Origin of the sequence: Xenorhabdus beddingii, from assembly GCF_002127545.1 — a bacterium.
Classification (GTDB): domain Bacteria; phylum Pseudomonadota; class Gammaproteobacteria; order Enterobacterales; family Enterobacteriaceae; genus Xenorhabdus; species Xenorhabdus beddingii.
Genome location: NZ_MUBK01000024.1, coordinates 1 through 57,671, shown reverse-complemented (window position 1 = coordinate 57,671; position 57,671 = coordinate 1). Strand labels below are relative to the sequence as shown.

Sequence of the window (57,671 nt, the reverse complement as noted above, 5' to 3'; positions counted from 1 at the left end):
AGTTTACCTGTATATACTCACAGTCTGACTGTATAAACAAACAGGGGGCGAAATGAAAGCATTAACTGCCAGGCAGCAGCAAGTCTATAACTTGGTGCGCGACCATATTTCGCAAACGGGTATGCCACCGACACGTGCTGAAATCGCGGCACGTCTTGGTTTTCGTTCACCTAACGCGGCAGAAGAGCATTTAAAGGCTCTGGCGCGTAAAGGGGTGATAGAGATTATCGCTGGTGCATCCAGGGGTATCCGTTTGCTTCTCGAAGAGCAAGGTGAAAGCGCGGGATTACCGCTGATTGGTCGTGTTGCTGCAGGCGAGCCATTGCTGGCTCAGGAACATATCGAAAGTCATTATAAGGTTGATCCGGGACTGTTCAAACCAAGTGCTGATTTTCTGTTACGTGTCCGTGGAATGTCTATGAAAGACATCGGTATTATGGACGGGGATTTACTGGCTGTGCATAAAACACAGGATGTTCATAACGGGCAAGTCATTGTGGCGCGTATTGAAGATGAAGTCACAGTAAAACGTTTTAAACAAACAGGGAACAAAATTGAACTGATTGCTGAAAATCCAGAATTTGAACCGATTGTTATTGATTTGAGCGAACAGAGTTTCACTATTGAAGGATTGGCAGTAGGCGTTATTCGTAACGGGGACTGGTTCTGATTGTAAAAGCGGATAATTGCACTTTGCCATTCTGGGGCGGTCATTTTTTTCAGTACTTGTTAAACTCAGGTTAAGCGTAAGCGGTAACTTGAAGATATACCCAATGGATTTCAAGATGCAGCCAACAAAGCGGCAACTTGAAAGACGATGGGTATATGAGTACATCAGGCATGACCGCCTCATCGCTTAATCATCTGTCAAACATGCTTGCCTTATTTCTTCTTATTCCCTGCAACTGGATGATTGTGCTGACATATATCTCGTTCTGCGCAAGAGTCGATTTCATGGCAAGAAGAGCACAAACCGTGAACTTCGATCACACTATTTCGTAAATGAAACCCTGTACCTTGTGCCAGCTTCTGAATGGTGGATTCAATCGTTTTCGCGTCTTTTTCCGTGACTGAACCACAATCTTCACAAATAAACATCGCCGAAGTATGGCTGGGTTCCTCAAAATGATGGCAGAGAACATAACTGTTTGTGGATTCTATTTTGTGAATAAAACCTTGTTCCAACAGAAACTCTAAACCACGATAAACCGTTGGGGGCTTGGCTTGGGGTTCGACTTCACGCAACAAATCCAGCAAATCATAAGCGCTGATTGCGCCGGGTTGTTCCGTAATGAGACGCAGAACTTCGAGACGTTGGGGGGTCAAACGAACCCCTCTTGACAGACAGATCGTCTCAGCCTGTGCCAGTAACTTTTTTTGATTGATCGTTTTCATTACACTTCTCACACCTACACGATGCTAATGACTTTAATGTTACCATGTTTTTCAGCCTGAAGAGGAATCTATGCCATGATTAACGCGCTTATGGCGCTTTACATACATGTCAAAAAATAGCTGGCTATCCTGGCATTATGTAGCATGTATTTATCAATAAATGGATATAAAGGATAAACGTTAAATGACATTTCAAAATTTTAGGGCGATCCCTTACTCTCCGCAGTGCGGGGAGTAAGGGATCGTCGGAATTTCAGGGTATCACTATTATGAAAGCCTATTTAATCGGTGGATAAGAACAATAAAATGGTTGAAAAAACGGAGAAAATAAAACTGGAAATATTGGATAATATCCGGAGAGTTAAATTGGTTTATCAGGGTAAGGATATTAGTCATTAAAGTCACACATTGTTTAAACATATTCTTTATTATGATTAATTTTGGAAATAGTATTTCCCGTTATTATATTGTCGAAAGTCTGTAACGATTAACCAAAAACCGTTTGCTCTGATTATTCCACTTAAGAAGAAAAAATCTTAGCATTAAAAATACTTGAAATACGGCCTACATGATTAATGGATTAAAAATGAAAGAGTTATTGCAAAATCACCCTAATGACAGAGAGTTTCCTGTTAACAGTTTTCGAATAGTCAAAGAGGCTATTCTGAAAAGAAAAAAGATGGATTTTCTTAGGCCCAGTCAGGCGATTGGTTTGGGAATTCTCTGGATTACAACCATTTTGTTGATCGCATTATCGACAGTGATAACCGGATTAGCCATGGATTCCAATAACCTACCGTCAGCGGGTTATATCTTGTGGGCTATGTTGATAGGTTTTAGCATATTGGGCGTATTCCTTTCTATTTATACTTTTCTGCGTATCAAAAATCTTCCTGCGGCCGAACAGAAACGTTATTACAGACAGGCAGGGTTATCGATCTTACCGGAAGAAAAACGGCAGGCTTTACGTTTGCATCTAGTTAGCTGCTATTACGACGGATTTTGGACAGAAACACTGGAGCATTACCCGCTTAAAAGTCGGGTGTTTCAAGATAATAATAAGTATCGTTTTTTACCTTTATCAGAACCTGAACCGCACCAATCACAATTATATCAGGATTGGGGCATTCTTGATGAACAGGGATATTTAAAAAGGCTGCATGAATTATGGGCGGGAATGCATTCGGAGCGTTTCGCGGTTGACGCTGTTTTCACGGATGGAGAAATGTTTCAAGTGCTTGGAAGCCTGATAGAAGAATCCCCTGAATATGTCCAGCAATGTGCCCGCTCCATTGATGGACGACCCCCGGTTTTACTCTGGGGTTTTGATCTTTGGCGAGCCATTGTCATGAGCCGAAACTGCTTTGCGGCCGGTTATATTAGCGAGGAAATGGCCTGGAAGAATATACTGAAAACAGCAGATTATATTTATGAAATTTTTGACAGCTTTGATGAATTCTACACAAATTATCGGCTGGGTAATGCCTATTGGAGCCGGAATTTTGACACGGTGAAAGGGCGCCTGAAAGAATTTTTGTTTTATAAAGAGCATTGTGATTGGCCAATGGCTCAATTGCCTTGGCCAAATGCGAAAGGCATCTTTATGGAACAATATATGAAAGATGGTTTTTCTGATGTCGTGAATTCCCTGTTACGGGATCAAATGGAAAATTCACCCGACGATGAAATCATGGATGAAGAGAGTGGTCATACCGAAATTCGGATATTGCATTAAATGGGAACATTTTTCTATGCTATAGTAGGCCACATTTTATACTCCCTCTTATTCAATTCCCCGTATTTCAGGGGCGTTATATAGGGGGGCTGTTAATTTAAAACCACTTGAAATATCTTGAAATGCACGAAAATAAAGCAGTTAAAAATACCCATGAAATCAAGGGGAAATCCCATAAATTCAAACCTTCCCGTTTCTCCGTTGCGCCCATGCTCGACTGGACTGACCGTCATTGTCGTTACTTCCATCGCTTATTAAGCAAGGAAGCACTGCTTTACACGGAAATGGTCACAACCGGCGCGATTATTCATGGTAAAGGAAATTATCTGGCTTATAACGAGCAGGAGCACCCTCTGGCATTGCAATTGGGCGGCAGCGATCCTCAGGCATTGGCGCAGTGTGCCAAGATTGCACAAGAACGAGGTTACGATGAAATCAACCTGAATGTGGGTTGTCCTTCTGATCGTGTGCAGAATGGTCGTTTTGGTGCGTGTCTGATGGGGGAAGCGGCGCTGGTGGCCGAGGGTGTCAAGGCCATGCAGGATGTGGTGGATATTCCTGTTACCGTTAAAACCCGCATCGGAATTGATGAACAGGATAGTTACGAGTTCCTGTGTGACTTTATTGATACCGTCGTGAAAAACAGCGATTGCGATAATTTTGTTATCCATGCGCGTAAAGCGTGGCTGTCTGGTTTAAGCCCGAAAGAAAACCGCGAAATTCCACCCCTGGATTATCCACGGGTCTATCAATTGAAGAAAGATTTTCCACAACTGACGCTTTCCATTAACGGTGGTATTAAATCACTGGAAGAAGCGAAGCAGCATTTGCAGTATGTGGATGGCGTAATGATTGGACGAGAGGCTTACCAAAACCCTTCTATTCTGGCGAATGTGGATCGTGAGTTGTTTGATCAAACCGCACCTGTGGTGAATACAGTGGATGCGGTCAGATCCCTTTATCCTTATATTGAACAGGAATTGTCGACAGGCACCTATTTAGGGCATATCACCCGCCATATTTTGGGCATTTTTCAAGGCATTCCCGGCGCACGTCAATGGCGTCGTCACTTAAGTGAAAATGCCCATAAACCGGGTGCTGATATTATGGTCGTTGAAAAAGCCTTGGACATGGTGACAGAGCGGATGTAATCCGCTCAGGTGTTTTGTTCGCATTTAAGGGATCAATAAACTGGAACCGTGGGTTGCGCGGCTTTCCAGTGTCCGATGTGCCCTTATCGCTTCGCTCAGTGGGAACTTCTGATTTTCCGGTACATCCACATTAATTTTACCGCTGACAATAAAATCAAACAGTATCTTGCTGGCTTCCGCCAATTCTTCACGGGTGGTGATGTAGCCATTCAGAGCAGGGCGGGTGAGGAACAGTGAACCTTTTTGGTTGAGGATACCCAGATTCACCCCTGTTACGGGGCCAGAAGCGTTGCCAAAACTGACCATCAAACCTTGCCGTTTCAGGCAATCTAATGAATCCAGCCATGTTTCCTTGCCGACAGAATCATATACCACGCCAACTTTTCCCCCGCCCGTGATGTCCAAGACTCGTTCCACAATATTCTCGCGATGATAGTTGATGACCTGCCATGCCCCGGCTTCTTTGGCCAGTGCCGCTTTTTCGTCCGAACCTGCCGTTCCAATCAATTTAGCGCCCAGCGCTTTTGCCCATTGGCAGGCAATGAGACCCACACCGCCAGCGGCAGCATGGAACAGAAATGTTTCTCCTGCCCGGATCTTATGGGTCAGATTGAATAAATAGTAAACGGTCAAACCTTTTAAAAAGGATGCAGCGGCTTGTTCGAATGAAATCGCATCGGGTAGCAGAGCTAATTTGCTTTCAGACACATTGTGTACTTCACTGTAAGCACCAGAGGCGGACTGGGCATAAACGACGCGATCCCCGACTTTAATGGATGTCACACTTGAGCCGATTTTAGTCACAATACCTGCGGCTTCTGTGCCGAGCTTGCTGGGCAGACTGGCTGATGGATATAGCCCGCTCCGCATATAAGTATCAATGTAGTTGATCCCGATGGCTTTGTTTTCGACTTGTACTTCATCAGATGCAGGGTCAGCGGGTGTAAATTCACAATATCGGAGTACTTCTGGGCCGCCAGTGGCGGAAAATTCGATATGTTTTGCCATGGTCACTCTCTCATTATGTTGGAAATCATGTTGTAAATATAGGGAACAGCTTCGCATGTTTACTATGAAACTGCTGCAAACAGCGTAAATGTCTCTGAAATCATCACAGACTATATATAATTACTCAAGGCTGTTTTCATGGCGTATACTGATGCGCTGTTTCGTTTTTGTTTAGTGGATTGATGCGGTACACATGGCTGGAAAAAAACCAACTAACAACAGTATGGCTGGACCAAAAGATCGCCAAATGGAAGGGCTGAAACTTCCACCACACTCTTTGGAAGCAGAGCAATCCGTGTTGGGCGGTTTGATGCTGGATAATGAACGCTGGGATAATGTCTCCGAGCGGGTTGTCAGCAATGATTTTTTCAGCCGCCCACACCGACGTATTTTTTCTGAAATGCAGCGTTTGCTCGAAACGGGTAAACCTATCGACCTGATTACCTTATCGGAATCTCTTGAACAGAATGGCGATCTCGATAATGTCGGTGGGTTCGCTTATCTGGCCGAACTGTCAAAAAATACCCCAAGTGCTGCGAACATCAATGCTTATGCCGATATTGTCCGCGAACGTGCCGTCGTGCGCGATATGATCTCGGTGGCAAATGAAATTGCAGATGCGGGCTACGACCCACAAGGGCGAACGAGCGAAGAATTGTTGGATCTGGCTGAATCACGGGTATTCCAGATCGCAGAAAACCGGGCAAATAAAGATGAAGGCCCGAAAGGCATTGAACAGATCCTTGAAGAAACGGTTGAGCGCATTGAACAGCTCTATCAGCGCCCGCATGATGGAGTGACCGGGGTCTCTACTGGCTACCAAGACCTGGATAAAAAGACGGCGGGTTTGCAAAAATCAGATCTGATTATTGTGGCTGCGCGTCCTTCAATGGGGAAAACCACCTTTGCGATGAACCTGTGTGAAAACGCAGCGATGATGCAGGATAAGCCGGTCCTGATTTTCAGCCTGGAGATGCCCGGCAATCAGATCATGATGCGTATGTTGGCATCCCTTTCCCGTGTGGATCAAACACGAATTCGAACGGGTCAGCTTGATGATGAAGATTGGGCACGTATTTCCAGCACCATGGGAATTTTGCTGGAAAAACGCAATATGTACATCGATGATTCATCTGGTCTGACCCCGACAGAAGTCCGCTCCCGTGCGCGGCGGATTTTCCGTGAGCATGGCGGGCTGAGTATGATTATGATCGACTACTTGCAATTGATGCGAGTACCCTCTTTATCTGACAACCGAACACTGGAAATTGCGGAAATATCCCGCTCACTGAAGGCATTGGCAAAAGAGCTTCAAGTGCCGGTTGTTGCACTTTCCCAGCTTAACCGTAGTTTGGAACAACGAGCCGATAAACGGCCGGTTAACTCCGACCTGCGCGAATCAGGCTCTATCGAACAGGATGCTGACTTGATCATGTTTATCTATCGTGACGAGGTCTATCACGACAACAGTGAACTGAAAGGCGTGGCAGAAATCATCCTTGGTAAACAGCGTAATGGCCCTATCGGTACGGTAAGGCTGACGTTTAATGGCCAATGGTCACGGTTCGATAATTATGCAGGGCCAAGCTATAGCGACGAATAACTCTGGCGCCTATCGTTCATATCCCAATGACCTGAAATGAGCAGCGTCTAATCGCATCTCATGAAGATAGGCTTTTAATTACCACTTTTGACCGGAAAAGCATAAAAAGGGGACGAAATGAAAGCGGCAACTGCTGTTATCGACCGCCGCGCTCTGCGACATAATCTGCAACAGGTTCGGGTGCAAGCGCCTGACAGTAAACTGATTGCAGTTGTGAAAGCAAACGCCTATGGACATGGTTTATTAGAAACGGCGTACACAATGGAAGACACTGATTGTTTCGGTGTCGCTCGAATTGGGGAAGCCCTTGCACTGCGTAGTGGCGGGGTTGTCAAACCCATTCTGCTATTGGAAGGTTTTTTTGAGGCGGCAGATTTACCTGTTCTGGTCGCCAACGATATTGAAACCATCGTACACAGCATTGAGCAGCTTGAAGCATTGGAGCAGGCGGATTTGTCCCATCCGATTAAAGTGTGGATGAAACTGGATACAGGCATGCATCGTCTGGGCGTCAGGCTTGATGAAGCGGAAGCCTTTTACCAACGCTTGAGCCGCTGCCATAACGTCGAACAACCCATTAATCTCATCAGCCACTTTAGCCGTGCGGATGAACCGACCGTAGAGGCGACCCAACAGCAAATTGATTGCTTTATGGCATTTGTTGCGGATAAACCGGGCGAAAAATCCATCTCGGCATCGGGTGGGATTTTATTATGGCCGCAGGCACATTTGAATTGGGTTCGGCCCGGTATCATGATGTATGGGGCTTCGCCAATAGCCGACAAAACTGCGGCTGATTTTAACTTGCTTCCTGCGATGACATTAAAATCCAGCTTAATTGCGGTGCGTCAGCATAAAGCTGGCGAATCGGTAGGATACGGCGGTACATGGAGTAGCGAACGCGATACTTGTCTTGGTGTTGTGGCGATGGGATATGGTGACGGTTATCCCCGCAGTGCGCCAGCAGGGACACCGGTATTTATCAATGGTCGGGAAGTGCCGCTTGTCGGTCGTGTTTCCATGGATATGATCACCGTGGATTTAGGGCCAGAATGCCAGGATAAAGTTGGGGATGAAGTGACCCTTTGGGGGGATGTTCTACCCGTTGAAAAAATTGCGGAACATTCGGAGATCAGCGCTTATGAGCTAATCACGAAACTGACTTCACGTGTTGCAATGGAATATCTAGACGAATAATTTGGTAAGTTATATTGTCTGTCAATGCGTCTTTTATATCACTCAGTAGCAGGGAGAATCACAATCGTGTTCCAGAATGTTGATGCGTATGCGGGCGATCCTATTTTGTCGTTGATGGACAAATTTAACCACGATCCTCGTGCAGAAAAAATTAACCTAAGCATCGGGCTTTATTACGATGAATTGGGTATAACTCCGCAATTGCAGGCTGTTGCAACCGCTGAAGAACAAATGAGTGCTTTGCCACAGTCTGCTTCCCTTTATCTCCCGATGGAAGGATTGCTTGCCTACCGCGTGGCCATTCAGGAATTACTGTTCGGTAAAGATCATCCATTATTAAATCAGAAGCGTATCGCGACTATTCAAACTGTGGGTGGTTCCGGTGCGTTGAAAATAGGCGCTGATTTTTTACACCGTTATTTCCCTGATTCTGAAGTGTGGTGCAGTGATCCAACATGGGAAAACCATGCTGCTATTTTTGCCGGAGCAGGCGTTAAAGTGGATTATTACCCCTATTTTGATGACAAAACCAAAGGGGTAAAATTTGACAAAATGTTGGCAACATTTGAGAAATTACCAGCAAAAAGCATTATCTTAATGCATCCTTGTTGCCATAACCCAACCGGCTCAGACCTCACCAATGACCAATGGGATCAGGTGGTTCAGGTTGTTAAGGCGCGGGAATTACTGCCTTTCCTTGATATCGCTTATCAGGGATTTGCCGATGGTATGGAAGAAGATGCTTATGCGATCCGCGCAATGGCAAATGCAGGGCTACCTTGTCTGGTCAGCAACTCATTCTCGAAAATTTTCTCACTGTATGGTGAGCGGGCTGGTGGATTATCAGTGATCTGTGACAATGCAAACGCGGCTGAAAATGTCTTGGGGCAATTGAAAGCCGGTGTCCGCCGTATTTACTCCAACCCTCCAAATTTTGGCGCACAGGTTGTTGCCAGAGTATTGGGTGACCCTGAATTAAAAACCCAATGGCGGGAAGAGGTCGAACGGATGCGGTTACGTATTCTGGAAATGCGGACAGTATTGGTAAATGCATTAAAAAAAGCCCTGCCAGAGAAAAACTTCGACCATTTGTTGCAACAGCGCGGCATGTTCAGCTATACCGGATTCAGCCAGAAACAAGTTGATCGGTTGCGTGAAGAATTTGGTGTCTATCTGCTCGGTTCAGGCCGTGTTTGCATGGCGGGAGTAAATCACCATAACGTGCGGCGTATTGCAGAAGCATTTGCTGCGGTGAGTGAGTAGTTTTTATCTGTAGAATTTTAAAATTCCCTGTTCTCATGGCGGCAGGGAATTTAATAGATATCTCTGTTATAGCCAAAAATAGAAGATTTTTATTGGTTATTTTTTCTTGAAGTTTGTTCGCCATGTTAATTAATAACGGTTTACTATATAGTAGTTACCTGAATTTTTGACACCTTCCTTTCATTTCAATACCTAACTAAATGTTTAACTTAATCTTTTAAAGCCAAAAGATTAACTGAATGGAAATAAAGAAAATGTAATACCTACTCTTGAGCTCTTTCATCAGTTATTAGGATGAACATTAACCCGTAAAGGCGCTATTGCGTTTTTATTGTGATAATTATTAAAAGAGTCAAAGCATTATGGATATGCAATCAAGAAAGTATGGTAGAACGTTCCATTACCCGTTCTCGCCAGGCACAACCAGTGACGATCGCATTAATCATCATTGGTGGCAAGATATACAAAACATTAAGCAGCTTATTCATACGGAAAAGTTAGACGGTGAAAATAACTGCCTGAATAGATATGGCGTATTTGCCCGCTCTCATGCCACACCAACACAATCGGCATGGACTCAGCAAATTCGTCAACGCTGGCAATTGATCAAAAATGACTTAGGCGATATTGAGATCTTTGGTGAGAATCTTTATGCCATTCACTCCATTGAGTATCGACATCTTGAAGAATACTTCTTTGTATTTGCTGTGCGCATTAAAGATTGCTGGCTCAGTTGGGAAGAAGTCAAATTTTATGCGGCATTATTCGATTTTCCGACCGTACCTGAAATCGATGTCTCTGAAATCAATAACCCTGAAACACGGAATAAATCTGCGTTTACGCAAAGTATTATTGAAACGGCAACGCAGGGAAGTTGTTTCTCTTCATGGGAGACACAGAACAAAAAGTTATGCTCAATGGAAGGCATTGTTAGCCGTAATGCAGGGGAATATTTGGTGACTGATTTTGCACACCATGTTTTTAAATATGTGCGAAAAAATCATGTCAAAACAGATAATCATTGGAAGAGAAATTGGCAAAGGGCACCCCTATATTTTGAGCGGTTTTCTAATTCGAACAAATATAGGACGGAAGGAGAAAGGAAATGAACTGGACATTCAGTCTCAATAAATCATGGGATTATTTATCCTCTACTTTCTCTTTTATCGCTGATATGGATGGAATTCAGCAGGACCCCATTCATCATGCTGAAGGTGATGTTGCGATCCATACCCGCATGGTATTGGAAGCACTGGAGCAATTACCGGAATATGCATTACTGACGGTGGAAGAGCAAGAAATTCTCTGGACGGCAGCACTGTTGCATGATGTAGAGAAACGCAGCACTACGCGAGTGGATTGGGATGGACGCATCATTTCTCCGGGACATGCCCGTAAAGGCGAATTGACGGCCAGACAAATTTTGTTTCAGCAAATACCGACGCCATTTGCAATACGGGAGCAAATTGTTGCGCTTGTGCGTTTTCATGGGTTGCCATTGTGGTTAATGGAAAAGCCCAGTCCACAAAAGGCATTATTGGCAGCCTCATTGCGTGTCGATACTTATTTGCTGACGTTACTGGCAAAAGCAGATGTATTGGGGCGGGTATGTCAAGATTCGCAAGAATTACTCGGACGGATTGAGCTGTTTGAACTTTACTGCCGTGAACAGGGATGCTGGCGTGAGCCACGGGGATTCTCTTCTGGTGAAAGCCGTTTCCATTACTTTTCCACCGATAGCGAGCAACCAGACTATCAGCCTTATGATGACTATGGCAGTCAGGTGACATTATTGTGCGGATTGCCGGGAATGGGTAAAGACCATTTTATCCAACAGCATGGTAAAGGAATTTCAGTCATTAGTTTGGATGCGATTCGTCGTGAGCATCAAATTAGCCCGGAAGATAAAGATGCCAATGGTTGGGTAGTACAGCAGGCAAAACAGCAGGCCAGAGAAAAACTGCGCAGTAGGCAACATTTCATCTGGAATGCCACTAATCTGACAGGACAAATACGTCAACAACTGATCAAACTGTTTGTGAGTTATAACGCCAAAGTTCGGATTGTTTACATTGAACAAAATGATAAATGCTGGCGTCAGCAGAACAGTAATCGTCAATATGCTGTACCGGATAAAGTGATGGAACGGATGCTTAGTAAGTTGGAAGTTCCTGCGCCTGAAGAAGCCCATGAAGTCTGCTATTTTATCGATTCCGTGATGTTGGGTTGATAATCCTGGAAGGGGTTTCTGAGGCGTCCGGTCAAAAGAAGAAGGCTGTTGGGATACCGCAGCCTTCCTATCGGTGATGCTTTATGCTTCCAGAATATGGAAGCGCTATTTTTGCAGTAATTGATAGAACGTGGGGTTGTCGTCACATTGCCCGCTGCCACATTCCAATAGGGTAGACACCAGATTAGCCGCGATCAGAAATGCGAATAAGCCCATGGCAACTTTGCCTAATGTGGGTGGCGTATATCTCGAATCAGTATTGCCTGCTTTCAAAGGCATGATCACTGCGATGGCGATGATAGTCAGAATCGATAAGATGGCAGCCCAAGTATAAAAATGTAATCCGAAGAAAGTTGAACCATATCCTGTATCTCCTGGCAGAATATGGAGAGAAACCTGACGCATGGAGACAAATCCAGTCACAATGCAGCCAAGTATTGAGAGGCTGTAATGACCATTTTTTATGCCGAAATAAATATTAAATAAAAAGCCAAGACCAATCATGATGATGCCCGCCCGTTGCAATAAACATAATGGGCAAGGCAATTCAAAACGCGCTAATTGATAATAAAACGCGACAATCAAAATTACACTGATACCGAATAGACCAAGGATATTCAAGGCCATCGCGAGGTTAATATTACGTGATGCTGACATTGTATTATTCATTATTGCCTCCGATTCAGAAAGAAAGATTTAATGCATCAGTGGCATGATATTTAAACCAAAATACCGTGATGATGAATAAAGCAAACCAAAGTGCGTATGTCAGCTTTTTCTTGCCCGTAATAACCGTGGCAATGATAACCAGTGCGACTAAGAACGGTAAAAACATATACATGTTTAATCTCCATTATAAAATTGAAGCATATGTTATGTCATTATGGCATTAATGCATGAAAAATGTGATCAGTAATAATATTAGAACAATAATACGAGACTCATTTGAGAAAGGTTATTTCACCCGAATTGATGATAAGAAAAGTCTTTTTTTACACGTATTGGGAGAGCTTGGTTAACAATTGGTGAGCAAAGAGATAAGAACTCCCCACGATGTGGGGAGAATGGTAGATTATTTTCGTTGTGAAAGTAAACTAATCACGCTCAAGTATCGGCTTCAAAAAGCGCGCTGTGTGAGATTTCTGACATTGCGCCACTTCTTCTGGCGTTCCCGATACCAGTATTTCACCGCCGCCACTGCCACCTTCAGGGCCAAGATCGACAATCCAGTCGGCGGTTTTGATAACATCCAGATTATGCTCGATGACAACAATGGTGTTCCCCTGATCCCGCAATTGATGCAAAACGGACAGCAACTGCTGAATATCTGCGAAATGCAGACCGGTTGTGGGTTCATCAAGGATATACAGCGTTTGGCCTGTACCTCGTTTAGATAATTCCCGTGCCAGTTTTACCCTCTGGGCTTCCCCGCCAGAAAGTGTTGTTGCGGATTGCCCCAGACGAATATAGGAAAGACCCACCTCGAGCAAAGTTTGCAGTTTACGGGCAAGGGCTGGAACAGCATCGAAAAACTCCCGCGCTTCTTCGATGGTCATATTCAGCACTTCATTAATATTCTTGCCTTTGTATTTGATTTCCAGCGTTTCGCGGTTATAGCGCTTGCCCTTACATTGATCGCAAGGAACATAAACATCAGGCAGAAAGTGCATCTCAACTTTAATGACGCCATCGCCCTGACAGGCTTCACAACGTCCGCCCTTAACGTTGAAACTAAAACGGCCTGGTGTATAACCACGGGCACGGGATTCAGGAACACCTGAAAATAACTCCCTTACTGGTGTAAAGACGCCGGTATAAGTGGCGGGGTTTGAACGGGGAGTTCTGCCAATCGGGCTTTGATCGATATCGATCACCTTATCAAAATGCTCAAGCCCTTGAATATCGAGATAAGGCGCCGGATTAATATTGGTTGCCCCGTTTAACTGACGCTGTGCGATAGGGAACAGCGTGTCGTTGATTAGCGTCGATTTACCGGAACCGGAAACCCCGGTGATACAAGTAAACAAACCAACAGGCAGTTTTAATGTCACTTTTTTCAGGTTATTGCCTTTTGCACCAATTAATTCCAGCATCTTGTCTGGATCGGCAGGTACGCGCTGCTCCGGAATGGCAATCCGGCATTCACCACTCAGGAATTTTCCTGTCAGCGATTTTTTACTCTGCATGATATCGGTGATCGTTCCTTCGGCCACAATCTCGCCGCCATGTACTCCCGCTCCCGGCCCGATATCAATAATATGGTCAGCCGCACGGATGGCATCTTCATCATGCTCGACAACGATAACGGTGTTGCCTAAATTGCGCAGATGCAGCAAGGTTTCCAGCAAACGCTCATTATCCCGTTGATGCAAACCAATGGACGGCTCATCCAGCACATACATCACACCAACAAGACCCGCACCAATTTGGCTGGCTAAACGGATACGCTGGGCTTCACCACCGGAAAGGGTTTCTGCTGAACGGGAGAGCGTCAGATAATTCAGCCCGACATTGACTAAAAATTTCAGGCGATCGCCGATCTCTTTCAGGACTTTTTCCGCAATTTTCGCGCGTTGCCCGCTGAGTTTGATATTTTGGAAAAACGCCATCGCATGGCCGATGCTGAAATCCGAAATCTGCGGCAGTGTGGTGCCTTCGATAAAGACATAGCGTGCTTCTTTGCGCAATCGGGTGCCGTCACAAGAAACGCAAGAACGGTTGCTGATATATTTTGCCAACTCTTCGCGTACCGCGCTGGATTCGGTTTCTTTGTAGCGACGCTCCATATTATGCAGAACCCCTTCGAAAGGGTGATTGCGAACGGTGACATCACCACGGTCGTTGGTGTATTTGAATTCGATGGATTCTTTGCCTGAACCATATAAAACCACTTTCTGAATGGATGGGCTTAACTGATTGAATGGGACTTCAATATCGAATTTATAGTGCTCTGCCAGCGATCTCAGCATCTGGAAATAATAAAAATTACGGCGATCCCAACCACGGATTGCACCACCCGCAAGGGAAATATCTTCATTTTGAACGACACGGTCAGGATCGAAAAATTGCTGAACACCTAAACCGTCACAAGTCGGGCAAGCCCCCGCCGGGTTGTTGAAAGAAAACAGGCGTGGTTCCAGCTCGCTCATGCTATAGCCACACACTGAACAGGCAAAATTGGCAGAGAAAACCAGTTCTTCGGCCTGGGCATCATCCATATTGGCAATCACGGCAGTGCCGCCGGAAAGTTCTAAGGTCGTCTCGAATGATTCTGCCAGGCGCTGGGCGAGATCGGCACGCACTTTGAAGCGATCAACGACCACTTCGATGGTATGTTTTTTCTGTAATTCAAGTTTGGGGGGATCGGAAAGATCACACACTTTACCATCAATCCGGGCACGGATATAGCCTTGTGCGGCAAGATTATCCAATAGCTTGGCGTGTTCACCCTTACGCTCTTTGACGACAGGAGCCAGTAACATCAAACGTTGGTCTTCCGGCAGTGTCAGTACGTTATCTACCATCTGGCTGATTGTTTGCGCTGCCAGCGTAATATCATGTTCGGGACAGCGCGGTTCACCGACACGAGCAAACAGCAGGCGGAGATAATCGTGAATTTCAGTGATCGTGCCGACCGTAGAGCGTGGGTTATGGGAAGTCGACTTTTGTTCAATGGAAATGGCGGGGGATAACCCCTCGATATGATCGACATCCGGTTTTTCCATCAGTGACAAAAACTGGCGGGCATACGCAGAGAGTGATTCAACATAACGACGCTGACCTTCCGCATATAGGGTATCGAAAGCCAGAGATGACTTACCAGAGCCGGATAGCCCGGTAATGACTATCAGCTTGTCACGGGGAATTATCAAACTGATATTCTTTAGATTATGGGTGCGGGCGCCCCGAACTTCGATGTTATCCATATACCATTTCCCAGGTTATTGATAGTGCAGAACTCATAAACGCGTTATTATTGCACAAACATTGCTGAGTGGATATACAGTATTTCATGGGAATTCATGCTGAAACCATGACAATGTAAAGTACGATACGCTTCGCAAAGTATAATATAACGGGTCTATGTTTAAACTTAGTCCTCGCATGGTAAACTACTTTGCTTATAATTAGAGAAATCCGTTTCTTAGCAAAATTCATTTCATCAGGAGTATTCCCAATGGCCAGCAGAGGCGTAAACAAAGTTATTTTAGTGGGTAATTTGGGGCAGGACCCGGAAGTTCGCTATATGCCGAATGGCGGTGCAGTCGCCAACATTACTCTGGCAACGTCTGAGAGCTGGCGTGACAAGCAAACCGGTGAGATGAGAGAGAAAACCGAATGGCATCGTGTCGTGATTTTCGGCAAACTGGCAGAAGTCGCCGGTGAATACCTGCGCAAAGGTTCTCAGGTTTATATCGAAGGTTCTTTGCAGACCCGCAAATGGCAGGATCAGAGCGGCCAAGACCGTTACTCCACTGAAATCGTAGTGAATGTGGGTGGCACCATGCAGATGCTGGGCGGCCGTGGCGGCAGCGCAAGCCAGGATGCACCAGCACAAAGCGGCGGCTGGGGACAACCACAGCAGCCACAGCAACCACAAGCCTCTCAGCAATTCAGCGGCAGCGCTCCATCCCGTCCGGCACAGTCTCCAGCGCCACAGAGCAATGAGCCACCAATGGATTTTGATGATGATATTCCGTTTTGATCTGGAACTTAAACCGATTTTTTATAAGGTTTAATGAGTTAAGTTAATAAAAAAGTTGCTAAACATATACTCGTATATGTTTAGCGACAAAATGAAATTTCTTTAACATATTTATTGGGAGCCATCCACGATGACTTCTCACATGTTATAAATAAGTTTTCATAATAGTGATACACTGAAATTCCGAATATTCCTTACTCCCCGCTGCGCGGGGAGTAAGGAAGTGTTCTACAATTTTGAAATGTCATTTATATCCTTCATTTTTTAATTTAACATCAATATCAACATAAAAAGAAAAAAACAAAGTAACAAACAAAGTAACAAACACGGGTAGAACGATTGTAGCCAACTCACAAAAACTCACTAAATTCCTCTGCGGTTGGTAGTTTTATCGGATGTTTAAATCCAGACAATCTCATTTCCTGACGTGAAAGTTGGATATCCGATGGTTGTAGTACCGCATTACCAAAATTATAAACAACAGACTCTTTACCACGACAGATTGCTTGATCTCGCTCTTCACTGTTGCGTTTAACTATTTCATTGCGTTTATGATAGGTGTTAATAGAAGAACTACCGTGTTTTTTGTTCAGCATTTGCATCGTTTTTTGTGGAGATAAAACCACGGCACTTGCGTTATTACCGCCGAATCCTTTTGCATTAATGATTGTGGCTTTCATATTTTCGCCACGTTCGCCAACGAATTTATTCTGCATCAAGATATTCAAATTGGTTGCATGTACATCTTCTGCAATATGATCAATCGTCGTAATTCCCGGAATCCAACCATATTGCCAAACGCCTAAAGTATTGGCTAATTGATCCCCTGCTGCTGCGGCAATCGAGTGCCCAATATGCGCTTTAATGGCGGTGACATCCCAGTGTTTGAGTCCGAAAGTCTTGGCTACTTCATTGATAATATGGCTTTCTGTTACTCTGTTTTGTGGTGTTCCAGTTCCATGTGCCTGAACGTAGGAATATTGCAACTTTCCATCCAGTACATGGTTGGTAAGGGAGGCCGCTTTCATCATGGTGATGTAATTTCCTATTCCCGGTGAAGAAATTGATTTTTTGTTCGCATCGGCATTAACGAAAACATCCGGCACAGAACCAAGGATATTGGCCCCGCATTGCAAGGCTAATTCATCACTCATCAGCAATATAAATTGCGCAGATTCCGCAATAGTAAATCCGGCATTGGTTGAGAATGGACGGCAGGCACGATGATGGTTCACTATATCGGTGCCATCAAGTTTGCGGAGTTGGTGGTCTTCCGCAAGGGCTCCCATGACCCTGAATCCTTCAATGATTTCTGGGACGATAGGTGCTTCGGCACAGCCAACTAAACAGACTTTTGACTTACCTTGTTTAATGTCATTGATGCCCTGTTTGAGGTTATATAGAAAGCTGGCACAGGCTCCGAGATTGGCCGAAGTAGTACCAAGGTTGTTGATAAGATAGCTATTAATAAAACCGGCTGGCATATCTGCCATGGAAAGGGGAAGCATTTTGGAACTGGCACGTGAACCATTCAATGGATTGCCAATTAATCCTGCCATTGAAAATCGATCCACTTGGCCTAGAGAACTACCGGCATAAACTGAAATCTGATCAGGTTCCACTACCTTATTGCTCAGTTTTTTAGTGTTCCCATTGCTGAAATTATTGAAAAGCACTTTTTGCATGAGGTATCGAACTTCCAATCAGAACCGTTTTTTCAGATTGGAGGTAATACGCAATTTGATGAAACGGTTTCGATAGCACAAGACTATATTAAGCAGCATGTTGATTCACAAATCACCATTAAGGATATTGCCACTTATGTTGGTGTCTCGGAGAGTACTTTAATTCGCAGGTTTAAAGGGCAGGTTGGTCTTTCACCGCATAAATACTTACTGAACCACCGTTTATTAACCGCCAAACAGTTGCTGGCGGATAATAGTCTAACCTTATTGCATGTCGCTCAATTGGTGGGATTTAAGGATACTTATTATTTTAGCCAGGTGTTTGAACAACATTTCCAACTGACTCCCACTCATTATCGTAAATTGGTCAAGGCTAAAGTTTTTCATGCCTGATAAATGGACAATATATTTTTGATACGTTAGGAATGCTTCGGTAATAGGTGATGATTATCAGGCTCTCATGCTAAATATGCTTAAATTTGTTACCAGCAAAATCAAACCAATAAATAGCATGAGCGAATATCAGTATCTCTGTTCTATTTAGCCAATCGCTTTACCCAACGATTGACGAATATAAGAACCAGCTCCCAATAACCCCGGTTTATCATGGGTAATCAGATACACGGGAATATCCTGCAAATAACTCGTGAATCGCCCTTTACTTTCAAATCCCTGCCGAAACCCAGATTTTTGGAAGAAATCAAGGAAACGTGGGACGATCCCTCCCGCAATATAAACGCCGCCAAATGCACCCATATTCAATGCTAAATTGCCACCAAAACGCCCTAACGCGGTACAGAAAATCTCCAACGCCTGTTTGCAGGTGGAGCAATTTCCACCCAGTGCGCGATCAGAAATGTCGCGCGGGGTAAGTGTTTCCGCTGGCTGTCCGTCAAGTTTCATTAGTGAACGATAAATATTGACCAACCCAGGCCCGGAAAGGATTCGTTCAGCCGAGACATGACCATATTCTTCCCGCAGTACACTCAGCATATGATCTTCTTCTGTACTGTCCGGTGCGAAATCCACATGGCCGCCTTCACCGGGCAGGCTCATCCATTGGCTTCCTGTGTGAATAAGATGTGCGACACCTAATCCAGTACCCGCCCCATAAACCGCGATGGGGCGCTTGGCTTGGGGTTGTTTTCCGCCAATCTGAATCACATCATCGGCTCCCAGAACCGGAATGGCGAGGGAAACGGCGGTAAAATCGTTAATCACCTCAAAACGTTCCCACCCCAGAGAGGCTTTCATTTGGCTAACGGAAAAACGCCAACTGTGATTGGTCATGCTGATGACATCATCTGTCACCGGACAGGCAATGGCGATGCAGCCATAATTAATTTCACAGTTTTGTTGTTTCAGATATTGGCGGATGACAATTTCAAGCGATGCATAATGCGCACAAGGATAGATTTCGACTGCGCTCAGTTGCCCAGTATCTATATCACATAATGCCAGCCGTGCATTTGTACCACCGATATCGCCTACTAAGGCATAAGTTGCCATGTTGATCTCCTTAATTCTTATAGAAATGATCTATATCCTAATGAACCAGCCAAGAATCGAATTGAGGGGATTTTACACAAGGTTAGTATTAAAGGCCGCATAAAAATGATTTGTTCATCATTCTTAGGTTCTGACTGTAGTAATGGTTTTTTCTTTTTAGCGTTTGAACAAAATACAGGCCATTGCCATGCTCCCTATAACAAGGCATTTTTGCTGATAACAATCAGGCGATGGCGGTGCACTTCGGTATCATATCCCCAACAAAACGCTTCCCATTTTTCAATGAGTTCGCTTATTGAGGAGACTTGTGTTAGTGGTCTATCCATTTCCGTGCCATCTGAGATATAGACGTGGTAGTTCGTCACCAGTGCCCAATCAATCATGATCTTCCAGAAGCGCTTACCGTCACCAGTTTGTTCTTCATCAGTGACAACAATACTATAGCTTTTCAGCAGATGCTTAAAAAATATTCTTGGTAAACTACTTGCGGCTGTTTGGTGTTTAGAACTAAGGGTACGCCATACCATGATTTGAGTGCAGGTTTCTTTGTTGATCACTATGTCGTTTCGGAAGAGAAGCTTAACGGCGTAAACTGTTTCTGGTTGTCCAGCCCCGGTGGTTACCATGCGGTATTCATCTTTGTTGAGAGCTTTCACAAAACGGTAACCATCGGGTATAACTGCATCAGCTAAATGGAAGTCGATGACACCTTTTTCTATAAAGTTTTTTGTATGCTCAATGTTTTTATCCAATAGGCTGAGTTTGAGATCAAAATCTGCATCTGGGATCAAATAAGGCATTGTTTGATCCCCGGTATTATTATGACTCGACATATTCTGCCCCCAATCAGTAGAACCACCAGAAAATTGTGCAAAAACGGTTTAAGGTTCATTATACCTATCCTCGTAATTATTGAGCAAATATACATCAATATTAACAAATTGCCCTGTAAATATACAAGGCATGAGTTTTCTCATTTTAATTGGTTGGGTGGTCATAAATAGAGGAGGAGTTAGAGCCGACGGGCAATCCCAGAAGACATACCCAGATAGAGAAGAACAGCGGTGATTGCAGCACAAAATTTGTGATTATTGCTTGATTCTTATCCCTGATTCACTGGATAATCATCCGCTTCAAATTTTCTCGCCATTTTTTCGCCCTGAAAGCCAAACGATTGCGCAAACGAATGGCTGAACCAATGAGTACAGCCCGGATTTTTCTATCCCGTGACGTAATCGTTTTCGTGGGGTTTCTGTTCGGTAAAGTGGGGAGATAGGGCAATAGATTTTCAAAGTGAAATATTCAACAGAAAAGCAGGGGAACAACATGTCTGGTATGCAGGCACCAACTCAATGCAAACTCGATAAGTATTTTAAGATTACTGAACGTGGATCGACGGTACGTCAGGAAATTCTCGCTGGATTGACAACATTTTTGGCGATGGTTTATTCCGTTATTGTCGTGCCGGGTATGCTTGGGCAAGCCGGATTTCCCCATACTGCCGTGTTTATTGCTGTCTGTCTGGTGACGGGTGTTGGGTCGTTATTGATGGGATTGTGGGTTAATCTGCCGATGGCGATTGGCTGTGCGATCTCTTTGACTACATTTACCGCGTTCAGTCTGGTGTTAGGGCAGCAGGTCAGTATTCCCGTGGCACTGGGTGCGGTTTTTCTGATGGGATGCTTGTTTACGATCATTTCAGTGACGGGGATTCGCGCGTGGATTTTGCGCAATATGCCCATGGGCATTGCTCATGGAACAGGCATCGGCATCGGGTTATTTCTGTTGCTGATCGCAGCCAATGGTGTTGGGCTGGTGATTAAGAATCCACATGCGGGTTTGCCGGTTGCTTTCGGGTCGTTGACGGCGTTTCCTGTGCTTATGACGTTATTGGGACTGGCGGGAATTATTGGTCTGGAGCGCAGAAAAGTACCCGGTGGGATTTTGCTGATGATTATCGCAATCTCCATGATCGGCTTGATTTTTGACCCTGCCGTAAAATATCAGGGATTTTTTAAGGTTCCAACGTTGGGAGAAGATGGCCTGTCCCTGATGTTCAGCATGGATATTATGGGTGCTTTACAGCCCGTTGTGTTGCCGAGTGTTTTGGCGTTGGTAATGACGGCGATATTTGATGCGACCGGGACGATTCGGGCTGTAGCAGGGCAGGCGAATTTGTTGGACAAAAGGGGGCAGATTATCAATGGTGGCAAGGCACTGACCGCTGATTCTGTCACCAGTATCTTTGCCGGTGCCATCGGCTCTTCTCCTGCCGCCGTTTATATTGAATCTGCCGCAGGAACGGCTGCGGGAGGCAGAACCGGCTTAACGGCTTCCGTAGTGGGTATTTTATTCCTGTTGATTTTATTTCTGTCTCCCTTGTCGTATTTGGTTCCGGCCTATGCCACGGCACCTGCCTTGATGTATGTCGGGTTACTGATGCTGAGTAATGTGCGGAAACTCAACTTTGATGATTTTGTTGATGCGATGTCGGGTTTGCTGTGTGCGGTGTTTATCGTACTGACTTGCAATATTGTGACAGGCATTATGCTGGGCTTCAGTGCGTTGGTGGTTGGGCGTATTTTTTCCGGTGAATGGCGCAAGCTGAATGTGGGTACGGTTATTCTCGCCATCGTATTAGTGGTATTTTATGCCGGAAACTGGGCCATCTGATTAAAAGAATAGGCGCAAACGATATCAGTTTGCGCATTCCCTTCCACGATTAGGATATATCCCCAAATCAGCTAATTTTTCAACACACTCCCGCCGATAAGTATAAAATAGATAAATGACTTGCTGGTCATTGATTCATAATGTGATTGTTTTTTGATTTTTGTTAATAACTATAATATTTGTGGTTATTTGCGCTGTTATTAAAGGTAAAAAACAGTCACAATCTCTTCACCGACGGATTTTTGGCAATTTGTAAGGGTAACATGGAAATATTCTTTACTATCTTGATCTTGATTTTGGTGGTGTCAGTTTCTGGTGTTCTTACTAAAATGATTCCGTTCCGTGTCCCTTTGCCGATAGTGCAAATAGCAATGGGGGCACTGTTGGCCTGGCCTCATTTTGGTTTACACGTTACTTTCGATCCTGAATTATTCCTCGTTTTACTTATCCCTCCTTTGTTGTTTGTTGATGGCTGGAAAACACCGACCAGAGAGTTTTTCCAGCATGGGCGTGAAATTGTTATTTTAGTCTTAGTATTAGTCTTAGTGACGGTTGTCGGTATTGGTTATTTAATTTACTGGCTATTTCCGAGTATCCCACTTATTGCCGCTTTTGCACTGGCAGCCGTATTGTCACCAACGGATGCCGTTGCATTGTCGTCGATTGTCGGAAGAGGGCGCATTCCTAAAAATATGATGAGCGTGCTGGAAGGAGAAGCATTAATGAATGATGCTTCTGGTCTGGTGGCTCTGAAATTTGCTGTGGCGATTGCCATGGGAACGATGGTCTTTACTGTCACGGGTGCAACCGTGGAATTTTTCAAGGTTGCGGTGGGTGGTTTGCTGTCGGGTATCGCCATCACATTGTTATACAGTAAATCATTGCGATTGATGAGCCGCTGGAGTGGCGATGATCCCGCAACTCAAATCATGTTTATGATGCTGCTGCCTTTTGCCTCTTATATGATTGCTGAACATATCGGTGTCTCAGGGATTCTGGCTGCGGTTGCTGCCGGTATGACGATCAGTAAGGCGGGAGTGATCCGCAATGCGCCGCTGGATATGCGTCTGCGAGCTGATAACGTATGGGGAATGCTGGCCTTTGTCTTCAATGGTCTTGTGTTTATCATGCTGGGGCTGCAATTACCGGGTATTTGGGAAACGTCTGTGGCTCAGGCTGAACTTGACCCACAAGTTGAAACCTGGATGTTATTTGCGGCCGTTGGGATCATTTACGGCGCGCTGGTATTGCTGCGATTCGTCTGGCTGTGGCTGATGAAAAATATCAGCAAAATGCTAATAAAGAAAAAGCCTTTGGAGTTTGCTTCCTATACAACCCGTGAGCTGTGGTTGGCTTCATTCGCCGGTGTGCGTGGGGCAATTACACTGGCAGGTGCGTTGTCTGTGCCATTTTTCTTGCCGGATGGCGATCCGTTTCCGGCCCGTTATCTGTTGATTTTCATTGCTGCGGGCGTGATCTTGTTCTCCCTGTTTGTGGGGGTTATCGCCTTGCCTGTACTGCTGCGTGGCATGAAAGTGGGTGATAAACTGGCGGATCTGAATGAAATCAGAATGGCAAAAGCAGCAATGGCTGAAGTTGCGATTGTCAGTATGAATAAGATGGAAGAGCGTCTGTCGGCCAATACAGAAGAGAAATTGGACGCAGAAGTCATCAGCGAGATCGCTTCCCGGGTTACGGGTCTTTTGCGGCGTCGTACTGCGGGTACTGATGAAATCGAACATAATCTGATGGTCGAAGAGTTGGAACGTCGTTTCCGTTTGACGGCATTAAGGGCTGAACGGGGTGAGCTGTATCATCTGCGTGCAACCCGCAAGATTAGTAATGAAACACTACAAGCCTTACTGCATGATCTTGATTTGCTGGAAGCACTTTTAGTGGGAAAAGATCAATAAAAATAGGTAAAGACCAATAAATTATGTGGCTGTTAACGATCACAACTTTTTTGTGGGCCGCCTCATTTAGCCTGATCGGTGTCTATCTCTCCGGTCAGGTTGATAGCTGGTTTTCCGTGTTTGTCAGGGTAGTACTGGCTGCAATGGTATTTTTGCCCTTTTTGCGCTGGCGGGGGTTATCGCCGAAAGTCATTTTGCTGTATATGACTGTCGGCGCTTGTCAGCTTGGTGTGATGTACTTATTTGTGTTTCACGCGTATCACTACCTGACGGTGGCAGAGTTTTTGCTGTTTACCATCATGACCCCACTTTATGTCACATTCATTTATGATTTGATGGGGCGCCAGCGGCTGCGTTGGGGGTATGCGCTGAGTTCTTTGCTGGCTGTGGCGGGCGCAGCAATTATTCGTTATGACCGATTGAGTGAATCTTTTTGGATTGGTTTGGTGCTGGTGCAATTGGCGAATATTTTCTTTGCGATGGGTCAGGTTGGGTATAAGCGCTTGATGGAAATCCATCCTATTCCCCAGAAAATAGCGTTTTCATGGTTCTATCTGGGTGCTTGTGTTGTTGCTGCCATTGGCTGGCTGATGTTTGGTGATCCACAAAAATTGCCAACAACTCAGATACAGTGGGGCGTCCTAATTTGGTTAGGCATTGGGGCATCCGGCATTGGCTATTTTATGTGGAACTATGGCGCGACCCAAGTGGATGCCGGAACACTGGCAATTATGAATAATATGCTGGTTCCGGCAGGCTTGTTGGTCAATTTTGCGATTTGGCAGCAGCATCCTGATTGGCTGAACTTTACCATTGGAGGCAGCCTGATTGTTGCGTCACTTTGGGTGCATCACCGTTGGATACTGAAACCCGCTTCACAAACGGCAAATTGTCCACCGCGTGCTGGCGGGCAGAACGAATAAAGGTATCAATGGCAGGTTGACGTTGCTCTCCTTCTCGGTTGGCAGCGTACAACCTGCTCCATAACCCTTCCCCTAACGTTTGGGTTACAACCAACCCTTGTCTTTCAAATGATTCCACGGCCCAATGTGGCAATGCGGCAATTCCCAAACGAGCCGCCACCATTTGGATCAACAACAAAGTATTATCAACCGTTTTCAATGTCGGAACGACATCCGCAGGCTCAAGAAAACGCCGCCAGATATCAAACCGTTGCCGTTGAACGGGATAGATCAGCAGAATTTCAGAAGCAAGATCTTGTGGATGGATATCGCGTCTATTTGCCAGTGGATGATCCGGTGCCAACACGAGTTTCACTTCATAATCAAACAGCGGCGTATAATGCAGATGACTGTCCGCAATGATGTCAGAGGTCAGAACAATATCCAGCTCTCTTTTTTGCAGAGCCGGTTGAGGGTCAAACGTAACACCGGATTTAAAATCCACGTTGACCTGTGGCCAGCTTTCACGAAAGCGTTTAAGTGCGGGTGTCAGCCACTGAATACAACTATGGCACTCAATGGCAATGCGTAGATTTGTCTCTTCCGGTTCATGACACTCACGCAGGGAAGCCGTAACCAAAGGTAATACTTGTTCCGCCAGCCTTAATAACACTTCTCCCTGTGATGTCAGCCGCAAGGGTTGGCTTTTACGAATGAATAGCTTGAACCCCAGCCGATGCTCTAATTCACTGAATTGATGAGAAAGGGCAGATTGCGTTTGATGAAGGTAATTTGCAGCCGCAGCCAGCGATCCGCAGTGATTCAATGCCTGTAATGTTTTTAAATGTTTTAGTTCGATCATGAAAAACCTTCAAGTTGATAATGAATAATTTGCGCTTGTGGTTTATACACTACATGTTGATTATAGAAGTGTAAACATCTAGACGGCTAAAAATTTCAGGGGTGATAAGATGACGGTTTTGAATCATACATTGGGCTTTCCACGTATTGGCTTGAAAAGAGAGCTGAAAAAGGCGCAAGAAAATTATTGGGCAGGCAAAATTTCTCAACAGGAATTGCTGGAAGTAGGTCGTGAATTGCGTGCACGCCACTGGCAACAACAAAAAGAAGCGGGCGTTGATTTAGTCCCCGTGGGTGATTTCGCCTGGTATGACCAAGTATTGACCACAAGTTTGTTATTGGGCAACGTTCCTCCACGTCATCAAAACGAAGATGGCAATATTGATCTGGACACCCTGTTCCGGATTGCCCGGGGCCGGGCACCGACAGGCACTCCCGCCGCCGCTTCGGAAATGACTAAATGGTTCAACACAAATTATCACTATATCGTACCTGAATTTCAGGAAGGGCAAGAGTTCAAACTGGGTTATAACCAGTTATTGGATGAAGTGGATGAAGCGCTGGCGTTAGGGCATAAAATAAAACCCGTTCTGCTGGGACCCGTGACTTATTTATGGCTGGGTAAGGTGAAAGGCAAGGCTTTTGATCGTCTGTCTTTATTAACGGATATCCTGCCCGTATACCAGCAAATATTGGCAGAGCTGGCAAAACGTGGCATTGAATGGGTACAGATTGATGAACCTGCACTGGTGCTGGAATTGCCGGAAGAGTGGCTAGCGGCGTTCTCAACGGCTTATCAGGCTCTTGAGGGGCAAGTGAAATTACTGCTCACAACCTATTTCGATAGCATCGGCCATAATCTGGGGACGATTAAATCATTGCCAGTGCAGGGGCTGCATGTTGATTTGGTGGCAGGGCAGGACTCCCTTGAAGATTTGGCGAAATCACTGCCAGACAATTGGTTGCTTTCATTGGGTGTCATTAATGGCCGTAATGTTTGGCGAGCAGATTTGAGCGAGAAATACCAGCTTACCGCGCCATTGGTGGGTAAAAGAGCGATCTGGATTGGGACTTCCTGTTCATTGCTGCATAGCCCGATTGACCTGAATGATGAAACCGGGTTGGATGATGAAGTGAAAAGCTGGTTTGCCTTTGCTTTGCAAAAATGCGCAGAACTTTCTTTGTTGTCACAGGCACTGAATGCGCCAGAAGGCAGCAAACAGGCTGAACTGGATGCCTATAGTGCGCCGATCCGTGCCCGTCGTAGCTCCACAAGGGTAAACAATCCGGTGGTTACTGAGCGTATCGCTGCAATCGAGCCGCAGGACAGTGAACGCAATCAGACATATCCTGAGCGTGCCAAACTTCAGCGTCAGCGTTATAACTTACCACTGTGGCCGACAACTACCATCGGTTCATTCCCACAGACAACGGAAATCCGTGGCTTGCGTCTCGATTTCAAAAAAGGGCGGGTGGATAGTACGCATTACCGGACCAATATCAGTGAACATATCAAGCAGGCGATTCAAGAACAGGAGCGTCTGGGGCTGGATGTACTGGTGCATGGGGAAGCTGAACGTAACGACATGGTGGAATATTTCGGTGAACACTTTGATGGTTATATCTTCACCCAAAATGGTTGGGTACAAAGCTACGGTTCACGCTGCGTAAAACCCCCCGTGATCATTGGCGATATCAGCCGCCCGGAAGCGATCACCGTCGATTGGGCGACATATGCACAATCCTTGACTGATAAGCCTGTAAAAGGGATGTTAACCGGGCCGGTGACCATTCTCTGTTGGTCATTCCCGAGGGAAGATGTTAGCCGTGAAACCATTGCTAAACAGATTGCACTGGCATTGCGTGATGAAGTTGATGATTTGCAGAAAGCCGGTATTGGCATCATTCAGATTGATGAGCCGGCACTGCGTGAAGGATTGCCACTGCGCAGAGAAGAATGGCAGGCATATCTGGAGTGGGCGGTAGATGCCTTTAAGCTGAGTGCAGCCATTGCGGAAGATGATACCCAAATCCACACCCATATGTGTTACTGCGAGTTCAATGACATCATGCCATCCATTGCAGCACTGGATGCGGATGTGATAACCATTGAAACTTCCCGTTCGGATATGGAGCTACTGGATTCATTCGAAGATTTTTCCTATCCGAATGAAATTGGGCCGGGCGTATATGATATTCACTCACCCAACGTGCCAAGTGTTGAATGGATTGAGGCTTTACTGCGTAAAGCGGCTGATCGTATCCCGGTTGAACGTTTGTGGGTCAACCCGGACTGCGGCCTGAAAACCCGTGGCTGGACAGAAACCAGACAAGCACTGGCGAACATGGTCGAAGCTGCAAAACGTCTACGTTCCTCATTGAATAGTTAATCTTGAAAGTAATGAGTTAATTCTGAAAGTGAATAGATAAGTTGAAAATGCCCGCCACAGAGAATGAAATGTGGCGGGTTAAAGAGAAGATCATTTCCCTAACAACTTATCTTTCAATAGATTCATACCTGCAGATTTTAGATCCAGATTTTCCGGCAATTCCCCGTTTGGCGTCACCTTATCGATGAAATTGGGCAAATGTTTGGAAAGCAAAGAAGAGACTTCATTTGGGGCTATCCCAATTTTTTCTGCCAACTGTTGGATCGTAGAAGAGCCAAAAATAGAAGAAAGCTGATCCGCATGAATCGGTAAATTCTCGCCGGAGCCAATCCATGAATGGATAGTGCCATCCAGCCCTTGCTGGGAAAACTTATCAATCAGCCCACTTATTCCTCCCTGACTTTCAACCCAGTCCATCATATGCTGGAGTTGCTGATTTTTCCCGCCGCTCAGCATATTGGCGATTTGATCAAAAAAGCCCATTGTAACTCTCCACTTTTGTTGAGGTTTTATCGGCTTGACCAGATAAAACGCTTATTTAGGTACATATACAGGAATAAAGCAGTAGAAATGTTATGAGATAACGATGAGTGACAGATTTAACTATTACAGTAGCATAATATTTTAAATGCATCTTAATCTAGATGATGAAAGCGGATTTAGATATTGAGTAGTTTCCCTTATGTTATCTGCATTTTTTTCACACCAGTCTGTGAAATGTGATTTTTTACGACTTCATTTAATTTTGTTTAAAATCAACTTGTTGGTAATTGTCTGTGTCGTTAAATATAAACAATGAATGTGATGTCCATCATTTTTTTGTGAAATTATCTATGTGAAGATTACAAAGGTAACAAATCGACATACAACACCAGGGAACCTCATGAATAATTCTATACAAAAAATAGGGGTTATAGGGCTGGGAGCGATGGGAATGGGAATCGCACAGTCCTTAATAAGGGAAGGTATTCCAACTTATGGCTTTGATTTAAATATCAAAGCGTGTGAGCAACTCAAACAGATAGGAGCAATAGGTGTCGCTGATAGCGCTGCCCAGTGGTGCAAGGAACTGGATGTGCTTTTATTGGTTGTGGTTAACGGAAGCCAAATTGAGCACATCCTGTTTGGTGGAGAAACACCATTAGTTAATCAACTAAATGTGGATACAGCGGTTGTCTTACATAGCACTGTATCCACTGAACAGGCACAAGATTTTGCCAACCGTTTGCACAAATATCATATTAAAATGCTTGATGCGCCAATTTCAGGGGGGGCACAAAAGGCTCTCCAAGGACAATTAACGGTTATGGCTTCAGGCCCTTCTGAGTTGTTTGAACAACTCAGACCGATTTTGGATGTGATTGCAGAACGTATTTATTATATCGGTTCTGAAATCGGTCAGGGGTCAACCGTTAAAATGATTCATCAATTATTGGCAGGCGTACATATTGCTGTTGCGGCAGAAAGTATGGCGCTTGCCGCCAAAGCGGGCATTCCATTGAACTTAATGTATGACATTGTAACTCATGCAGCGGGAAATTCATGGATGTTTGAAAACCGTGTTCCTCATATTCTGTCAGGAGATTATACACCTCAATCTTCCGTAGATATTTTTGTTAAAGATTTGGGAATAGTGCTCGAAGCAGGCAAAGCGATGAAATTTCCTCTGCCAATGGCGGCAACGGCACATCAGATGTTTTTAGCGGCTAGCAATGAGGGACTAGGGCAGTGGGATGATAGTGCGGTGATTAAGACGTTCAAAGGAATCAATTTACCAGAGAGAAAATCATGACTATCAAATTGGGCGTGATTGCTGATGATTTCACTGGAGCAACAGATATAGCCAGTTTTATGGTGCAAAGTGGTTGGAAAGTTGTCCAGCTGTTGGGGGTTCCAGATGAGAATACACTTATTCCATATGATGCAGATGCTGTTGTAATTAGCTTAAAAATTCGCTCTTGCCCTGCAGCTGAATCGATTCTTCAATCACTGAGATCTTGCCATTGGTTACGGCATAAAGCGGGTTGCCGACAGCTGTTTTTCAAATATTGTTCTACATTCGACTCTACATCAGAAGGAAATATTGGCCCAGTCATAGATGCCTTGATGGATGAACTCCAAGCCGATATTAGCCTGATTTGCCCGGCACTTCCAATCAACGGAAGGACAGTTGTACATGGACATTTATTTGTTAACGGGCAATTACTGAATGAAAGTGGAATGCAATATCATCCTGTTACTCCGATGAAAGATGCTAATTTGCTGCGGTTGATAGAACAGCAAGCAAAAGGGAGAGCAGGATTAGTCAATCTTGATTGTGTTCGTCAAGGAAAACTGGCTATTCGTCATCATCTTAATTCACTACGCCAAAATGGTATTCGCTATGCGGTTGTTGATGCAATGATAATGGAGGATTTGGTCCCCATTGCTCAAGTTGCATCGGATATGGTACTGGTGACAGGTGGTTCCGGTTTGGGGGCGGCATTAGCGAGTTACCATTCAGGGGACGCTTTGGAAGCGACGACAATTGGGGAGACTCCACCAGCCATAGGTAGAAGGACGGTTATTCTTTCGGGAAGTTGCTCTGTCATGACAAATCAGCAAGTCATTGAATATAAAAAAATTGCACCGGGCATGGCATTGAATGTTGAGGAATGTATTAATAATTCTGGATATGCCAGCCAATTGGCAAATTGGGTTATCCAGCAACCAGAAGATGGATTAGCGCCAATATTATATTCTACGCAGTCCCCTAAATCGTTGGAAATGATTCAGCAGCAGTATGGGATTATCAAAGCGAGTCATTCCATTGAACAGGTCTTTGCTGAGATCGTTAATGAATTGAAACAACAAGGATTCAATACCTTTATTGTCGCGGGTGGGGAAACTTCCGCCCAGATCGTGCAAAGTTTAGAAATTCATGAAATTAGTATTGGTGCGTCTATTGTACCAGGGGTTCCTTGGGTGCGTAGTTTACAGAACGATTGTTGGCTAGCCTTGAAATCAGGCAATTTTGGTGGAGAAAATTTCTTTCTACTTGCACAAGAAGTTTTTCACAAATGAGTAAGATTTGTATGCAATATTAGCGGGGTAGGTGCTGGTCTGTGATGGAATCTCTTCTATTTAGAGAATGATTGGATTAATTAAAGTTCAACATAAAAAACTGAAAGCGAATTATACCAGATAATAATGAAGAGTTGGCTATGGCTAAATTTGCAGCAAATTTGAGCGTAATGTTTAACGAGGTTCCGTTTACTGAACGTTTTGTTTTGGCTTCAAACGCCGGTTTCAAAGGTGTTGAATACTTGTTTCCTTATGAAGAGTCAGCACAAGAACTTGCTGTTTTATTGGAAAAATACCAACTCACACAAGTGCTATTTAATATGCCAGCAGGAAACTGGAATGCCGGTGATAGGGGGATAGCTTGTTTGCCGGGGAGTGAAAAATCTTTTTCGAAAGGGGTTAATAAAGCTCTGGAATATGCATTGGCATTGGATTGTAAACAAGTTCATGCAATGGCTGGAAAATGGGACAGGCAGTTTACGCAGGAACAACAACGTGAATGTTATATCACAAATATTCAGTATGCTGCGGATGTGATGGCTGAACATGATATTAAAGTCTTAATTGAACCGATTAATATTCGCGATATGCCCGGTTATTTTTTGACAACACAAAGGCAAGCCGAATCGTTGTTGGAGGTTATTGATCGAAAAAATGTCTTTATTCAATTGGATCTTTACCATTGCCAGATTATGGAAGGTGATCTACTGCGGACGATAGAACGATTGTGGGGGAAGTTTAGCCACATTCAGATTGCTTCAGTACCAGAACGCCATGAACCTGATAGTGGTGAAGTTAATTATTTCTGGCTGTTTAAAAAGTTGGATGAAATGGGATATCAGGGGTGGCTCGGATGTGAATATTATCCGGTAGGCCATACGGAGAAAGGGCTTGGGTGGCTGGTAAAAGCCCAATCATGATTGTGCGGTAATGTAGCAGGAGAAGTAATGAGTCCTCCAGAACGCAGAGATTTTATTTATCGCCACTTACATGAACATAGAACGGTTTCCATTGGCGCATTAGTTGAATTGCTAAACGTCTCGCATATGACTGTAAGAAGGGATATCCGCATTTTAGAAGATGAAGGGAAAGTAATTAGTATCACTGGTGGCGTTCAGTTAAACGATGCTTTACGACAAGAATTACCATGGAGTGAAAAAGCGCTCATCAATCATCGCAATAAGCGTGCGCTAGGCAAATATGCAGCTTCATTGGTAAAAGATGGACAAGTGGTTTATCTGGATGCGGGAACTACAACATTTGAAATTGCTCAGGTATTGGCAGAACGTTTCAACTTGACGATTGTTACGAATGACTTTTCGATCACCCAATATTTGATGAATAAGCCACAACTGAACTTATTTCACACTGGAGGGCAGGTGGACAAACGCAATTATTCGTGTGTCGGGAATACGGCAGCTATGGTATTGCGTACTCTAAATATAGATATTGCATTTATCAGTACCAGTTCGTGGGATCTTGAGCATGGAGTTTCTACTCCTCATGAAGAAAAAGTTTTTGTGAAACAGATGTTGTTAGAAATTGCCCGTAGGAAGATATTAATTTCAGATAGTAGTAAGTATGGAAAATATGGCATGTTTCGTATCTGCTCACTCTCAAGTTTGAATGACATAGTATGTGATGGACTGTTAGCTATGCCAGAACAGCAGCAATTGCAGGAAATAGGGCTGAAACTCCATATTGTTGATATATAAAAATAATTATTACTTACAAAATAGTCTCAAAAGATTATGAAAGGGAGTTTTAAATGAAAAATATTATTACTGGCGCCCCCGTTTTTTTGGGATTTCCAGTTACTTTTTGTTTTATTTAAAAATAGTCATAGGTTGAATTTCAATCAATTTATATTGGTTAATGCTCAATGTCCAACTTCTTTAACTCGTGACCACTCATTCAGCGATGTCATTCGGGCATTTATCGCCAGTAATACACATTGAAATGGAGTTTGATGATGGAATTCTACATTCCAATTATTGGATTGGGCGTGGCGGTATTTACGTTGATTTTTCTGGTTTTGCGTACTCGCATTCACGTACTGCTTGCTATGTTGATCGCTGCGGTAATCGCTGGGATAGCAGGTGGTTTAACTATGGGAAATGTGGTTGAGGTTATCGCTAAAGGCTTTGGTTCGACATTAGGGAATATCGGCATTGTGATTGGGCTAGGGATCATGATGGGGCGAATATTGGAGGTATCTGGCGCAACTGAACAAATAGCTTATAGCTTAATTAAATGGTTAGGTAAAAAGCATGAAGAATGGGCTTTGACGATTACCGGTTATATTGTCAGCATTCCCATATTTGTGAATTCAGCCTTCGTGATCCTCTACCCACTGGCAAAAGCGCTAGCAAAGAAAGGTAAACGCAATATATTGACATTAGGGGTGGCATTGGCAGGAGGGCTGGTGGTAACTCATCATGTTGTTCCACCAACACCGGGGCCACTTGGTGTCGCTGGTATATTTGGTGTGAGTATCGGCACAATGATGTTGGCAGGTATGATATTGGCTGTGCCGTGTGTTATTGGCATTACCTTTTATGCAAAGTGGTTGGAGATTAAATATCCAGAGTATTTTTTTGCAGATACAGAAGAAAATTCGCAACAAATTCATCAGCATTATATGGAGGAAAAAGCCAATAAACCGCTGCCAAGCCTATTTCTTTCTTTTCTGCCTATCATCGTTCCGATAGCTCTGATTTTTATTAATGTCATCAATGGATTGTTACTGAGAATTAATGTATTAGCTGGAAAGGAAAACCATCTCTATTTTCAAGTCTTTGACTTCCTTGGTTCACCAATTATTGCACTGGCAATCAGTGTATTACTGGCGGTTTATACGCTAATGCCAAAAGTCAGTAAACACGAGGTGATTGAGCATTTGGAAGCCGGTTTACAAACAGTAGGTATTATCCTGTTGGTGACAGGTGCAGGGGGCGCCTTGGGAGCGGTACTAAACGAAAGTTCTACAGGGAAGCTATTAGCGCAATATATTGCTGGTCTGCCAATAACACCAGTCTTGATTCCATTTATCATTGCGACCTTAATACGTATCATTCAAGGGTCTGGCACGGTAGCAATGATTACTTCAGCTTCTATTTCAGCTCCCATTATCAGTCAGATACCAGATATTAATATGTTAGTCGCAGCTCAGGCTGCGGCTATGGGTTCATTATTTTTCGGCTACTTCAATGATAGTCTGTTCTGGATGGTTAACCGGATGATGGGCATTAAAGATGCAAAGCAACAGATGATTGTCTGGTCAATCCCTACCACCATTGCATGGGGAATTGGGCTGTGTGGTTTACTGCTTCTCAACCTTATTATGTAAGATAATTCACTCCGTTACAAAGATAACTCCAGGAGCTATGAAAAGAAGTTTTTGATGAAAGTTATTATTAGTGGAGCCGTTTTTCTGGATCTGCTGTTATCCTTTCAGCGATGCCATTTGTGCATTTATCGCTAATAACACAGATTGAAATAGGGTTTTACGATGGAGTTTTATATTCCAATTATTGGATTGGGAGTGGCAGTATTTACGCTGATTTTTCTGGTCTTACGTACTCGGGTTCATGTCCTTATTGCCATGCTAATGGCTGCAATAATCGCTGGGATATCAGGCGGTTTGACAATAAGCCATGTCATTGAGGTGATCAGCAAAGGATTTGGTACGACATTAGGCAGTATTGGTATTGTGATTGGATTAGGCAGCATGATGGGGCGGATATTGGAGGTGTCTGGCGCAACAGAACGGATCGCCTATAGCTTGGTAAAATGGCTGGGCCAAAAGCGCGAAGAATGGGCTTTGGCGATTACCGGTTATATTGTCAGTATCCCCATATTTGTGAATTCGGCTTTTGTGATCCTTTACCCGCTGGTGAAAGCATTAGCCAAGAAAGGTAAACGAAATGTATTGACTCTGGGTGTATCGCTGGCAGGTGGGTTGGTGGTGACTCATCATATTGTTCCGCCGACTCCGGGTCCGCTTGGTGTGGCCGGGATATTCGGCGTAAGTATCGGCTCCATGATGCTGGCAGGGGCGATATTGGCGATTCCCTGTGTTATCGGCATTACCCTTTATGCAAAATGGCTGGAGACGAAATACCCTGAATACCAACTCTCTGATGCAGAAGAAAACTTGCAACAAGTTCATCAGCGTTATCTGGAAGAAAAAGCCAATAAACCGCTACCGAGTTTGTTTCTTTCCCTTTTACCGATTGTCGTGCCGATTGTTCTGATTTTTATGAATGTCATTAATGGCATGGTGCTGAAAATTGATGGATTTGCCGGGCAGGAAAACCATTTCTATTTTCAGATGTTCAATTTCCTTGGCTCACCGATTATCGCTTTAGCAATCAGTGTGTTGCTGGCCGTTTATACACTCATGCCAAAAGTCAGTCAACAAGAGGTGATTGAACATCTGGAGTCCGGGTTAAAAACCGTGGGTATTATCTTGCTGGTATCGGGAGCCGGAGGCGCATTGGGAGCTGTATTAAATGAAAGCTCGACAGGAACGATACTGGCGCAATATATCGCCGATCTGCCCATAACACCGGTCCTGATACCGTTTATCATCGCGACCTTAATACGTATCATTCAAGGGTCCGGCACGGTGGCCATGATTACCGCCGCCTCTATTTCAGCACCGGTTATCAGTCACATACCGGATATCAATATGTTAGTGGCAGCTCAGGCAGCGGTCATGGGGACACTGTTTTTCAGCTACTTCAATGATTGTTTTTTCTGGGTGGTTAACCGGATGATGGGGATTAAAAATGTAAAGCAGCAGATCATTGTCTGGTCAATTCCTACGACCATTGCGTGGGGAATTGGGCTGTGTGGCGTCCTGCTCCTCAATTTTGTGATGTAAATAATGAAATCGCGCTCTGTGAAGGGCGCCTTCATTAATGTGATTTATGTCACATATGCATGTATGTATTTCTTTTTTATTTCAATTCAAGATGATTTTAATCACTGAAAGATGTCAGAGTATTGACTAAATTTAGGTATTCAATTTTGAGTTGTTCGTTGAGGAGTCTGATATGTCCGATGTATTTCATTTAGGTATCACCAAAAGTGACCTGCAAGGCGCGACTTTGGCGATTGTGCCGGGTGATCCTAACCGTGTTGAGAAAATTGCACGCTTGATGGATAACCCAGTGCATCTGGCTTCCCATCGTGAATTTACAACATGGCGTGCAGAAATTGACGGCAAAGCCGTTATTGTTTGCTCTACAGGTATTGGTGGCCCCTCAACGTCAATTGCGGTAGAAGAGCTGGCGCAATTGGGAGTGCGTACTTTCCTGCGTATCGGCACGACCGGCGCAATTCAACCACACATCAATGTTGGGGATGTATTGGTAACGACAGGCGCAGTTCGCTTGGATGGTGCCAGCCTGCATTTTGCCCCGATGGAATTCCCGGCCGTGGCGGATTTTGAATGTACCAACGCATTGTATGAAGCGGCGAAATCATCCGGTTCTGCCACGCATGTCGGTATTACGGCTTCTTCTGATACTTTCTATCCGGGGCAGGAACGTTACGATACTTATTCCGGTCGGGTTGTGCGTCGTTTCCAAGGCTCCATGAAAGAGTGGCAGGAAATGGGCGTGATGAACTTTGAGATGGAATCTGCAACATTGCTGACCATGTGTGCAAGTCAGGGACTGCGTGCCGGTATGGTGGCGGGTGTTATTGTTAACCGTACCCAACAGGAAATTCCCGATGTTGAGCTACTGAAGAAAACAGAAAGCAACGCTCTGGGAATTGTTGTTGAGGCCGCCCGCCGTCTGCTGTGACATCTACCAAGGGCAGGAATATTCCGGCCCTTATCGTTTGTGTGATCTTTTCTTCCTTTCATTCTAAAATCTGATAATGTCATAACGTTCAGTGTTAATAACGATATTGGATTTAATCACTATATTTAGTTTACTTACTCTATTTAGTTTAATAACTTTCAATCGGATACAGCATTATCAATGATTATTTGTTTTCATAACATCTTATACCCAACCTCTCCCAAGCAAGGCGAAGGGATACTTTAATCACAACAAGAGTGACTATGACCACAACATTTATATCTCATCCATCATTACTTCCTTTGAGCGGTGGCATTAACTTTCGAGATTTAGGCAATAAGACGCTAAATAATGGCGCCAAGATCAGGTCAGGACGGCTATTTCGTTCCGGAGCACTGGACAGGCTGACAAAAAATGATCAGGCTTTTTTAGTGGATCAAAACCTTTTTCAGATCATCGACTATCGTGATAGTAGCGAAATCATGGATAAGCCGGATCAGATATGGCAGGGCGCGCATTATCACCACGCCCCCGCAAACCCGCTTTCCAAAGAAGTGGATGCCAATCTGGAGAAGATAGATAGAGAGGTACTGGCGCAATTCGATGCAAAAGACTTTATGTCACGTCTCTATGAACTGCTGCCCATCAACAACCCGGCGTATAAAAAATTAGCGGCATTATTACTGCAACCGGAGAAAGGCGGGATTGTACAACATTGTGCGGTAGGTAAAGACAGAACGGGAGTGGGTTCTGCGCTGGTTTTGTTTGCACTGGGCGCCGATTTGGATACGGTTATGGAAGACTATTTGCTGACCAATATTACACTGGCTTCGTACCGGGACTACTTATTGAACGAACATGCAAAAGTCATGAGTGAAAATGTCGTGGAAAAATTTGCTTATGTTTATTCCGTCCGGGAAGAATTTTTAGTGACTGCGCTAAACAGTATTAATCAACATTATGGCAGCGTGGATATTTGGCTGGAAAAAGATATCGGGCTGGATATTGCCGCCCGAGAAAAACTACAAGCCTATTTTCTTGAATAAAAATATCAGGTTGGCATGGGTTCATTTGTACTGTGCTAGCCTATGACATTCCACTGATAATACAGGAAAGATTAATGTGAGCCTGCATGAAATCATTGAACTGGTCACGGACTTTGTAAGAGCGCATGAAGTTTGGGCCATCCCCATCATTTTCCTTCTGGCATTTGGTGAATCGTTGGCATTCATCTCTCTATTGTTGCCAGCGACGATCATTTTGTTGGGATTAGGGGCACTGATTGGTGAAAGCGGACTGAAGTTCTGGCCAATATGGATAGCCGCAGCCGCAGGCGCTTTCTTTGGGGATTGGCTCTCTTACTGGTTTGGTTTCCACTATAAAGAGAATGTCGGCAAAATGTGGCCGCTTTCCCGCCATCCTCAAACTCTGGTTCGTGGGCACCGATTCTTTGAACGCTGGGGAGTCTGGGGCGTTTTCATCGGGCGGTTTTTTGGCCCCTTGAGGGCCGTTGTACCACTGGTGGCCGGAATTTGTGCCATGCCAAAACGTCATTTTCAGCTCGCCAATTTCGCTTCCGCACTGATCTGGGCATTCGGTATTTTAGCCCCGGGCGCTTTTGGCCTGCGATGGCTGGCCGAATGGGTGGGATAAGCGTGGATGAGGTAAGAGTGGATGAGGTAAGAGTGGCTGGAGTAATTGCGATCCGCTTTGCAAACTGAAAGAAAGCGAAAAGAAAGCGATTAAATACTCTGGACATCTATACAGTCTCTATTTAACTTACATTGAGGTCAGTGAGCCGAAAAAGTTAACCGGAATTTAGCGACAATGACGTTATCGAGGGTGTATAGGTGGATATCCAGTGGTTATATCTGTTGATTGGCAGCTTAAGTGGATGGCTGGGCGGAGGGATCTTCGTCTGGCTTTCCGTTCATCAGAAAATCCAACAAAAAGAGCTGGAGCTGCGTGAATTATCCAGTCAATTGGCGGTCAGTCATGAAAAGCTGGAACAATCCCATTATTGGCGTACCGAATGTGATCAGTTAAACCAGGAGCTATTGGCACAACGTGAAATTAATCGCGTGCAGGAAGCTGAATTGCGGGAACTGAGCACTCGGCTTGAAGAAACCAGATTGGCCGCAGAGGAAAAGCAACGTTTATTGATCAATAGCGAACAGCGCCTGAATACCCAATTTGAAAATCTTGCCAATCGTATTTTTGAGCAAAATCGGCTTCGCACCGACGAATATAGTCGCCAGAATCTCAATAATCTCCTGATGCCATTTCGTGAACAACTGGAAGGATTCCGTCGTCAGGTTCAGGACAGTTTTGGGCAGGAAGCCCGGGAACGCCATACCCTAACCCATGAGATTCGCAATCTTCAGCAACTTAATGCACAGATGGCGAAAGAGGCAATCAACCTCACCAACGCCTTGAAAGGTGATAATAAAATACAGGGGAATTGGGGAGAGATGGTGTTGGCCCGAGTTCTGGAGGCATCTGGCTTGCGTGAAGGGTATGAATTCGATACACAAGTCAACATTAAAACCGACACCAGTGAACGTTTTCAGCCTGATGTTATTGTGCATTTACCGCAGGGAAAAGACGTCGTTATTGATGCCAAAATGTCGCTGGTTGCTTATGAACGTTATTTCAACAGTCATGATGAACAACATCAGGCACAGGCATTACAGGAACATATCAACTCCATAAAAGGGCATATTCGTGGCCTGAGCCGGAAAGATTACCAGCAATTGCCCGGTTTACGCTCGCTGGATTACGTTTTGATGTTTATCCCGGTGGAACCCGCTTATCTGGTGGCACTCAATCAGGCACCGGAATTATTGGATGAAGCGTTGAGACACAATATCATGCTGGTCAGCCCATCCACATTATTGGTTGCTGTTCGTACTATTAATAACCTTTGGCGTTATGAATACCAAAGCCAAAATGCCCGTCTGATTGCTGATAAAGCCGCCAGAATGTATGACAAAATGCGTTTATTTGTGGATGATATGCAAGGGTTGGGGCAAAGTTTGAATAAAGCACAGGCGAGTTACCATTGCGCAATGAAAAAACTGGCCGAAGGGCGAGGCAATCTGATTAGCCAGGCTGAAGGTTTTCGCGATTTGGGCGTGGATGTGAAGCGCCCTATGGACTCACAGTTGATTGAGAAATCTTTCCGGTCGTTACAAACTAACGAGTGAAGTCTGGATGGGGTTTTGTCGGAAAGGCTGGTACACTTGCTATAAATTTTTTTGAATAAAAAGCGGACAAATAACATGGCAGATCAATCAAAAGAAACCACTGATTTTGGTTTCCGCACCGTAGTCAAAGAAGAAAAAAAAGATATGGTGGCAGAGGTATTCCACTCTGTAGCGGCAAAATATGACTTGATGAATGACTTGATGTCATTTGGTATCCATCGTATCTGGAAGCGTTTCACTATTGAAGCAAGTGGTATCCGACGTGGGCATAAGGTACTGGATCTCGCTGGCGGAACCGGTGACTTGACGGCGAAATTTTCCCGTCTTGTGGGGGAAAAAGGTCAAGTTGTTCTGGCGGACATCAACGACTCGATGTTGAAAGTCGGGCGTGAAAAGTTGCGTGATATCGGCATCGTGGGCAATGTGAGCTATGTTCAGGCCAACGCGGAAGAACTGCCCTTCCCGGATAATCATTTTGACTGTATTACTATTTCCTTCGGCTTACGTAATGTCACGGATAAAGAAAAAGCCTTACGTTCCATGTGCCGAGTGCTTAAACCCGGTGGACGTTTATTGGTGCTGGAATTCTCCAAACCGATATTGGCACCACTGAGTAAAGTTTATGATGCTTACTCGTTCCATGTTTTACCTCGAATTGGTCAGATGGTTGTTAAGGATGCGGAAAGTTACCGTTACTTGACAGAATCCATCCGTATGCACCCTGATCAGGAAACGTTAAAAGGTATGATGGAAGATGCTGGCTTTGACCAGGTTTCTTATACCAATATGACCGGGGGAATCGTTGCTCTGCATAAAGGGTTCAAATTCTGAAATGGAAACCCCCTCATCAAGCCATAGCATGAATTCTACGGTATCGAACTCACCTGAGAGTCCTGCCGGATTGAATGACAATGTGAATTACAGCGTGAATGACAACGTATTGTTTTCCGTTCTGACGGCTTTTCTGGAAACGACTCTGAATTATCTGTTGTATCGGGAAAATGTATTGAAGCCAACCCGCTTGAGATTAGTCGGCAAGATACTGTCCATCAAACTGAAAGAAATCAAAACACCACTGGTACTGATATTCAGTGAGAAGCGGGTGGATGTTTTGAGCCAGTGGTCAGATTCTGCGGATTGCTCAATGAAAACGACGCTCCCTGCCTTACTCAAACTGCGGGATCGCCGATGTCTTTCCGCGTTGATTAACAGCGGTGAGATCGTCATTGAAGGGGATATGCAGGTCATTCAACAGTGGTCAGCCTTGCTGGATATGTCGGAGTGGGACCCGGCTCATTACCTCTCCCCTTATGTCGGTGATATTGCCGCAGAAAGTATGAGTCGGATGGTGAAAAAAAGCATGGAATTTGTCAGCCATTCCCTCGCAAGGAAGAAAACCTATCTCACCGAATCTTTGACGGAAGAATGGAAATTCTTACCCAGTGCTCTGGAAGTTGCTTATTTTAGCGAAGAAGTTCATGCCGTTGCCAATCAGATGGCTCAAATAGAGAAACGGTTGGCCGCACTGGAGGAAAAATATGACGCCCGGTGAGATCAAACGACTTTACTTTATTATCCGAATTTTTCTTTCCTATGGGTTGGACGAACTGATCCCTAATATTCGCCTGACGTGGCCGCTGCGTTTCGGGCGTTATTTCCTGTTTTGGATACCGAATCGGCACAAAGATAAACCGCTTGGTGAACGTTTGCGTTTGGCATTGCAAGAGCTGGGTCCTGTCTGGATCAAATTCGGTCAAATGCTTTCTACCCGCCGGGATCTGTTTCCGCCTGCAATCGCAGATCAGCTTTCGATGTTGCAAGATCGGGTGGCATCCTTTGATGGCGCTGTGGCGAGAAAATCGATTGAAGCTGCATTAGAAGGGCCTCTGGAGACGTGGTTTGAGGACTTTGATCCGGTGCCACTGGCTTCAGCGTCTATTGCCCAGGTGCATACCGCCCGCTTGAAAGAGAATGGTAAAGAAGTTGTCCTGAAAGTCATTCGTCCGGATATTTTGCCGGTTATCAAGGCTGATGTACGGTTAATGTATCGTTTGGCCAATCTGCTGCCTCTTTTTCCCGACGGTCGCCGTCTTCGTCCGCGTGAAGTTGTACGTGAATATGAAAAAACGTTGCTTGATGAGCTGAATTTGTTGCGTGAAGCTGCAAATGCCATTCAATTACGCCGGAATTTTGAAGATAGCCCGATGCTTTACGTGCCAGAAATTTATCCTGCTTATTGTCGGGAGGATGTTTTGGTTATGGAACGCATTTATGGTATCCCGGTGTCTGATATTGCGGCTTTAGAAGCACAGAACACCAATATGAAATTGTTGGCTGAACGTGGGGTTCAGGTATTCTTCACCCAAGTGTTTCGCGATAGCTTTTTCCATGCAGACATGCACCCCGGCAATATTTTTGTCAGTTATGAAAATCCGCAAGACCCTATTTATATCGGTATTGATTACGGCATCGTGGGTTCTTTGAATAAAGAGGATAAACGCTATCTGGCTGAAAATTTCATTGCCTTCTTCAATCGTGATTATCGTCGGGTCGCTGAACTGCATGTTGATTCGGGATGGGTTCCTGCCGATACCAATGTGGAAGATTTCGAATTTGCCATCCGTACTGTTTGTGAGCCGATTTTTGAAAAACCACTGGCTGAAATCTCATTCGGGCATGTTTTACTGAATCTTTTCAATACCGCCCGTCGTTTTAATATGGCTGTTCAGCCTCAGTTGGTCCTGTTGCAAAAAACACTACTGTACGTTGAGGGTTTAGGTCGTCAGCTTTATCCCCAACTTGATTTATGGAAAACAGCAAAACCTTTTCTGGAAGATTGGCTGCATGATCAGATTGGGATACCCGCCATTGTGCGAGCCTTTAAAGAAAAAGCGCCCTATTGGGCGGAAAAGTTACCGGAACTTCCTGAATTAGTGTATGGCACACTTCAACAGCACCGACGTTTGCAAGTCAGTATTGATCAAATATCGCAACAATTCAGGAACCAGCAGATCAGGCAGCGAAAATCCCTTTATTTACTGGGGATTGGGGCGACGCTGTTTATCTGTGGGAGTTTGTTTTTCATCACAGGCCAGAAACAATGGTCATGGGGATTGATGGGCGCAGGAATGGTATCCTGGGGGCTGGGTTGGTGTAACTTAAGCAAACGTCAGTGACAATTAAACGTAAGTAAAGGTTGCGCGACCACAGTGTTTGGTATGATTGTATTATTTTCGAACATAAAGTTCATCGTTTATAATGGAATCATTAGTGGCTGTTTTGATGAATAAACAGCCAATCAATCAATAGAGGTAGCACAGTATGGGTGGTATAAGTATTTGGCAGTTACTCATTATTGCGGTCATTGTCGTATTGTTGTTTGGTACTAATAAACTGCGTACCTTGGGGTCAGATCTGGGCGCGTCGATTAAAGGTTTCAAAAAAGCAATGAGTGATGAAGAAAAGCCGGAACAACCTGAAAAAATAAGTCAGGATGCCGATTTCGACACTAAAAATCTGGCTGAAAAACCTACTGTTGCACAATCTGAAAAATCAGAGAGCAAAAATAAAGAGCAGGTATAAACCGTGTTTGACATTGGTTTTAGTGAATTGTTGCTGGTGATGGTTATTGGTTTGGTCGTTTTGGGACCAGAACGTTTGCCTGTTGCAGTCAAAACAGTAGCCGGATGGATTCGGGTATTACGCTCGTTGGCGGCAAATGTTCAGAATGAACTTGCGCAGGAATTAAAGTTGCAAGAGCTTCAGGATAGCCTGAAAAAAATGGAAGAAACCGCAGATATACAATCGTTGTCGCCTGAATTGAAGGCATCTATGGAAGAACTCAGGGAAGCGGCGGAATCGTTGAAAAACGGCTATCAGCTTAAGCCCGATGAAACCAGGGAACGGGAGGAAGATGAAACGCATTTCCACTCATCGGTATCCCAGCCGGCTACAACTCATTCAATCCCAGAACAGGCAACCACAGATCAATCGGGCATAAAACCAGAGCAACGGAAAAATAAATCCCCTGAACAAGCAAATGGCGAACACTAAAACATGTCTGTGGATGATACCCAACCGCTTATTAGCCATCTGATTGAGCTGCGTAAGCGAATTTTAAATTGCTTAATGACCGTATTGGTCGTTTTTTTGGCATTGGTTTATTTTTCCAATGACATTTATCGGCTTATTGCGGCACCTTTAATGGAACAATTACCCAAAGGGGCAAATATGATTGCAACGGACGTTGCATCGCCTTTTTTTACCCCGATAAAATTGACCGTTATGGTGTCTGTCTTCGTTTCGGCACCGATGATCCTCTATCAAATTTGGGCATTTATTGCACCTGCATTGTATAAGCATGAACGCCGCTTGATAATGCCCCTGCTGTTTTCCAGTAGTGTATTGTTCTATCTGGGAATGGCATTTGCCTACTTTGTCGTCTTTCCCATCGCATTTGGTTTCTTTATCAAGACCGTTCCGGCAGACGTAGTGATCTCGACAGATATCAGTAATTACCTGAGCTTTGTGATGGCGTTATTTATGGCCTTTGGTGTCTCATTTGAAGTCCCTATCGCCATTATTTTGCTGTGTTGGAGCGGAGTAGTAACGCCGGAATCGCTGAAAAGGAAGCGTCCTTACATTTTGGTGGGCGCTTTTGTGGTTGGCATGTTGTTAACGCCGCCCGATGTTTTCTCGCAAACGTTGTTGGCTGTTCCCATGTATTTACTCTTTGAATTGGGGATCCTGCTTTCCCAGTTTTATATGGGTAAATCAGGTAAACATAAAAAATGATGGTTATTAACCCAGCGCTAAAGGCTGGGTTTTACATAAGGAGAGAGGTATGAGCTATGTATTTCCGGGAACATTCCCCGGCCGTCGTATGCGTCGTGTGCGCCACCATGATTTTTCCCGCCGCTTATTTGCTGAAAATCAAGTCACTGTCAATGACTTGATCTACCCCGTGTTTGTTATGGAAGGCACTAATCAGCGTCAGGAAGTGTCTTCCATGCCAGGAGTGTATCGTCTGACAATCGATCTTTTGCTGAAAGAAGCAGAAGAGATTGCCCGACTGGGTATTCCTGTCTTGTCACTGTTTCCGGTCATTGAAGCAGATAAGAAATCATTGGACGCGAAAGAGGCTTATAATCCAGACGGCTTGATTCAACGTTCTGTCCGTGCCCTGAAAGATGCGGTTCCTGAATTGGGGCTGTTGACGGATGTGGCGCTCGACCCGTTCACGACACATGGGCAGGATGGTGTCATTGATCAGGGTGGTTATGTTATCAATGATATTACTAAAGATATTCTGGTTAAACAGGCATTGTCCCATGCTGAAGCCGGCGCCGAAATTGTTGCGCCAAGCGATATGATGGATGGTCGCATTGGCGCTATTCGTGAGCAGCTTGAAAGGGGCGGTCATATCAACACCCAAATTATGTCTTATGCGGCTAAATACGCCTCTTGTTATTATGGGCCATTCAGGGATGCCATCGGCACCAGTAGTAACCTGAAAGGCGGTAATAAAATGACCTATCAAATGGACCCTGCAAACAGTGATGAAGCATTGCAGGAGGTTGCACAGGATTTGCAGGAAGGTGCGGATAGCGTCATGGTGAAACCGGGGATGCCCTATCTGGATGTGATCCGTCGGGTGAAAGAGACTTTTGGTGTTCCCACATTTGCTTATCAGGTTTCTGGTGAGTATGCGATGCACATGGCCGCCATTCAAAACGGTTGGCTGAAAGAGCAGCCTGCGATTATGGAGTCACTGCTGTGCTTCAAGCGTGCAGGCGCTGATGGTGTCCTGACTTATTTCGCTAAACGTGTCGCTCAGTGGTTGCATGAGCAAAAACAATGAGGTTTTTGTGTGACGATAACTTCTGGTGAAATAGAGAAGACATAATGAAAACGGGCAATATTGCCCGTTTTCTGATTATACTTTTATAAACTGTTTGTTATCTAATATCTTAGAGACTTCTTTATTGAGAATATTTAACAGCAGAATAGAACGGGTTTCTCCATCGGGTTCGTTATAAATTGCTTGAATACCCTCAAAAATACCCTCCGTGATCAATACGATATCACCAGAAATGGGGGTCTCAGGTGCAATATATTCTTGTTCAGTCACAGAGATCAATTCATCAATTAATGTCTGTGGAACAACGGCAGGATAAGTGCTGAACCGGATAAAATGGCTTACGCCACGGGTTGAGCTAATGGTCGTGGTATGAATGATCTCAGGATCAAAATGTACGAAAAGATAATTGGGAAACAGTGGCTCAGTAACAGTGGTGCGCTTACCCCGGATGATTTTTTCAATTTTGGCTGTAGGTGTTAGGCAAATAACATCTTGTCTCTCTAAGTTTTCTATCGCCCGAGAGATTTGTCCACGTTTACAGTAAAGAAGATACCAATTTCCCATAATATTCCGACTCCATTGCTTAGAATGTTTAGCATAACAAAACCAGAGCTAGGGGATCATCAATAAAGCCAAAAGTTATTTGAAATAGAGTCTACCTATTATAGCCAATTGTGTTTATTTCCAGTCAATATTTAGATATGACATTTTATAGTAATAATGGAAATAGGTAGTAGAAAATCTGGTAATCGTGGTTGATGTGGATAATTTTATCCCGCGTTTCATCGGGGAAACGGGAAATAGGCATGTTTTCTCTGAGTAATGACTGAGTGAGACAGAAGATCGGCTGGAGATCATGTTTGCAGAACAGCAAGGTAAAACCTTCCCGGAAAATTTGATACACAGGCATGGGCTGATTGGGTGCCATTTCGCTGTATCTAAGGAATCCAGCCCACAAGATTGCTCTAAATTCATTGATTTTTGGTAAGCCATGAGTTTACCTTGTAACCCTCATGGGAGGGCTTATAATGTCTTTCCCTCCTTATAACCCGGCACGAATGAACAATATGAAATACCGCGATCTAAGAGATTTTCTTTCCTTGTTGGAACAATCAGGTGAATTAAAACGAATTAGTATGGAAGTTGATCCTTATTTGGAAATGACTGAAATCGCAGATCGTACTCTTCGTGCTGGCGGCCCTGCCTTATTATTTGAAAACCCTAAAGGATATTCAATGCCGGTGTTGTGCAATTTGTTTGGAACACCGAAGCGGGTTGCTATGGGAATGGGGCAAAATGATGTTAAGGCGTTGCATGATGTGGGTAAGTTACTCGCCTTCCTTAAAGAACCTGAGCCACCAAAAGGGTTTCGTGATCTGGTAGATAAATTGCCTAAATTCAAACAGGTTCTGAACATGCCAACTAAACGTCTTAGCTCGGCGCCTTGTCAGGAGCAGATTTGGGCTGAAGATAAGGTGGATCTTACCCGCATTCCGGTTATGCACTGTTGGCCGGAAGATGCCGCCCCATTGATCACATGGGGGCTGACGGTAACCAAAGGGCCAAATAAAGAACGCCAGAATTTGGGCATCTACCGTCAACAGGTGTTGGGTAAGAATAAACTGATTATGCGTTGGTTATCTCATCGAGGTGGCGCGCTTGATTTTCAGGAGTGGTGTCAGGCTCATCCGGGAGAGCGCTTTCCCGTATCGGTTGCGCTGGGGGCTGACCCGGCCACGATATTAGGCGCGGTTACCCCGATCCCTGATACGTTGTCTGAATATGCTTTTGCTGGTTTGTTGCGTGGGCATAAAACGGAAGTCGTTAAATGTGTCTCCAATGATTTGGAAGTCCCCGCCAGCGCTGAGATTATTCTTGAAGGCTACATTGAGCCTGGTGAAATGGCGCCGGAAGGACCATATGGTGATCATACCGGCTATTACAATGAAGTGGACATGTTTCCGGTATTTACGGTAACCCACATCACCCAGCGCCGTGACGCCATTTATCATTCCACTTATACTGGACGTCCGCCGGATGAGCCTGCCGTGCTGGGTGTTGCGTTGAATGAAGTTCTGGTGCCAATATTACAAAAACAATTTCCTGAAATTGTCGATTTTTATCTGCCGCCAGAAGGGTGTTCTTATCGGCTCGCCGTCGTTACGATAAAAAAACAATATGCAGGTCATGCCAAGCGAGTCATGATGGGGGTCTGGTCATATTTGCGACAGTTTATGTACACGAAATTTGTGATTGTTTGTGATGATGACATTAATGCACGAGATTGGAATGATGTCATCTGGGCGATAACAACGCGAATGGACCCGCAAAGAGATACTGTCTTAATGGAAAATACACCCATTGACTATCTCGATTTTGCCTCTCCTATTTCTGGGTTAGGCTCAAAAATGGGATTGGATGCAACGAATAAATGGCCAGGAGAGACACAAAGGGAATGGGGGCGTCCGATAGTGATGAGTGATGAAATTCGGGGCCGTGTCGATGAAATTTGGGATCAATTAGATATTTTGAAGCGATGAGAGGGAACGCATGACAACACTAAGCTGTAAAGTAACATCGGTTGACTCCATTACAGATACAGTTTATCGGGTTCGTTTACTACCTGATTCTCCTTTTTCTTTCCGTGCGGGGCAATATTTGATGGTGGTGATGGATGAAAGAGACAAACGTCCTTTTTCTATGGCTTCACCACCATCAGAAAAACAGTTGATTGAGCTGCATATCGGGGCTTCTGAGTTGAACCTGTATGCAATGGCGGTGATGGACAGAATTCTGGATCAGAAAGTCATTGATATTGATATTCCACATGGTCAGGCATGGTTTCGTGAAGAGAGTGAAAATCCCATGCTGTTGGTCGCGGGTGGAACCGGGTTCTCTTATACCCGTTCTATCTTGCTGGCGGCATTGGAAAAAAATCCTAACCGTGAAATTGCAATCTATTGGGGCGGTCGTGAGCTGGAACACCTTTATGATTTGGGGGAGTTGCAGGCATTAAGTGAGCGTTATCCCAATTTGACGGTCGTTCCTGTGGTCGAGCAGGTTGAGGAATACTGGCGGGGGAGAAGTGGCACGGTTCTGAGTGCAGTTTTGGAAGATTTTGGCAGTCTGGCAAACCATGATATTTACATCGCGGGTCGCTTTGAAATGGCCAAAATTGCCCGTGAGCGGTTTTGTAGTGAACGTGACGCATCGATTGATCGTATGTATGGCGATGCGTTTGAGTTTATCTGACCCCTCTTCCCGGTCAAAAATAAAACGATAAAAATAAAAAAAACCCGCCCCTGACAGGCGGGAACTACGGCAACAACTTATTAGAGTGATGCAATAGCAAGACAGACAAGGGAAAAATACTCATCAATTTCAATCATCAGATACTCTTGATAGCTAAATTTGATCACTAAATTTAACAACTACACTTAACAACTACACTCTTTCAATAATCGTGGCGATACCCTGACCTAAACCGATACACATGGTTGCCAGCCCAAACTGTACATCCTTGCGCTCCATGAGGTTAAGCAAAGTGGTGGTAATGCGAGTGCCAGAACAGCCTAACGGATGTCCGAGAGCAATGGCTCCACCGTTCAGGTTGATTCTGTCATCCATGCTATCCAGCAGATTCAAACCCTTCATACAGGCCAGAGATTGAGCAGCAAAGGCTTCGTTTAACTCCATCACGCCGATATCAGCAAGGCTTAAACCCGCTTTTTTCAGGGCCATTTGTGTTGCGGGTACAGGGCCATAACCCATGATGGAAGGATCGCACCCGACAACGGCCATTGAACGAATACGGGCACGAGGCTTTAATCCTAATTCTTTGGCTTTGCTTTCACTCATGATGAGCATCGCAGATGCACCATCAGAAAGGGCGGAGGAATTGCCCGCAGTCACACTTCCGGTGACGGGGTCAAAAACCGGACGCAGGGTTGCGAGATCTTTTAGATTGGTGTCAGGGCGAATGACTTCGTCAAAATCGACGAACTTCATATTTCCGTCCGCATCATGCCCATATATAGGCGCTATTTCGCTGGCGAAAGCCTTGGATACTGTCGCTTGCGCCGCACGCTGATGAGAACGCAGAGCAAATTCATCTTGCATTTCGCGGCTGATATTGTGCATTTTAGCCAGCATTTCGGCGGTCAAACCCATAACGCCGGCTGCTTTTGCAACGTTGCGGCTCAATTTAGGATGAAAATCGACACCGTGGGTCATGGGAACATGCCCCATGTGCTCAACACCGCCAACCATCGCGATATTGGCATCCCTCGTCATGATCATGCGGGTGGCATCATGCAGTGACTGCATCGAAGAACCACACAAGCGGTTAACGGTGACAGCGGGAACTGAATGAGGAAGGCCAGCCAGCAATGCAGCATTGCGCGCAATGTTAAACCCTTGCTCCAAAGTTTGTTGCACGCATCCCCAGGAGATATCATCAATATGTTCTGGCTGGATGGCAGGGTTGCGCTTGAGTAACGATTTCATCAGATGTGCGGAGAGATCTTCTGCACGGGTCTGACGGAATACACCACCTTTTGAGCGCCCCATTGGGGTACGGATACCATCAATAATAACTACGTTTTCCATATTTTCAGACCTCACGCTTTTTCACCTGGATTAACAGCAAGTTCTGCTGGGGCAGGGTAGTAACTTTCATTACTTTCGGATTTTGCCTTCAGGCCAGCGGGTACGTGATAGAGCGCACCCAAGTGAGCATAACTTTCGGCCATCTTCACATAGGCTGTGGTTCCCATCGTATCCAGATAACGGAAAACACCACCGTGGAATGGAGGGAAACCTAAACCATAAACCAGAGCCATATCAGCTTCTGCCGGGCTGGCAATGACACCTTCCTCCAAACAGCGAACGACTTCGTTAATCATTGGGATCATGGTACGGGCAATGATCTCTTCGCCGGAGAAAATCTGTTGAGGTTTGCTGATGTCTGCCAATAAGTGATCAACTGCTTCATCTTGGGCTTTTTTCGGTTTGCCTTTTTTATCCTGAGTGTATTGATAGAAACCAACGCCATTTTTCTGGCCGTAACGCTGATTTTCGAATAATACATCGATTGCATCCCGGTAATCACGGCTCATGCGGTCTGGGAAACCTTGCGCCATGACAGTTTGTGCATGGTGAGCGGTATCAATGCCAACAACATCAATGAGATAAGCAGGTCCCATTGGCCAGCCGAATTCTTTCTCCATGATTTTGTCGATTTGGCGGAAATCACCACCATCTCGCAGCAACATGCCGAAACCGGCCAGATAAGGGAACAAGACGCGGTTTACGAAGAAGCCGGGACAATCATTGACGACAATCGGAGTTTTACCCATCTTGCTGGCATAAGCCACAACAGTCGAAATCGCTTTATCCGATGTTTTTTCACCACGAATGATCTCAACCAGTGGCATACGATGTACTGGATTGAAGAAATGCATACCGCAGAAGTTTTCCGGGCGTTTCAGCGATCTGGCTAACTCAGTGATTGGGATCGTGGAGGTGTTGGAAGCCAGAATACAGTCATCGCTGATATGTGATTCTGTTTCTGCCAGAACCGCCGCTTTAATTTTGGGATTCTCAACGACGGCTTCGACAACAACCTGAGATTGCTCAATACCTGCGTAATTGAGGGTCGGTTGGATAGATGACAGGATTTTTGCCATCTTCATGGCGTCCAGGCGCCCGCGTTCAAATTGCTTATTCAATAACTTAGCGGCTTCATTGATACCTAGATCCAGCGCTTTCTGATTGATATCTTTCATCAGAATAGGAATGCCTTTACGCGCTGATTGATAGGCAATCCCTCCTCCCATAATTCCTGCGCCCAGTACCGCCGCATGTTCAGGTGTCGTCACCGCTTGCAGGTGTTTTTTCGCCAGCCCCTTAACATATTGGTCATTCAGGAAAATACCGACCAGAGCACGGGCAACTGCGGTGTGTGCCAGTTTAACAAAGCTGGCAGACTCCAGCGCCAGCGCACCATCGCGACCCAGTGTCGCTGCTTTTTCAATCGTTTTTACTGCAGTGATTGGTGCAGGGTAATGAGGGCCTGCAACTTTCATGACCATGCCTTTTGCTACGGTGAAGCTCATGGTTCGTTCGATCTCATTGAGATTCAGTGGCATCAGTTTAGGCTGGCGGGCGGCTTTCCAATCCAAATCGCCCTTAATCGCTTGTTGCAGAATTGAAACGGCAGAATCAATGAGCTTTTCGACAGGAACGACGGCATCAACCAGACCATTTTTCAGTGCTTCTTCGGCATTAATATCTTTCCCTGCGGAAATAATTTCGAGGGCATTGTCCGTACCGATTAAGCGTGGCAGGCGGACAGAGCCACCAAAGCCCGGCATAATGCCCAATTTGGTTTCTGGCAATCCGATGCGAAGATCGGGCGCCGCAACCCGGAAATCCGTCGAAAGCACCACTTCACACCCTCCACCAAGCGCATAACCATTAATGGCGGAGACAGTAGGAACAGGGAGGTCTTCAATCCGGTTAAGAATATTGTTGGCGAGATCCAGCAGTTCGTGAAGTTTTTCTGCTGGCGCATTAAATAAGGATAAAAACTCGGTAATGTCGGCACCAACAATAAAGGCTTGCTTTTCAGACCGTAACAACAGCCCTTTTAATTCAGTTTGTTGCTCAAGGGCGGCAACGGCTTTCTCCAATGAAGTCACGGTTTTTGTATCTAATTTATTAATGGCTGCTGGCGCATTGAAGATCAGTTCTGCAATGCCATCTTTCAGCCATTTTACTTGAATAGTTTCACTTAGGTAGAGCATGTCATTCTCCTCAATGAGTACATACCATCTGGTATGACCAGATGTCATTGATTGTGATTAGTGTGTTAATTGAATGCAAACCAATGATTAATTTTTTGTAGGGCGGATCACAGGTAAGATTTATGACAGAGAGGGATGTTTTTTGTTAGTGTTATGAAAAATATGAATATTGTCATGCTTTTCCAGATAAGTCGTTTTTCATGGTGTCGCCCCCCAAATAATGAATTGTGGTAATATTTAAGCTCCCGCCAGAAAATTAAAAGGCTAATAAAGATGGAAAAGTTGGCACCTCTATACCACGAACATATAAAAACGTTACAAAAACGCGCGCGTGAAATACTGGCACGCACTCAGCTTGATGCCCTGCTTATTCACTCTGGTGAACCATTACGCGTTTTTCTTGATGATGGCCATTACCCTTTCAAGGCAAATGTACATTTTAAATCTTGGGTTCCTGTGACCAAAGTCCCGCATTGCTGGTTATGGATTGATGGGGTCAATAAACCGAAGCTCTGGTTTTATTCGCCGGTAGATTACTGGCATAGCGTAGAACGGTTACCCAATAGCCACTGGACTGAAGAAGTAGACATGATTCATTTGGCAAACGCCGATGATATCCATGCGCAACTGAGTGGATTAGCAAAACAGAATACGGCCTATATTGGTGAGCAATCTGAACGTGCGCTGTCTTTGGGCATCCTTGAGCACAATATTAACCCAAAAGCCGTCTTGAATTATTTGAGTTACCATCGCTCATATAAAACAGATTACGAACTGGCTTGTATGCGTGAAGCGCAGAAAACGGCGGTTAATGGTCATCAGGCTGCATATGACGCATTTTTGTCTGGTGTGAGCGAATTCGAAATCAATATGTTCTATTTGATGGCAACGGGGCACCGTGATACCGATGTTCCTTATGATAATATTGTCGCCCTGAATGAAAATACGGCCGTTTTACACTACACCAAATTACGGCAGACCGCCCCTTCTGAAATTCGCAGTTTCTTGATTGATGCGGGTGCAGAATATAATGGCTATGCTGCGGATATTACTAGAACCTATGCAGCAAAATCCAATAACGACTTTGCCTCATTGATTAAAGATCTGAATGAAGAGCAGAAGGCAATTATTGGCACGATGAAAACGGGGATTCGATATACTGACTACCATATCAATATGCATCACTGTATCGCCAGGTTGCTGAGAAAACATGACATTATTCATGGGATCAGTGAAGAGAGCATGGTTGAGAAAGGGTTCACAACCCCCTTTTTCCCGCATGGGCTGGGTCACCCACTGGGTTTGCAGGTGCATGATGCTGCCGGATTCATGCAAGATGATCATGGAACCCACTTGGCGGCTCCAGAAATGTACCCTTATTTGCGTTGTACCCGTATTTTGGAACCGAAAATGGTTTTAACCATTGAACCGGGGCTTTATTTCATTGAGACCTTATTGGCGCAGTGGCGTGAAAGTGAATACCGTCAGCATTTTGATTGGAAAAAAATCGATATGTTGAAACCTTATGGCGGTATTCGCATTGAAGACAACATCGTTATTCACGATGGAAAAATTGAAAATATGACCAGAGACTTACAATTATCGTAATGAAGCCTTATTTGATCCCTGCGGCTTCAGTCAGTTTTACTGAAGAAATAAAAAAGAGTCGTTTCATTACCCTGCTGGAGCACACCAGTGGGGTGGATGAAGCAAAATCATTTATCCAAAGCATCAAGCAACAATATCCTGATGCCCGGCATCATTGTTGGGCTTTTGTGGCAGGGGCACCGGATGATTCCCAACAGTTGGGCTTTTCGGATGACGGGGAGCCGACAGGAACTGCGGGTAAGCCCATGATCGCTCAATTGATAGGCAGTGGGTTGGGGGAAATCACCGCTGTATCTGTTCGCTATTTTGGCGGCATCAAACTTGGCACGGGCGGGTTGGTGAAAGCCTATGGCAATGGTGTGCAGCAAGCGCTGAAATTATTGGCAACCGAGTACAAAGTGCCGCAGAAGTTATACCAATTGCAATGTGAGTATTCGCATATCTCAATGATTGAACAACTACTACAGCAATTCTCCGGGCAAGTGATTGCCAGTGACTATGCTGAAAACGTCACGTTGCAAGTATCACTACCCGCTACCCTCGTCGGGGAGATAGGTGATAAATTACGGGACATGAGCCGTGGTGCTCTGTTTTTAACACCCAAATCATAATTATTCTGTCATACCGGATTTCTAAGGAACCAGCCGAATGCATTTTCGTGCCATAACCCGTATTGTCGGGCTACTTGTCATTCTTTTCTCTGTCACAATGATTATTCCGGGGTTGGTGGCATTGATTTATCGCGATGGCGCAGGCAGGGCATTCAGCCAAACATTCATTTTTGCCCTCGTTATTGGCTTAATGTTATGGGTGCCCAATCGGGAACAAAAACATGATCTTAAACCTAAAGAGGGGTTTTTGATTGTTGTCCTGTTTTGGACAGTGCTGGGCAGCGTTGGAGCATTACCCTTTATTTTCTCTGAAAAACCCAGTCTTTCAGTGACTGATGCCTTTTTTGAGTCATTCTCCGGTTTGACGACAACAGGAGCAACTACCCTTGTCGGTCTCGACACTCTCCCCAAAGCCATTCTTTTCTACCGACAAATGTTGCAATGGCTGGGAGGTATGGGGATCATCGTTCTGGCGGTGGCTATCTTGCCCTTGCTGGGTGTGGGGGGAATGCAGCTTTATCGTGCTGAAATGCCGGGACCATTGAAAGACAATAAAATGCGCCCCCGTATTGCAGAAACCGCAAAAACGCTCTGGCTGATTTATGTTTTATTGACCATTGCTTGTGCGATAGCGCTTTGGGCTGCGGGAATGTCAGTATTTGATGCAATCTCGCATAGCTTTTCAACCATCGCTATTGGGGGATTTTCCACGCATGATGCTAGCGTCGGTTTTTTCAATAGCCCAACCATTAATACTATTATTGCCATTTTCTTGCTGATATCAGGCTGTAATTTTGGCCTGCATTTTGCTGTTCTTTCTGGACGCAGTTTGAAAGTGTATTGGCGCGACCCGGAGTTCCGTATGTTCATTACCATTCAACTAGCCTTGTTGGTGGTGTGTGTACTGATACTGTGGCAGCATTCCATTTATGAATCAGAACTGAACGCACTTAACCATGCCTTCTTTCAGGTTGTCTCTATGGCGACAACGGCGGGATTTACAACCGATAGTTTTGCCAACTGGCCCCTGTTTCTGCCTTTCTTGTTGTTATGTTCCGCATTTGTTGGTGGTTGTGCGGGTTCGACAGGGGGAGGACTGAAAGTCATTCGTATTTTGTTGCTGTTTTTGCAGGGTTCCCGCGAATTAAAACGTTTGGTTCATCCGAATGCGGTATACACCATTAAATTAGGGCATAGGGCATTACCAGAACGAATCATCGAAGCGGTATGGGGATTCTTTTCTGCCTATGCTTTAGTTTTCATCATTAGCATGTTGTTATTGATTGCAACCGGTATTGATGAGTTTTCCGCCTTTTCTGCCATTGCTGCAACCCTGAATAACCTAGGGCCTGGGTTGGGAGCGGTGGCTGATAACTTTACGACCATGAATCCAACCGCTAAATGGATATTGGTCGTGACTATGTTATTTGGGCGTTTGGAAGTGTTTACCTTATTAGTTTTGTTTACTCCGACTTTTTGGCGTGAATAGCTTGGCGTGACGTGAATAGTTATTTGAATTGCTGTTTGATAAGGGTGTATCTATGAATTACTTATTGCTTTATTCCACTCAGGATGGGCAGACCAAAAAGATCCTTACTCGCATCGCAGAAAACCTTCGTCGTGCTGGTATTCAGTGCGATTTAAGAGATCTGACTACAATGAAGCAGGTGAATTTGACGCCCTATCACAAAGTGATGGTTGGTGCATCAATACGCTATGGCCACTTCAATTCTGTCTTACATAAGTTTGTCATTCGCCACCAAAAACAATTGAACCTAATGCCAACCGCTTTCTTTGGTGTCAATTTAACGGCGAGAAAACCAGAGAAAAGAACACCAGAAACCAATGCTTATGTACGCAAGTTCTTAACTAAAAGCCCATGGCAACCTGATTTATGTGAGGTTTTTGCGGGAGCGTTGCTTTATCCGCGTTATCGTTGGTTGGATCGCATCATGATTCAATTCATTATGCGAATGACGGGGGGAGAAACAGATACTAAAAAAGAAATTGAATATACGGATTGGGAACAGGTAGATCGTTTTTCCGAGACATTTTTGCAAATGCCACGCAATAAAGAGCTTCAAAAATAGTCTTTTTGGTGATTGTTGCCGCACTTTGAGGAAAAAAAACACGAACGGAAAGAAAATCGAAAAAAACTATTGTCAGGCGCGGAAAACTCCCTATAATGCGCCACCACTGACCGACGCTGAGCTGCAACATGCCGCCGAGGACAGGGGAAGGAAAGCGAAAATAAACGCTTGACTCCCGAGGCGAAAAGCGTAAGATACGCAGCCTCGCAACCCGGAACGAATGTCCGGTTGCCAACGCTCTTTAACAAATTAATCAGACAATCTGTGTGGGCACTCGCAAGACCCTATCTGACGCCGAAAGGCGAAAAAGATTAAACAAGTCTTGAAGAGTGACTAAAACAGTTAATTCATTACGAACTAACAGTAAACAATTCTTTGAGCATCAAACCTT

52 protein-coding genes are annotated in these 57,671 nt (G+C 44.8%); 37 read left to right on the top strand and 15 right to left on the bottom strand.

Features of this window, described 5'->3' with window-relative positions; all coding sequences use genetic code 11:
• Window positions 1-52: 52 nt before the first annotated feature.
• Window positions 53-670, top strand: a complete 618-nt coding sequence (lexA, locus tag Xbed_RS14005; protein ID WP_086113524.1) for a transcriptional repressor LexA — start codon at window positions 53-55, stop codon at window positions 668-670.
• Between the two features lie 212 nt (window positions 671-882).
• On the opposite strand, the gene zur is transcribed toward lexA, so the two are convergent.
• Window positions 883-1,395, bottom strand: a complete 513-nt coding sequence (gene zur / locus Xbed_RS14000; protein WP_086113523.1) for a zinc uptake transcriptional repressor Zur — start codon at window positions 1,393-1,395, stop codon at window positions 883-885.
• Window positions 1,396-1,981: 586 nt separating this feature from the next.
• On the opposite strand from zur, the gene Xbed_RS13995 reads away from it, so the two are divergent.
• Window positions 1,982-3,130, top strand: a complete 1,149-nt coding sequence (locus tag Xbed_RS13995) for a DUF1266 domain-containing protein (RefSeq protein ID WP_086113541.1) — start codon at window positions 1,982-1,984, stop codon at window positions 3,128-3,130.
• 122 nt (window positions 3,131-3,252) lie between these two features.
• A complete protein-coding gene (gene dusA / locus Xbed_RS13990; RefSeq protein ID WP_139837495.1) occupies window positions 3,253-4,281 on the top strand; it encodes a tRNA dihydrouridine(20/20a) synthase DusA in 1,029 nt (342 codons plus the stop codon).
• Window positions 4,282-4,305: 24 nt separating this feature from the next.
• Here the strand turns inward: dusA and Xbed_RS13985 are convergent, their stop codons facing one another.
• Window positions 4,306-5,289 carry a quinone oxidoreductase gene (locus tag Xbed_RS13985; RefSeq protein ID WP_086113522.1) on the bottom strand — a complete coding sequence of 328 codons (984 nt, stop codon included), beginning with the start codon at window positions 5,287-5,289 and terminating at the stop codon, window positions 4,306-4,308.
• 193 nt (window positions 5,290-5,482) lie between these two features.
• Here Xbed_RS13985 and dnaB point away from each other — a divergent pair, with 193 nt between their 5' ends.
• The 5 genes from dnaB (at window position 5,483) to Xbed_RS13960 (ending at window position 11,582) form a co-directional block, all read left to right on the top strand.
• A complete protein-coding gene (gene dnaB, locus Xbed_RS13980) occupies window positions 5,483-6,892 on the top strand; it encodes a replicative DNA helicase (protein WP_086113521.1) in 1,410 nt (469 codons plus the stop codon).
• Between the two features lie 117 nt (window positions 6,893-7,009).
• Window positions 7,010-8,089 (top strand): alanine racemase, encoded by a 1,080-nt coding sequence (gene alr / locus Xbed_RS13975; protein ID WP_086113520.1) that lies wholly within the window; start codon window positions 7,010-7,012, stop codon window positions 8,087-8,089.
• A 66-nt stretch (window positions 8,090-8,155) separates the two neighbouring features.
• Window positions 8,156-9,352 carry an amino acid aminotransferase gene (locus tag Xbed_RS13970; protein WP_086113519.1) on the top strand — a complete coding sequence of 399 codons (1,197 nt, stop codon included), beginning with the start codon at window positions 8,156-8,158 and terminating at the stop codon, window positions 9,350-9,352.
• A gap of 362 nt (window positions 9,353-9,714) precedes the next feature.
• Window positions 9,715-10,461: an RNA ligase family protein gene (locus tag Xbed_RS13965; protein ID WP_086113518.1), complete on the top strand. Its 747-nt coding sequence runs from the start codon at window positions 9,715-9,717 to the stop codon at window positions 10,459-10,461.
• The gene (locus Xbed_RS13960) at window positions 10,458-11,582 is read left to right on the top strand and encodes an AAA family ATPase (RefSeq protein WP_086113517.1); all 1,125 of its coding nucleotides are present in this window, start codon (window positions 10,458-10,460) and stop codon (window positions 11,580-11,582) included. The genes Xbed_RS13965 and Xbed_RS13960 overlap by 4 nt, the downstream gene beginning before the upstream one ends.
• 105 nt (window positions 11,583-11,687) lie before the next feature.
• Here the strand turns inward: Xbed_RS13960 and Xbed_RS13955 are convergent, their stop codons facing one another.
• The 3 genes from Xbed_RS13955 to uvrA form a co-directional block, all read right to left on the bottom strand.
• Window positions 11,688-12,251 carry a disulfide bond formation protein B gene (locus Xbed_RS13955; protein ID WP_086113516.1) on the bottom strand — a complete coding sequence of 188 codons (564 nt, stop codon included), beginning with the start codon at window positions 12,249-12,251 and terminating at the stop codon, window positions 11,688-11,690.
• A 13-nt stretch (window positions 12,252-12,264) separates the two neighbouring features.
• Entirely contained in the window at window positions 12,265-12,423 is a 159-nt protein-coding gene (locus tag Xbed_RS19755; protein ID WP_167371920.1) for a DUF5993 family protein, read from the bottom strand.
• Window positions 12,424-12,676: 253 nt separating this feature from the next.
• Window positions 12,677-15,508 (bottom strand): excinuclease ABC subunit UvrA, encoded by a 2,832-nt coding sequence (gene uvrA, locus Xbed_RS13950; protein ID WP_086113515.1) that lies wholly within the window; start codon window positions 15,506-15,508, stop codon window positions 12,677-12,679.
• A gap of 251 nt (window positions 15,509-15,759) precedes the next feature.
• Here uvrA and ssb1 point away from each other — a divergent pair, with 251 nt between their 5' ends.
• Window positions 15,760-16,287, top strand: a complete 528-nt coding sequence (ssb1, locus tag Xbed_RS13945) for a single-stranded DNA-binding protein SSB1 (protein ID WP_086113514.1) — start codon at window positions 15,760-15,762, stop codon at window positions 16,285-16,287.
• An 80-nt stretch (window positions 16,288-16,367) separates the two neighbouring features.
• Here the strand turns inward: ssb1 and Xbed_RS20235 are convergent, their stop codons facing one another.
• On the bottom strand, window positions 16,368-16,463 hold the full coding sequence (locus Xbed_RS20235; RefSeq protein ID WP_244182498.1) for a DUF1240 domain-containing protein: 96 nt from the start codon (window positions 16,461-16,463) through the stop codon (window positions 16,368-16,370).
• Between the two features lie 174 nt (window positions 16,464-16,637).
• Complete coding sequence (locus Xbed_RS13935) at window positions 16,638-17,972, bottom strand: beta-ketoacyl synthase (RefSeq protein WP_244182497.1); 1,335 nt, start codon at window positions 17,970-17,972, stop codon at window positions 16,638-16,640.
• Here Xbed_RS13935 and Xbed_RS13930 point away from each other — a divergent pair.
• Window positions 17,967-18,365 (top strand): helix-turn-helix domain-containing protein, encoded by a 399-nt coding sequence (locus Xbed_RS13930; protein WP_167371919.1) that lies wholly within the window; start codon window positions 17,967-17,969, stop codon window positions 18,363-18,365. The two genes, Xbed_RS13935 and Xbed_RS13930, sit on opposite strands and share 6 nt — an antisense overlap.
• A 147-nt stretch (window positions 18,366-18,512) precedes the next feature.
• On the opposite strand, the gene glk is transcribed toward Xbed_RS13930, so the two are convergent.
• Together glk and Xbed_RS13920 are read right to left on the bottom strand one after the other, a co-directional pair.
• Entirely contained in the window at window positions 18,513-19,481 is a 969-nt protein-coding gene (gene glk / locus Xbed_RS13925; protein ID WP_086113512.1) for a glucokinase, read from the bottom strand.
• A 194-nt stretch (window positions 19,482-19,675) separates the two neighbouring features.
• Window positions 19,676-20,281, bottom strand: a complete 606-nt coding sequence (locus Xbed_RS13920) for a hypothetical protein (RefSeq protein ID WP_208612247.1) — start codon at window positions 20,279-20,281, stop codon at window positions 19,676-19,678.
• A 526-nt stretch (window positions 20,282-20,807) separates the two neighbouring features.
• On the opposite strand from Xbed_RS13920, the gene Xbed_RS13915 reads away from it, so the two are divergent.
• From Xbed_RS13915 to Xbed_RS13905, 3 genes are all read left to right on the top strand, one after another.
• The gene (locus Xbed_RS13915) at window positions 20,808-22,154 is read left to right on the top strand and encodes an NCS2 family permease (protein WP_086113510.1); all 1,347 of its coding nucleotides are present in this window, start codon (window positions 20,808-20,810) and stop codon (window positions 22,152-22,154) included.
• 263 nt (window positions 22,155-22,417) lie between these two features.
• Window positions 22,418-24,067: a Na+/H+ antiporter gene (locus tag Xbed_RS13910; protein ID WP_086113509.1), complete on the top strand. Its 1,650-nt coding sequence runs from the start codon at window positions 22,418-22,420 to the stop codon at window positions 24,065-24,067.
• A gap of 23 nt (window positions 24,068-24,090) precedes the next feature.
• A complete protein-coding gene (locus tag Xbed_RS13905; RefSeq protein WP_086113508.1) occupies window positions 24,091-24,990 on the top strand; it encodes a carboxylate/amino acid/amine transporter in 900 nt (299 codons plus the stop codon).
• Here Xbed_RS13905 and metR read toward each other — a convergent pair.
• Complete coding sequence (metR, locus tag Xbed_RS13900) at window positions 24,875-25,831, bottom strand: HTH-type transcriptional regulator MetR (RefSeq protein WP_139837494.1); 957 nt, start codon at window positions 25,829-25,831, stop codon at window positions 24,875-24,877. The two genes, Xbed_RS13905 and metR, sit on opposite strands and share 116 nt — an antisense overlap.
• 109 nt (window positions 25,832-25,940) lie before the next feature.
• Here metR and metE point away from each other — a divergent pair, with 109 nt between their 5' ends.
• Window positions 25,941-28,220, top strand: a complete 2,280-nt coding sequence (gene metE / locus Xbed_RS13895) for a 5-methyltetrahydropteroyltriglutamate--homocysteine S-methyltransferase (RefSeq protein WP_086113507.1) — start codon at window positions 25,941-25,943, stop codon at window positions 28,218-28,220.
• Window positions 28,221-28,310: 90 nt separating this feature from the next.
• On the opposite strand, the gene Xbed_RS13890 is transcribed toward metE, so the two are convergent.
• Window positions 28,311-28,703: a YidB family protein gene (locus Xbed_RS13890; protein WP_086113506.1), complete on the bottom strand. Its 393-nt coding sequence runs from the start codon at window positions 28,701-28,703 to the stop codon at window positions 28,311-28,313.
• Window positions 28,704-29,103: 400 nt separating this feature from the next.
• On the opposite strand from Xbed_RS13890, the gene ltnD reads away from it, so the two are divergent.
• From ltnD to hemB, 17 genes are all read left to right on the top strand, one after another.
• On the top strand, window positions 29,104-30,012 hold the full coding sequence (ltnD, locus tag Xbed_RS13885; protein ID WP_086113505.1) for an L-threonate dehydrogenase: 909 nt from the start codon (window positions 29,104-29,106) through the stop codon (window positions 30,010-30,012).
• Window positions 30,009-31,283 (top strand): 3-oxo-tetronate kinase, encoded by a 1,275-nt coding sequence (gene otnK / locus Xbed_RS13880; RefSeq protein WP_086113504.1) that lies wholly within the window; start codon window positions 30,009-30,011, stop codon window positions 31,281-31,283. The genes ltnD and otnK overlap by 4 nt, the downstream gene beginning before the upstream one ends.
• A gap of 140 nt (window positions 31,284-31,423) precedes the next feature.
• Complete coding sequence (otnI, locus tag Xbed_RS13875) at window positions 31,424-32,203, top strand: 2-oxo-tetronate isomerase (protein ID WP_086113503.1); 780 nt, start codon at window positions 31,424-31,426, stop codon at window positions 32,201-32,203.
• A 27-nt stretch (window positions 32,204-32,230) separates the two neighbouring features.
• Window positions 32,231-32,998: a DeoR/GlpR family DNA-binding transcription regulator gene (locus tag Xbed_RS13870; RefSeq protein ID WP_086113502.1), complete on the top strand. Its 768-nt coding sequence runs from the start codon at window positions 32,231-32,233 to the stop codon at window positions 32,996-32,998.
• A gap of 254 nt (window positions 32,999-33,252) precedes the next feature.
• Window positions 33,253-34,632 carry a GntP family permease gene (locus tag Xbed_RS13865; protein ID WP_422641363.1) on the top strand — a complete coding sequence of 460 codons (1,380 nt, stop codon included), beginning with the start codon at window positions 33,253-33,255 and terminating at the stop codon, window positions 34,630-34,632.
• Between the two features lie 162 nt (window positions 34,633-34,794).
• Window positions 34,795-36,171 (top strand): GntP family permease, encoded by a 1,377-nt coding sequence (locus Xbed_RS13860; protein ID WP_086113500.1) that lies wholly within the window; start codon window positions 34,795-34,797, stop codon window positions 36,169-36,171.
• A 172-nt stretch (window positions 36,172-36,343) separates the two neighbouring features.
• Window positions 36,344-37,099, top strand: coding sequence for a uridine phosphorylase (gene udp, locus Xbed_RS13855; RefSeq protein WP_086113499.1), 756 nt, complete (start codon window positions 36,344-36,346; stop codon window positions 37,097-37,099).
• Window positions 37,100-37,362: 263 nt separating this feature from the next.
• Entirely contained in the window at window positions 37,363-38,145 is a 783-nt protein-coding gene (locus Xbed_RS13850; RefSeq protein ID WP_086113498.1) for a tyrosine-protein phosphatase, read from the top strand.
• A 76-nt stretch (window positions 38,146-38,221) separates the two neighbouring features.
• Window positions 38,222-38,752: a DedA family protein gene (locus tag Xbed_RS13845; RefSeq protein ID WP_086113497.1), complete on the top strand. Its 531-nt coding sequence runs from the start codon at window positions 38,222-38,224 to the stop codon at window positions 38,750-38,752.
• Between the two features lie 257 nt (window positions 38,753-39,009).
• Window positions 39,010-40,305, top strand: a complete 1,296-nt coding sequence (gene rmuC, locus Xbed_RS13840) for a DNA recombination protein RmuC (RefSeq protein WP_422641364.1) — start codon at window positions 39,010-39,012, stop codon at window positions 40,303-40,305.
• A gap of 75 nt (window positions 40,306-40,380) precedes the next feature.
• Window positions 40,381-41,136, top strand: a complete 756-nt coding sequence (gene ubiE / locus Xbed_RS13835; RefSeq protein ID WP_086113495.1) for a bifunctional demethylmenaquinone methyltransferase/2-methoxy-6-polyprenyl-1,4-benzoquinol methylase UbiE — start codon at window positions 40,381-40,383, stop codon at window positions 41,134-41,136.
• Between the two features lies 1 nt (window position 41,137).
• Window positions 41,138-41,857, top strand: a complete 720-nt coding sequence (gene ubiJ / locus Xbed_RS13830; protein ID WP_086113494.1) for a ubiquinone biosynthesis protein UbiJ — start codon at window positions 41,138-41,140, stop codon at window positions 41,855-41,857.
• Window positions 41,844-43,481, top strand: a complete 1,638-nt coding sequence (gene ubiB / locus Xbed_RS13825) for a ubiquinone biosynthesis regulatory protein kinase UbiB (protein WP_086113493.1) — start codon at window positions 41,844-41,846, stop codon at window positions 43,479-43,481. The genes ubiJ and ubiB overlap by 14 nt, the downstream gene beginning before the upstream one ends.
• Before the next feature lie 145 nt (window positions 43,482-43,626).
• Window positions 43,627-43,887, top strand: a complete 261-nt coding sequence (gene tatA / locus Xbed_RS13820) for a Sec-independent protein translocase subunit TatA (protein ID WP_086113492.1) — start codon at window positions 43,627-43,629, stop codon at window positions 43,885-43,887.
• A 3-nt stretch (window positions 43,888-43,890) separates the two neighbouring features.
• Window positions 43,891-44,358 carry a Sec-independent protein translocase protein TatB gene (tatB, locus tag Xbed_RS13815; protein WP_086113491.1) on the top strand — a complete coding sequence of 156 codons (468 nt, stop codon included), beginning with the start codon at window positions 43,891-43,893 and terminating at the stop codon, window positions 44,356-44,358.
• 3 nt (window positions 44,359-44,361) lie between these two features.
• A complete protein-coding gene (tatC, locus tag Xbed_RS13810; RefSeq protein ID WP_086113490.1) occupies window positions 44,362-45,099 on the top strand; it encodes a Sec-independent protein translocase subunit TatC in 738 nt (245 codons plus the stop codon).
• Window positions 45,100-45,148: 49 nt separating this feature from the next.
• Window positions 45,149-46,165 (top strand): porphobilinogen synthase, encoded by a 1,017-nt coding sequence (hemB, locus tag Xbed_RS13805; RefSeq protein ID WP_086113489.1) that lies wholly within the window; start codon window positions 45,149-45,151, stop codon window positions 46,163-46,165.
• Window positions 46,166-46,240: 75 nt separating this feature from the next.
• On the opposite strand, the gene rfaH is transcribed toward hemB, so the two are convergent.
• Together rfaH and Xbed_RS13795 are read right to left on the bottom strand one after the other, a co-directional pair.
• A complete protein-coding gene (rfaH, locus tag Xbed_RS13800; RefSeq protein ID WP_086113488.1) occupies window positions 46,241-46,729 on the bottom strand; it encodes a transcription/translation regulatory transformer protein RfaH in 489 nt (162 codons plus the stop codon).
• A gap of 145 nt (window positions 46,730-46,874) precedes the next feature.
• Window positions 46,875-47,093: a hypothetical protein gene (locus tag Xbed_RS13795; protein WP_086113487.1), complete on the bottom strand. Its 219-nt coding sequence runs from the start codon at window positions 47,091-47,093 to the stop codon at window positions 46,875-46,877.
• A 139-nt stretch (window positions 47,094-47,232) separates the two neighbouring features.
• On the opposite strand from Xbed_RS13795, the gene ubiD reads away from it, so the two are divergent.
• Window positions 47,233-48,705: a 4-hydroxy-3-polyprenylbenzoate decarboxylase gene (gene ubiD / locus Xbed_RS13790; protein WP_086113539.1), complete on the top strand. Its 1,473-nt coding sequence runs from the start codon at window positions 47,233-47,235 to the stop codon at window positions 48,703-48,705.
• Between the two features lie 10 nt (window positions 48,706-48,715).
• Window positions 48,716-49,417: an NAD(P)H-flavin reductase gene (gene fre, locus Xbed_RS13785; RefSeq protein WP_086113486.1), complete on the top strand. Its 702-nt coding sequence runs from the start codon at window positions 48,716-48,718 to the stop codon at window positions 49,415-49,417.
• 192 nt (window positions 49,418-49,609) lie between these two features.
• Here fre and fadA read toward each other — a convergent pair whose 3' ends face one another.
• Both fadA and fadB read right to left on the bottom strand, forming a co-directional pair.
• The gene (fadA, locus tag Xbed_RS13780; RefSeq protein WP_086113538.1) at window positions 49,610-50,773 is read right to left on the bottom strand and encodes an acetyl-CoA C-acyltransferase FadA; all 1,164 of its coding nucleotides are present in this window, start codon (window positions 50,771-50,773) and stop codon (window positions 49,610-49,612) included.
• A gap of 11 nt (window positions 50,774-50,784) precedes the next feature.
• A complete protein-coding gene (gene fadB / locus Xbed_RS13775; RefSeq protein WP_086113485.1) occupies window positions 50,785-52,971 on the bottom strand; it encodes a fatty acid oxidation complex subunit alpha FadB in 2,187 nt (728 codons plus the stop codon).
• Between the two features lie 273 nt (window positions 52,972-53,244).
• On the opposite strand from fadB, the gene pepQ reads away from it, so the two are divergent.
• The 4 genes from pepQ to hemG are packed head-to-tail and all read left to right on the top strand — an operon-like array spanning window position 53,245 to window position 57,280.
• Window positions 53,245-54,579 carry a Xaa-Pro dipeptidase gene (gene pepQ, locus Xbed_RS13770; protein WP_086113484.1) on the top strand — a complete coding sequence of 445 codons (1,335 nt, stop codon included), beginning with the start codon at window positions 53,245-53,247 and terminating at the stop codon, window positions 54,577-54,579.
• Window positions 54,579-55,190 carry an IMPACT family protein gene (locus Xbed_RS13765; protein WP_086113483.1) on the top strand — a complete coding sequence of 204 codons (612 nt, stop codon included), beginning with the start codon at window positions 54,579-54,581 and terminating at the stop codon, window positions 55,188-55,190. The genes pepQ and Xbed_RS13765 overlap by 1 nt, the downstream gene beginning before the upstream one ends.
• Before the next feature lie 37 nt (window positions 55,191-55,227).
• Window positions 55,228-56,679: a Trk system potassium transporter TrkH gene (trkH, locus tag Xbed_RS13760; protein WP_086113482.1), complete on the top strand. Its 1,452-nt coding sequence runs from the start codon at window positions 55,228-55,230 to the stop codon at window positions 56,677-56,679.
• A gap of 52 nt (window positions 56,680-56,731) precedes the next feature.
• A complete protein-coding gene (hemG, locus tag Xbed_RS13755; protein WP_086113481.1) occupies window positions 56,732-57,280 on the top strand; it encodes a menaquinone-dependent protoporphyrinogen IX dehydrogenase in 549 nt (182 codons plus the stop codon).
• Window positions 57,281-57,671: the final 391 nt, after the last annotated feature.

Coding starts and splice junctions, on each gene's coding strand:
- tatC (WP_086113490.1), top strand. CDS start 44,362: ATGTCTGTGGATGATACCCAACCGCTTATTAGCCATCTGATTGAGCTG.
- otnI (WP_086113503.1), top strand. CDS start 31,424: ATGGCTAAATTTGCAGCAAATTTGAGCGTAATGTTTAACGAGGTTCCG.
- Xbed_RS13850 (WP_086113498.1), top strand. CDS start 37,363: ATGACCACAACATTTATATCTCATCCATCATTACTTCCTTTGAGCGGT.
- fadB (WP_086113485.1), bottom strand. CDS start 52,971: ATGCTCTACCTAAGTGAAACTATTCAAGTAAAATGGCTGAAAGATGGC.
- ubiJ (WP_086113494.1), top strand. CDS start 41,138: ATGGAAACCCCCTCATCAAGCCATAGCATGAATTCTACGGTATCGAAC.
- ubiE (WP_086113495.1), top strand. CDS start 40,381: ATGGCAGATCAATCAAAAGAAACCACTGATTTTGGTTTCCGCACCGTA.
- hemB (WP_086113489.1), top strand. CDS start 45,149: ATGAGCTATGTATTTCCGGGAACATTCCCCGGCCGTCGTATGCGTCGT.
- Xbed_RS13955 (WP_086113516.1), bottom strand. CDS start 12,251: ATGAATAATACAATGTCAGCATCACGTAATATTAACCTCGCGATGGCC.
- Xbed_RS13865 (WP_422641363.1), top strand. CDS start 33,253: ATGATGGAATTCTACATTCCAATTATTGGATTGGGCGTGGCGGTATTT.
- hemG (WP_086113481.1), top strand. CDS start 56,732: ATGAATTACTTATTGCTTTATTCCACTCAGGATGGGCAGACCAAAAAG.
- Xbed_RS13915 (WP_086113510.1), top strand. CDS start 20,808: ATGTCTGGTATGCAGGCACCAACTCAATGCAAACTCGATAAGTATTTT.
- Xbed_RS13935 (WP_244182497.1), bottom strand. CDS start 17,972: ATGCAAAAAGTGCTTTTCAATAATTTCAGCAATGGGAACACTAAAAAA.
- Xbed_RS13870 (WP_086113502.1), top strand. CDS start 32,231: ATGAGTCCTCCAGAACGCAGAGATTTTATTTATCGCCACTTACATGAA.
- otnK (WP_086113504.1), top strand. CDS start 30,009: ATGACTATCAAATTGGGCGTGATTGCTGATGATTTCACTGGAGCAACA.
- alr (WP_086113520.1), top strand. CDS start 7,010: ATGAAAGCGGCAACTGCTGTTATCGACCGCCGCGCTCTGCGACATAAT.
- Xbed_RS13905 (WP_086113508.1), top strand. CDS start 24,091: ATGTGGCTGTTAACGATCACAACTTTTTTGTGGGCCGCCTCATTTAGC.
- dnaB (WP_086113521.1), top strand. CDS start 5,483: ATGGCTGGAAAAAAACCAACTAACAACAGTATGGCTGGACCAAAAGAT.
- Xbed_RS13910 (WP_086113509.1), top strand. CDS start 22,418: ATGGAAATATTCTTTACTATCTTGATCTTGATTTTGGTGGTGTCAGTT.
- dusA (WP_139837495.1), top strand. CDS start 3,253: ATGCACGAAAATAAAGCAGTTAAAAATACCCATGAAATCAAGGGGAAA.
- Xbed_RS13860 (WP_086113500.1), top strand. CDS start 34,795: ATGGAGTTTTATATTCCAATTATTGGATTGGGAGTGGCAGTATTTACG.
- pepQ (WP_086113484.1), top strand. CDS start 53,245: ATGGAAAAGTTGGCACCTCTATACCACGAACATATAAAAACGTTACAA.
- udp (WP_086113499.1), top strand. CDS start 36,344: ATGTCCGATGTATTTCATTTAGGTATCACCAAAAGTGACCTGCAAGGC.
- Xbed_RS13965 (WP_086113518.1), top strand. CDS start 9,715: ATGGATATGCAATCAAGAAAGTATGGTAGAACGTTCCATTACCCGTTC.
- tatA (WP_086113492.1), top strand. CDS start 43,627: ATGGGTGGTATAAGTATTTGGCAGTTACTCATTATTGCGGTCATTGTC.
- fadA (WP_086113538.1), bottom strand. CDS start 50,773: ATGGAAAACGTAGTTATTATTGATGGTATCCGTACCCCAATGGGGCGC.
- uvrA (WP_086113515.1), bottom strand. CDS start 15,508: ATGGATAACATCGAAGTTCGGGGCGCCCGCACCCATAATCTAAAGAAT.
- glk (WP_086113512.1), bottom strand. CDS start 19,481: ATGGCAACTTATGCCTTAGTAGGCGATATCGGTGGTACAAATGCACGG.
- Xbed_RS13765 (WP_086113483.1), top strand. CDS start 54,579: ATGAAGCCTTATTTGATCCCTGCGGCTTCAGTCAGTTTTACTGAAGAA.
- Xbed_RS13795 (WP_086113487.1), bottom strand. CDS start 47,093: ATGGCACCCAATCAGCCCATGCCTGTGTATCAAATTTTCCGGGAAGGT.
- Xbed_RS13985 (WP_086113522.1), bottom strand. CDS start 5,289: ATGGCAAAACATATCGAATTTTCCGCCACTGGCGGCCCAGAAGTACTC.
- ltnD (WP_086113505.1), top strand. CDS start 29,104: ATGAATAATTCTATACAAAAAATAGGGGTTATAGGGCTGGGAGCGATG.
- ubiB (WP_086113493.1), top strand. CDS start 41,844: ATGACGCCCGGTGAGATCAAACGACTTTACTTTATTATCCGAATTTTT.
- metE (WP_086113507.1), top strand. CDS start 25,941: ATGACGGTTTTGAATCATACATTGGGCTTTCCACGTATTGGCTTGAAA.
- Xbed_RS13960 (WP_086113517.1), top strand. CDS start 10,458: ATGAACTGGACATTCAGTCTCAATAAATCATGGGATTATTTATCCTCT.
- metR (WP_139837494.1), bottom strand. CDS start 25,831: ATGATCGAACTAAAACATTTAAAAACATTACAGGCATTGAATCACTGC.
- Xbed_RS13890 (WP_086113506.1), bottom strand. CDS start 28,703: ATGGGCTTTTTTGATCAAATCGCCAATATGCTGAGCGGCGGGAAAAAT.
- rfaH (WP_086113488.1), bottom strand. CDS start 46,729: ATGGGAAATTGGTATCTTCTTTACTGTAAACGTGGACAAATCTCTCGG.
- trkH (WP_086113482.1), top strand. CDS start 55,228: ATGCATTTTCGTGCCATAACCCGTATTGTCGGGCTACTTGTCATTCTT.
- Xbed_RS19755 (WP_167371920.1), bottom strand. CDS start 12,423: ATGTATATGTTTTTACCGTTCTTAGTCGCACTGGTTATCATTGCCACG.
- ssb1 (WP_086113514.1), top strand. CDS start 15,760: ATGGCCAGCAGAGGCGTAAACAAAGTTATTTTAGTGGGTAATTTGGGG.
- lexA (WP_086113524.1), top strand. CDS start 53: ATGAAAGCATTAACTGCCAGGCAGCAGCAAGTCTATAACTTGGTGCGC.
- Xbed_RS13920 (WP_208612247.1), bottom strand. CDS start 20,281: ATGCCTTATTTGATCCCAGATGCAGATTTTGATCTCAAACTCAGCCTA.
- fre (WP_086113486.1), top strand. CDS start 48,716: ATGACAACACTAAGCTGTAAAGTAACATCGGTTGACTCCATTACAGAT.
- Xbed_RS13995 (WP_086113541.1), top strand. CDS start 1,982: ATGAAAGAGTTATTGCAAAATCACCCTAATGACAGAGAGTTTCCTGTT.
- zur (WP_086113523.1), bottom strand. CDS start 1,395: ATGAAAACGATCAATCAAAAAAAGTTACTGGCACAGGCTGAGACGATC.
- ubiD (WP_086113539.1), top strand. CDS start 47,233: ATGAAATACCGCGATCTAAGAGATTTTCTTTCCTTGTTGGAACAATCA.